The sequence below is a fragment of the Mycoplasma suis str. Illinois genome, from assembly GCF_000179035.2.
GTDB classification, from domain to species: Bacteria; Bacillota_I; Bacilli_A; order Mycoplasmatales; family Mycoplasmoidaceae; genus Eperythrozoon_A; species Eperythrozoon_A suis.
Genome location: NC_015155.1, coordinates 230,685 through 288,355 on the forward strand (window position 1 = coordinate 230,685; position 57,671 = coordinate 288,355).

General features: G+C 31.2%; 62 protein-coding genes (2 of these 62 cut by a window edge). 44 read left to right on the top strand and 18 right to left on the bottom strand.

The genetic code is table 4. The features are described 5' to 3' along the window. The 8 genes from MSU_RS01415 to MSU_RS04630 all read left to right on the top strand — a co-directional run. A protein-coding gene (locus MSU_RS01415; protein WP_013609766.1) for an FGGY family carbohydrate kinase crosses the window boundary here: on the top strand, positions 1 to 1,367 show its 3' portion. 142 nt of this gene lie to the left of the window's left edge; only the last 1,367 of its 1,509 coding nucleotides appear in the window; its start codon lies off the left edge, out of view; its stop codon occupies positions 1,365 to 1,367. Between the two features lie 27 nt (positions 1,368 to 1,394). Next, entirely contained in the window at positions 1,395 to 2,579 is a 1,185-nt protein-coding gene (gene tuf, locus MSU_RS01420) for an elongation factor Tu (RefSeq protein ID WP_013608939.1), read from the top strand. Positions 2,580 to 2,665: 86 nt separating this feature from the next. Further along, positions 2,666 to 3,967, top strand: coding sequence for an adenylosuccinate synthase (locus MSU_RS01425; RefSeq protein ID WP_013608940.1), 1,302 nt, complete (start codon positions 2,666 to 2,668; stop codon positions 3,965 to 3,967). 36 nt (positions 3,968 to 4,003) lie between these two features. Continuing rightward, on the top strand, positions 4,004 to 4,243 hold the full coding sequence (locus MSU_RS01430) for a 30S ribosomal protein S15 (RefSeq protein WP_013608941.1): 240 nt from the start codon (positions 4,004 to 4,006) through the stop codon (positions 4,241 to 4,243). 3 nt (positions 4,244 to 4,246) lie between these two features. Beyond that, the gene (rpmA, locus tag MSU_RS01435; protein ID WP_013608942.1) at positions 4,247 to 4,507 is read left to right on the top strand and encodes a 50S ribosomal protein L27; all 261 of its coding nucleotides are present in this window, start codon (positions 4,247 to 4,249) and stop codon (positions 4,505 to 4,507) included. A 6-nt stretch (positions 4,508 to 4,513) separates the two neighbouring features. Continuing rightward, positions 4,514 to 4,933 carry a 50S ribosomal protein L11 gene (gene rplK / locus MSU_RS01440; RefSeq protein WP_013608943.1) on the top strand — a complete coding sequence of 140 codons (420 nt, stop codon included), beginning with the start codon at positions 4,514 to 4,516 and terminating at the stop codon, positions 4,931 to 4,933. Positions 4,934 to 4,938: 5 nt separating this feature from the next. Next, positions 4,939 to 5,574 (top strand): 50S ribosomal protein L1, encoded by a 636-nt coding sequence (locus MSU_RS01445; RefSeq protein ID WP_013608944.1) that lies wholly within the window; start codon positions 4,939 to 4,941, stop codon positions 5,572 to 5,574. Positions 5,575 to 5,592: 18 nt separating this feature from the next. Continuing rightward, positions 5,593 to 5,763, top strand: a complete 171-nt coding sequence (locus tag MSU_RS04630; protein ID WP_013608945.1) for a hypothetical protein — start codon at positions 5,593 to 5,595, stop codon at positions 5,761 to 5,763. Positions 5,764 to 5,829: 66 nt separating this feature from the next. Here MSU_RS04630 and rlmB read toward each other — a convergent pair whose 3' ends face one another. Both rlmB and MSU_RS01455 read right to left on the bottom strand, forming a co-directional pair. After that, positions 5,830 to 6,591, bottom strand: coding sequence for a 23S rRNA (guanosine(2251)-2'-O)-methyltransferase RlmB (rlmB, locus tag MSU_RS01450; RefSeq protein WP_013608946.1), 762 nt, complete (start codon positions 6,589 to 6,591; stop codon positions 5,830 to 5,832). 11 nt (positions 6,592 to 6,602) lie between these two features. Beyond that, entirely contained in the window at positions 6,603 to 7,910 is a 1,308-nt protein-coding gene (locus tag MSU_RS01455) for a class I tRNA ligase family protein (RefSeq protein ID WP_013609767.1), read from the bottom strand. Positions 7,911 to 7,950: 40 nt separating this feature from the next. Here MSU_RS01455 and MSU_RS01460 point away from each other — a divergent pair, with 40 nt between their 5' ends. Next, complete coding sequence (locus MSU_RS01460) at positions 7,951 to 8,922, top strand: L-lactate dehydrogenase (protein WP_013608948.1); 972 nt, start codon at positions 7,951 to 7,953, stop codon at positions 8,920 to 8,922. Then, entirely contained in the window at positions 8,897 to 9,577 is a 681-nt protein-coding gene (locus MSU_RS01465) for a hypothetical protein (RefSeq protein WP_013608949.1), read from the top strand. Before MSU_RS01460 ends, MSU_RS01465 begins: the two co-directional genes overlap by 26 nt. Here the strand turns inward: MSU_RS01465 and MSU_RS01470 are convergent. Together MSU_RS01470 and MSU_RS01475 are read right to left on the bottom strand one after the other, a co-directional pair. Beyond that, the gene (locus MSU_RS01470) at positions 9,574 to 10,587 is read right to left on the bottom strand and encodes an RluA family pseudouridine synthase (RefSeq protein ID WP_013608950.1); all 1,014 of its coding nucleotides are present in this window, start codon (positions 10,585 to 10,587) and stop codon (positions 9,574 to 9,576) included. The two genes, MSU_RS01465 and MSU_RS01470, sit on opposite strands and share 4 nt — an antisense overlap. A gap of 13 nt (positions 10,588 to 10,600) precedes the next feature. Beyond that, positions 10,601 to 12,835 carry an ATP-dependent helicase gene (locus MSU_RS01475; protein ID WP_013609768.1) on the bottom strand — a complete coding sequence of 745 codons (2,235 nt, stop codon included), beginning with the start codon at positions 12,833 to 12,835 and terminating at the stop codon, positions 10,601 to 10,603. Between the two features lie 21 nt (positions 12,836 to 12,856). Here MSU_RS01475 and MSU_RS01480 point away from each other — a divergent pair, with 21 nt between their 5' ends. Further along, positions 12,857 to 13,999 (top strand): hypothetical protein, encoded by a 1,143-nt coding sequence (locus tag MSU_RS01480; protein ID WP_013609769.1) that lies wholly within the window; start codon positions 12,857 to 12,859, stop codon positions 13,997 to 13,999. Here MSU_RS01480 and MSU_RS01485 read toward each other — a convergent pair. Continuing rightward, positions 13,996 to 15,333 carry an alanine--tRNA ligase-related protein gene (locus MSU_RS01485; RefSeq protein ID WP_013609770.1) on the bottom strand — a complete coding sequence of 446 codons (1,338 nt, stop codon included), beginning with the start codon at positions 15,331 to 15,333 and terminating at the stop codon, positions 13,996 to 13,998. The genes MSU_RS01480 and MSU_RS01485 overlap by 4 nt on opposite strands. A 39-nt stretch (positions 15,334 to 15,372) precedes the next feature. After that, positions 15,373 to 16,482 carry a tRNA 2-thiouridine(34) synthase MnmA gene (mnmA, locus tag MSU_RS01490; RefSeq protein ID WP_013609771.1) on the bottom strand — a complete coding sequence of 370 codons (1,110 nt, stop codon included), beginning with the start codon at positions 16,480 to 16,482 and terminating at the stop codon, positions 15,373 to 15,375. A gap of 18 nt (positions 16,483 to 16,500) precedes the next feature. On the opposite strand from mnmA, the gene ligA reads away from it, so the two are divergent. After that, positions 16,501 to 18,273 (top strand): NAD-dependent DNA ligase LigA, encoded by a 1,773-nt coding sequence (gene ligA, locus MSU_RS01495; protein WP_013609772.1) that lies wholly within the window; start codon positions 16,501 to 16,503, stop codon positions 18,271 to 18,273. Positions 18,274 to 18,322: 49 nt separating this feature from the next. Here ligA and MSU_RS01500 read toward each other — a convergent pair whose 3' ends face one another. Next, positions 18,323 to 19,405 carry an MIP family Ig-specific serine endopeptidase gene (locus MSU_RS01500; RefSeq protein WP_013609773.1) on the bottom strand — a complete coding sequence of 361 codons (1,083 nt, stop codon included), beginning with the start codon at positions 19,403 to 19,405 and terminating at the stop codon, positions 18,323 to 18,325. Between the two features lie 603 nt (positions 19,406 to 20,008). Between MSU_RS01500 and asnS the strand changes: the two genes are divergently transcribed. Beyond that, positions 20,009 to 21,328 carry an asparagine--tRNA ligase gene (gene asnS, locus MSU_RS01505; protein WP_013609774.1) on the top strand — a complete coding sequence of 440 codons (1,320 nt, stop codon included), beginning with the start codon at positions 20,009 to 20,011 and terminating at the stop codon, positions 21,326 to 21,328. Positions 21,329 to 21,352: 24 nt separating this feature from the next. Here asnS and nrdE read toward each other — a convergent pair whose 3' ends face one another. Both nrdE and nrdI read right to left on the bottom strand, forming a co-directional pair. Further along, entirely contained in the window at positions 21,353 to 23,482 is a 2,130-nt protein-coding gene (gene nrdE / locus MSU_RS01510) for a class 1b ribonucleoside-diphosphate reductase subunit alpha (RefSeq protein ID WP_052293978.1), read from the bottom strand. Between the two features lie 25 nt (positions 23,483 to 23,507). Next, positions 23,508 to 23,873, bottom strand: coding sequence for a class Ib ribonucleoside-diphosphate reductase assembly flavoprotein NrdI (nrdI, locus tag MSU_RS01515; protein ID WP_013608959.1), 366 nt, complete (start codon positions 23,871 to 23,873; stop codon positions 23,508 to 23,510). Between the two features lie 138 nt (positions 23,874 to 24,011). On the opposite strand from nrdI, the gene nrdF reads away from it, so the two are divergent. Then, positions 24,012 to 25,004 (top strand): class 1b ribonucleoside-diphosphate reductase subunit beta, encoded by a 993-nt coding sequence (nrdF, locus tag MSU_RS01520; protein ID WP_013609776.1) that lies wholly within the window; start codon positions 24,012 to 24,014, stop codon positions 25,002 to 25,004. Between the two features lie 62 nt (positions 25,005 to 25,066). Here nrdF and MSU_RS01525 read toward each other — a convergent pair whose 3' ends face one another. From MSU_RS01525 to MSU_RS01535, 3 genes are all read right to left on the bottom strand, one after another. Next, complete coding sequence (locus MSU_RS01525) at positions 25,067 to 25,564, bottom strand: hypothetical protein (RefSeq protein ID WP_232500282.1); 498 nt, start codon at positions 25,562 to 25,564, stop codon at positions 25,067 to 25,069. 597 nt (positions 25,565 to 26,161) lie between these two features. Beyond that, positions 26,162 to 26,350, bottom strand: coding sequence for a 50S ribosomal protein L32 (rpmF, locus tag MSU_RS01530; RefSeq protein ID WP_013609777.1), 189 nt, complete (start codon positions 26,348 to 26,350; stop codon positions 26,162 to 26,164). A gap of 8 nt (positions 26,351 to 26,358) precedes the next feature. Then, positions 26,359 to 28,800 carry a hypothetical protein gene (locus MSU_RS01535; RefSeq protein WP_013609778.1) on the bottom strand — a complete coding sequence of 814 codons (2,442 nt, stop codon included), beginning with the start codon at positions 28,798 to 28,800 and terminating at the stop codon, positions 26,359 to 26,361. A gap of 167 nt (positions 28,801 to 28,967) precedes the next feature. Between MSU_RS01535 and MSU_RS01540 the strand changes: the two genes are divergently transcribed. The 9 genes from MSU_RS01540 to MSU_RS04910 all read left to right on the top strand — a co-directional run bounded on the left by MSU_RS01540 (position 28,968) and on the right by MSU_RS04910 (position 33,434). Then, positions 28,968 to 29,318: a hypothetical protein gene (locus MSU_RS01540; protein WP_013609779.1), complete on the top strand. Its 351-nt coding sequence runs from the start codon at positions 28,968 to 28,970 to the stop codon at positions 29,316 to 29,318. Next, on the top strand, positions 29,318 to 29,950 hold the full coding sequence (locus tag MSU_RS01545) for a hypothetical protein (protein ID WP_013609780.1): 633 nt from the start codon (positions 29,318 to 29,320) through the stop codon (positions 29,948 to 29,950). The genes MSU_RS01540 and MSU_RS01545 overlap by 1 nt, the downstream gene beginning before the upstream one ends. Before the next feature lie 34 nt (positions 29,951 to 29,984). Continuing rightward, a complete protein-coding gene (locus MSU_RS01550; RefSeq protein WP_013608966.1) occupies positions 29,985 to 30,344 on the top strand; it encodes a hypothetical protein in 360 nt (119 codons plus the stop codon). Positions 30,345 to 30,346: 2 nt separating this feature from the next. Next, on the top strand, positions 30,347 to 31,051 hold the full coding sequence (locus MSU_RS01555) for a hypothetical protein (RefSeq protein WP_013608967.1): 705 nt from the start codon (positions 30,347 to 30,349) through the stop codon (positions 31,049 to 31,051). 74 nt (positions 31,052 to 31,125) lie between these two features. After that, entirely contained in the window at positions 31,126 to 31,479 is a 354-nt protein-coding gene (locus MSU_RS01560; protein WP_013608968.1) for a hypothetical protein, read from the top strand. Beyond that, positions 31,479 to 32,153, top strand: coding sequence for a hypothetical protein (locus MSU_RS01565; protein WP_013608969.1), 675 nt, complete (start codon positions 31,479 to 31,481; stop codon positions 32,151 to 32,153). The genes MSU_RS01560 and MSU_RS01565 overlap by 1 nt, the downstream gene beginning before the upstream one ends. Positions 32,154 to 32,163: 10 nt before the next feature. After that, complete coding sequence (locus MSU_RS01570) at positions 32,164 to 32,526, top strand: hypothetical protein (protein ID WP_013608970.1); 363 nt, start codon at positions 32,164 to 32,166, stop codon at positions 32,524 to 32,526. Further along, a complete protein-coding gene (locus MSU_RS01575; protein WP_013609781.1) occupies positions 32,526 to 33,221 on the top strand; it encodes a hypothetical protein in 696 nt (231 codons plus the stop codon). The genes MSU_RS01570 and MSU_RS01575 overlap by 1 nt, the downstream gene beginning before the upstream one ends. An 81-nt stretch (positions 33,222 to 33,302) precedes the next feature. Beyond that, positions 33,303 to 33,434: a hypothetical protein gene (locus tag MSU_RS04910; RefSeq protein WP_269763701.1), complete on the top strand. Its 132-nt coding sequence runs from the start codon at positions 33,303 to 33,305 to the stop codon at positions 33,432 to 33,434. A 38-nt stretch (positions 33,435 to 33,472) separates the two neighbouring features. Here MSU_RS04910 and pth read toward each other — a convergent pair whose 3' ends face one another. Continuing rightward, complete coding sequence (pth, locus tag MSU_RS01580; protein ID WP_013608972.1) at positions 33,473 to 34,051, bottom strand: aminoacyl-tRNA hydrolase; 579 nt, start codon at positions 34,049 to 34,051, stop codon at positions 33,473 to 33,475. Positions 34,052 to 34,112: 61 nt separating this feature from the next. Between pth and MSU_RS01585 the strand changes: the two genes are divergently transcribed. The 4 genes from MSU_RS01585 to MSU_RS01600 are packed head-to-tail and all read left to right on the top strand — an operon-like array spanning position 34,113 to position 36,164. Then, positions 34,113 to 34,820, top strand: coding sequence for a hypothetical protein (locus MSU_RS01585; protein WP_013608973.1), 708 nt, complete (start codon positions 34,113 to 34,115; stop codon positions 34,818 to 34,820). 12 nt (positions 34,821 to 34,832) lie between these two features. Next, positions 34,833 to 35,201, top strand: coding sequence for a hypothetical protein (locus tag MSU_RS01590; protein WP_013609783.1), 369 nt, complete (start codon positions 34,833 to 34,835; stop codon positions 35,199 to 35,201). Positions 35,202 to 35,233: 32 nt separating this feature from the next. Beyond that, complete coding sequence (locus tag MSU_RS01595) at positions 35,234 to 35,806, top strand: hypothetical protein (protein WP_013609784.1); 573 nt, start codon at positions 35,234 to 35,236, stop codon at positions 35,804 to 35,806. Between the two features lie 4 nt (positions 35,807 to 35,810). Continuing rightward, positions 35,811 to 36,164, top strand: a complete 354-nt coding sequence (locus tag MSU_RS01600; protein ID WP_013608976.1) for a hypothetical protein — start codon at positions 35,811 to 35,813, stop codon at positions 36,162 to 36,164. Between the two features lie 144 nt (positions 36,165 to 36,308). Here the strand turns inward: MSU_RS01600 and MSU_RS04635 are convergent, their stop codons facing one another. Then, on the bottom strand, positions 36,309 to 36,464 hold the full coding sequence (locus tag MSU_RS04635; protein ID WP_158304034.1) for a hypothetical protein: 156 nt from the start codon (positions 36,462 to 36,464) through the stop codon (positions 36,309 to 36,311). 1 nt (position 36,465) lies between these two features. On the opposite strand from MSU_RS04635, the gene MSU_RS04540 reads away from it, so the two are divergent. From MSU_RS04540 to MSU_RS01665, 13 genes are all read left to right on the top strand, one after another. Next, complete coding sequence (locus MSU_RS04540; RefSeq protein ID WP_148221836.1) at positions 36,466 to 36,804, top strand: hypothetical protein; 339 nt, start codon at positions 36,466 to 36,468, stop codon at positions 36,802 to 36,804. A gap of 5 nt (positions 36,805 to 36,809) precedes the next feature. After that, complete coding sequence (locus MSU_RS01610; RefSeq protein WP_013608978.1) at positions 36,810 to 37,163, top strand: hypothetical protein; 354 nt, start codon at positions 36,810 to 36,812, stop codon at positions 37,161 to 37,163. 25 nt (positions 37,164 to 37,188) lie between these two features. Continuing rightward, the gene (locus tag MSU_RS01615; protein ID WP_013609786.1) at positions 37,189 to 37,809 is read left to right on the top strand and encodes a hypothetical protein; all 621 of its coding nucleotides are present in this window, start codon (positions 37,189 to 37,191) and stop codon (positions 37,807 to 37,809) included. Positions 37,810 to 37,816: 7 nt separating this feature from the next. Next, positions 37,817 to 38,167: a hypothetical protein gene (locus MSU_RS01620; RefSeq protein ID WP_013608980.1), complete on the top strand. Its 351-nt coding sequence runs from the start codon at positions 37,817 to 37,819 to the stop codon at positions 38,165 to 38,167. Between the two features lie 21 nt (positions 38,168 to 38,188). Further along, the gene (locus MSU_RS01625; RefSeq protein ID WP_013609787.1) at positions 38,189 to 38,767 is read left to right on the top strand and encodes a hypothetical protein; all 579 of its coding nucleotides are present in this window, start codon (positions 38,189 to 38,191) and stop codon (positions 38,765 to 38,767) included. 13 nt (positions 38,768 to 38,780) lie between these two features. Beyond that, a complete protein-coding gene (locus tag MSU_RS01630) occupies positions 38,781 to 39,158 on the top strand; it encodes a hypothetical protein (RefSeq protein WP_013609788.1) in 378 nt (125 codons plus the stop codon). An 80-nt stretch (positions 39,159 to 39,238) separates the two neighbouring features. Then, complete coding sequence (locus tag MSU_RS01635; RefSeq protein WP_013609789.1) at positions 39,239 to 39,841, top strand: hypothetical protein; 603 nt, start codon at positions 39,239 to 39,241, stop codon at positions 39,839 to 39,841. 248 nt (positions 39,842 to 40,089) lie between these two features. Continuing rightward, positions 40,090 to 40,494, top strand: a complete 405-nt coding sequence (locus MSU_RS01640) for a hypothetical protein (RefSeq protein ID WP_237696904.1) — start codon at positions 40,090 to 40,092, stop codon at positions 40,492 to 40,494. A 61-nt stretch (positions 40,495 to 40,555) separates the two neighbouring features. Beyond that, positions 40,556 to 41,137, top strand: a complete 582-nt coding sequence (locus MSU_RS01645; protein WP_013609791.1) for a hypothetical protein — start codon at positions 40,556 to 40,558, stop codon at positions 41,135 to 41,137. A gap of 20 nt (positions 41,138 to 41,157) precedes the next feature. Continuing rightward, a complete protein-coding gene (locus MSU_RS01650) occupies positions 41,158 to 41,754 on the top strand; it encodes a hypothetical protein (protein ID WP_013608986.1) in 597 nt (198 codons plus the stop codon). A gap of 87 nt (positions 41,755 to 41,841) precedes the next feature. Continuing rightward, positions 41,842 to 42,291, top strand: a complete 450-nt coding sequence (locus MSU_RS01655; protein ID WP_013608987.1) for a hypothetical protein — start codon at positions 41,842 to 41,844, stop codon at positions 42,289 to 42,291. Positions 42,292 to 42,384: 93 nt separating this feature from the next. Beyond that, positions 42,385 to 43,005 carry a hypothetical protein gene (locus MSU_RS01660; RefSeq protein WP_013608988.1) on the top strand — a complete coding sequence of 207 codons (621 nt, stop codon included), beginning with the start codon at positions 42,385 to 42,387 and terminating at the stop codon, positions 43,003 to 43,005. A 78-nt stretch (positions 43,006 to 43,083) separates the two neighbouring features. Then, positions 43,084 to 43,737 carry a hypothetical protein gene (locus tag MSU_RS01665; RefSeq protein WP_013608989.1) on the top strand — a complete coding sequence of 218 codons (654 nt, stop codon included), beginning with the start codon at positions 43,084 to 43,086 and terminating at the stop codon, positions 43,735 to 43,737. A gap of 47 nt (positions 43,738 to 43,784) precedes the next feature. Here the strand turns inward: MSU_RS01665 and MSU_RS01670 are convergent, their stop codons facing one another. Genes MSU_RS01670 through lysS form a run of 3 tightly spaced genes read right to left on the bottom strand, consistent with a single transcriptional unit; the run spans position 43,785 to position 48,593 of the window. Next, positions 43,785 to 44,564, bottom strand: coding sequence for a 5'-3' exonuclease (locus MSU_RS01670; protein WP_013609792.1), 780 nt, complete (start codon positions 44,562 to 44,564; stop codon positions 43,785 to 43,787). A gap of 60 nt (positions 44,565 to 44,624) precedes the next feature. Beyond that, complete coding sequence (locus MSU_RS01675; RefSeq protein ID WP_013609793.1) at positions 44,625 to 47,105, bottom strand: DNA polymerase III subunit alpha; 2,481 nt, start codon at positions 47,103 to 47,105, stop codon at positions 44,625 to 44,627. Positions 47,106 to 47,147: 42 nt separating this feature from the next. Next, on the bottom strand, positions 47,148 to 48,593 hold the full coding sequence (gene lysS, locus MSU_RS01680) for a lysine--tRNA ligase (protein WP_013608992.1): 1,446 nt from the start codon (positions 48,591 to 48,593) through the stop codon (positions 47,148 to 47,150). A 54-nt stretch (positions 48,594 to 48,647) separates the two neighbouring features. On the opposite strand from lysS, the gene MSU_RS01685 reads away from it, so the two are divergent. Beyond that, positions 48,648 to 52,367, top strand: a complete 3,720-nt coding sequence (locus tag MSU_RS01685) for a DUF3713 domain-containing protein (protein ID WP_013609794.1) — start codon at positions 48,648 to 48,650, stop codon at positions 52,365 to 52,367. 9 nt (positions 52,368 to 52,376) lie between these two features. Beyond that, positions 52,377 to 55,886 carry a DUF3713 domain-containing protein gene (locus tag MSU_RS01690; protein ID WP_013609795.1) on the top strand — a complete coding sequence of 1,170 codons (3,510 nt, stop codon included), beginning with the start codon at positions 52,377 to 52,379 and terminating at the stop codon, positions 55,884 to 55,886. A 45-nt stretch (positions 55,887 to 55,931) separates the two neighbouring features. Here the strand turns inward: MSU_RS01690 and MSU_RS01695 are convergent, their stop codons facing one another. Further along, a complete protein-coding gene (locus MSU_RS01695) occupies positions 55,932 to 56,564 on the bottom strand; it encodes a DJ-1/PfpI family protein (RefSeq protein WP_013609796.1) in 633 nt (210 codons plus the stop codon). A 328-nt stretch (positions 56,565 to 56,892) separates the two neighbouring features. Here MSU_RS01695 and MSU_RS04735 point away from each other — a divergent pair, with 328 nt between their 5' ends. Both MSU_RS04735 and MSU_RS04740 read left to right on the top strand, forming a co-directional pair. After that, complete coding sequence (locus MSU_RS04735; protein WP_237696916.1) at positions 56,893 to 57,348, top strand: nicotinate phosphoribosyltransferase; 456 nt, start codon at positions 56,893 to 56,895, stop codon at positions 57,346 to 57,348. 109 nt (positions 57,349 to 57,457) lie between these two features. After that, on the top strand, positions 57,458 to 57,671 hold the start of the coding sequence (locus MSU_RS04740) for a nicotinate phosphoribosyltransferase (protein WP_237696905.1). The gene runs 260 nt beyond the window's last position; the window shows 214 of its 474 coding nt (coding positions 1-214); its start codon is at positions 57,458 to 57,460; its stop codon lies beyond the right edge, outside the window.

The window sequence follows — 57,671 nt, forward strand, 5'->3', positions numbered from 1 at the left end:
ATGATGGAGAAGAAATATGAGGAGTTCTAGAAAAAAGTCTTTCTAAACTACTAGATTCTCTAAAGAAGGAGGATTATCCCTCCTTTTTATCCATTTCTACTCAGAGAGAAAGTGTTCTACTCTGAACAATTGGTGAGGGAAAATCACTTAGTCCAATTATTTCATGACAAGACAATAGAACTGAAAAGTTCATAAATGACCTAGATAATAGGGAAAGAGATTTTATTAGGGAGAGAACAGGTCTCTGAATAACAACTTATAGTTCAGCCACAAAACTGAACTATTTAGTTAAAGAAATATGTGAAAAAATGAAGGGACAAGACTATCTAATGGGAACATTAGAAAGTTGACTAATTTATAAGTTGACTAAAGGTCAACATTTTGTATCTGATTATTCATCAGCTTCAAGAACAGCACTTCTAAATCTAAAAACTCTGGAATGAGATCTAGAGTTATGTGATTTCTTTGATGTTCCTATCGATAAATTACCTAAATTAATCGAAAATGATAGGGAAATAACTGGAGTTAAAGTTGGAAATCACAACTTGAGTATTAAAGGGGTAGTAGGAGATCAGCAAGGAGCTCTTTACTTCGCAAAGAAAGTTAGTGAAGTAAATTCTTCGCTAGTTTATGGAACTGGAGCTTTCTTACTGAACTTAACTTCAGAAGAATTGGATTTCCAAGACTTATTGGATTCTTTTAAGGGAGAAAATAGTCCTCTAATTACATTAGCTTGAAAGAAAGTTAATGAACTTCCAAGATTTGCACTTGAGTGAAGTTTTTCTAATTGTGGGCAATCTTTGGAATGATTGCGCAAGCACATAAATTATAAAGACTTAAGTGCACTAAATAACTTAAATTTAGAGCAATTTAATCTCTTAAATTGCCCTTTATGTTTGCCATTCTTTTCGGGAAAGTGATTGCTTTCATCTAGAGAGAGTTGGAATTCATCTTTCTATTCAATTAGTAGTCAGTCAAAGTCTGAAGATTGAATTATTTCATACTTTGAGGGATTAGCTTTTTCAATACGAGCAGTATTGGAAGAAGCTGGAATAAAAGAAAGTGAAAACATATTAGTAGGGGGAGGATTGACTAGAAATAACTTATTTAGTGCAATCCAATCTAATGGATTGGGAAGATCGCTAATAATTTCTCAGTGAATTCAATTAAGTGGAATAGGAGTAGCTTTATTTGCACTTCAAAACATACCTAAATGTGACACTAAAGAGGTATCTATTGACCAAAATAAAAGTCCATTATTTAAGTTCAGGTACAAGCAGTGGAGCAAGCTTTCCTGACAAAATGAGAAGTTCAGAAACTCTAATAATTTATGAGAAAAAATAATTTTGAAAAATGACTATTGTTAAAATGTTTTTTGGAACAAATTAAAAGATATGTCAAAAGTTAAATTTAGTAGAGAAAAGGAACACATTAATGTGGGTACCATTGGTCACATTGACCACGGTAAAACCACCTTAACAGCTGCGATTTGTACTTACTGCTCAAAGCAAGGTAGAGGTGAAGCTAGAGACTATGCTTCTATTGACAGAGCTCCAGAAGAAAGAGAAAGAGGAATTACTATTAACACTACTCACGTAGAATACGAAACAGAAACAAGACACTATGCACACGTTGACTGCCCAGGCCACTCTGACTATATTAAGAACATGATTGTTGGTGCTGCTCAAGTAGATGGAGCAATCCTTGTTGTTTCAGCTACTGACGGACCAATGCCTCAAACAAGAGAACACATTCTTCTCGCAAAGCAAGTTGGTGTTCAAAAGATTGTTGTATTCCTTAACAAGTGTGATACTGTTACAGATGCTGAAATGCTTGACCTTGTTGAAATGGAAATTAAGGAACTTCTAACTTCTTACGATTTTGATGGTGACAACACACCAGTTATTAGAGGTTCAGCACTAAGAGCTCTTGAAGGAGACCCAGCAGCTGAAAAGTCAATTCAAGATCTTCTAGATCAACTTGACACATACATTCCTCTCCCAATAAGAGACATTGAAAAGCCATTCCTTTTATCTATCGAAGATGTTTTGACAATTACTGGTAGAGGTACAGTTGTAACTGGTAGATGCGAAAGAGGTGAATTGAAAGTTGGTGAAGAAGTTGAAATTGTTGGTTTCGGAGAAACTAGAAAAGCAATTGTAACTGGAATTGAAATGTTTAGAAAGCCGCTAGAAAAAGTAATTCCAGGTGACAATGCTGGTATTCTTCTAAGAGGTATTGACAAGAATGAAGTAACAAGAGGTCAAGTTCTTTCAAAGCCTAAGTCAATTACTCCTCACTCAAGCTTTAAAGCTGAGGTTTATGCTCTGAAAAAGGAGGAAGGTGGAAGACACAGTGCATTTGGTAGTGGTTACAAGCCTCAATTCTACTTCAGAACAACTGACGTAACTGGGGAAATTACTCTACCTGATGGTGTGGAAATGGTTATGCCTGGTGATCACTCTCCGATCATCGTTAAATTGATTAGCTCTGTAGCTGTTGAACAAGGATTCAAGTTCTCAATCAGAGAAGGAGGTAAGACCATTGGAGCTGGAACCGTTACAGAAATACTAGAATAAGAAGTTAGAGCTTCTTAATTTCTTCTCCTTAAAAAGGAGAAGAGGTTAAAGTAGAAAATGGTTAAATTTATTGTGTTTGTAATTTAATGAGTAAAGAAAAAGGTCATGCAATTGGAGTTGTAGGACTCCAATTTGGAGACGAAGGTAAAGGTAAGATAGTTGATTTACTTTCTTCTGAATACGATTATGTAGTTAGATATCAAGGAGGTGACAATGCTGGTCACACTCTCTATCACAATGGAAAAAAGTGTGTTCTTAGAAGTATTCCTTCCGGAATATTCAATACCGCAGGAATAATAGCTCCTGGAGTTGTAGTTAATCCAGCTCTTTTACTAGAAGAAATATCTAGTATTGAAAACCTAAAAGGAGAAAGCTTGAAGGGAAAATTATTTATTTCTACTCAGGCTAATGTGATTTTTGATTTTCACATAGAGTGAGACAAACTATGTGAAAAATTGAGAGAAAAATCTAAAATAGGTAGCACCTTGAGAGGAATTGGTCCTGCTTACGCAGACAAGAATGCTCGAATAGGAATGAAATTAATTGATTTATTTGATGTAGAAAAACTAAATAGAAGATTGAAAGTTAATCTTCAATTAAAAAATCCAATATTTGAAAAATATGGATTTTCTCCATTTGTTCCAGAACAGTTATCTGAGAAATACAATAAGTTAATTCATCAACTAAAACCCTATTTAGTTGACTATTATTCATTCATAACTGAAAAAATGAAGGAAGGATCTTCTTTCCTTCTTGAAGGTAGTCAAGGTCTTTTGCTAGACATTGACTTAGGAACTTATCCTTTCGTTACTTCATCCAATATAGCTAGTGCTATCCTACACGGAGGATATATGCCAGCTAAATCAATTAAAAAACTTATAGGAGTAGTTAAGGCCTACACAACAAGGGTTGGCGAAGGCCCCCTAATAACAGAATTAGGAGAGAGTGAAAAAGAAATAGAAGAAACAGTTAGAGAAAGAGGTCATGAATATGGCTCTAACACAGCTAGAGCTAGAAGAATAGGGTGACTAGACTTAAAAGCTTTAAGTTATTCAATTCAAGTGGTTGGAATTGATGAAATAGTACTTACTTTAGTTGATGTTTTTAATGGTTTCGAAACCATTAAAGTATGTACAGATTATGAAGATCTTTCTGGGAGAAAACTACTATTCCCAGAGGCTACTCACTTATTTGAGCAAAATAAAGTGAAACCAATTTATAAAGTCTTCAAAGCTTGGAATGAAAACTATTCCAATATATCTAAATATGAAGACTTTTCACCTGAATTCAAAGAGTTTGTTTCATTTATAGAAGACTACCTAAAACTAAAGGTAAGTGCTGTCTCTTTCGGAAGACATAAAGAAGAAAGTGTATTTAAGATAAACTAATATTTAGTTTTAGATAGATATATTCTCTTTTAAGTAATGGAAAACAATAATCAAGAAGGAAATAAGCCAGTAGTAAATTGCGGTGATAGTGTTTTCCAATTAAGAATAATTTGAAAAAGAATTCAAAATCTTCAAAAGCACTTAAAAGTGCATAAAAAAGATTATTATTGCAAAACTTCTCTATTTAAGTTACTTTCTCAACGAAAGAAACTTCTTAAATATTTAAAGAGAAAGTTTCCTGAAAAATATCAATTAATTATTAATGAACAAAAATAGATAATGGCTTCGAAGAAAGGGGTAGGATCTACTAAAAACGGTAGAGATTCAGCTCCTAAGTATTTAGGAGCTAAATTAAGTGATGGTCAAATAGCTAATGCTGGATCAATTATTTATAGACAAAGAGGAAAAAAAGTTCATCCTGGAGAAAATGTTGGAATGGGAAAAGATCACACTTTATATGCTCAAGTAACTGGAATAGTTAGATATTTCCCTTATAAGAAGAACAAAACAAAAGTTAGAGTAGAAGAAATAAAGAGTTAATTCTAAATGTTTTTTAAAACAAGAAATAGAATAGCTAAATTAGAGTTAGTTGGGGGACAAGCTAAGCCTGGTCCAGCTTTAGCCAGCCTTGGAATTAATATGGTTCAATTTTCTAAGGAATTTAACGAAAAAACTGATGATAGAAAGGGAGAAAGAGTTCCAGTAGAAATAGAAATATTACCTTCTAAAGCTTTTAAGTTTAAGGTAAAAACTACTCCTACAGCTGTTCTTTTAAAGAAAGCTGCACAAATAGAAAAAGGAGCTTCTAATCCAGGAAAAGAAGTAGTAAAAACCCTCACTTTAGCTCAAGTAGAAGAAATAGCTAAATATAAATTAGTTGATTCCAATGCTACTTCTATAGAAAGTATGGTTGCAATGATTGAAGGAACTGCTAAGCAGATGGGAATAAAAATTTCTAGAGAATAGTAGAAATGGAACTAAAAGATATCCTAAATGAAATAAAAAACAATAAGAAAGACACATTTACTGAAAGTATTGATGTTGTCTTTCACTTATCAATTCATTCAAAAAAGAATGATCAAAACATTAAGTTAAATTATTTACTTCCTCACCCAGTAATTAAAAGACCTCTAAAGCTCCTAGTTTTTGATGACAAACTAGGAGAAGCTGATAGACAAAAGCACAATATTGACTATCTAGGAAATGAAGAAATAATTGACAAAATTAGAGCTGGATGATTAGATTTTGACTTAATTATTTCAGCTCAAAGTTGTATGCCTAAACTTTTGGTATTAGGTAAGATTCTAGGACCTAAAGGATTACTTCCTTCAGTTAAGGAAGGAACTGTAGTTCAAGATACTATTGCTACAGTTGAAAAATTTAGAGCTGGTCAAAAAGTACTTAGAAATGATTCAGGAGGAAATGTTCACTTAAGTATTGGATTAGTTACTTTTGAGAATGAAAAACTTATTGAAAACTTTGAATATCTTCTGAAGCTAATAAAGAGTAAGAAACCAGCATCTATTAAGAAAAACTATATTAAGAAAATAAGTTTTTCTTCAACTATGGGTAAGTCTTTTAAGTTGGATACTAAGGGACTTGTTTAATTCCTATCATCCAATTAAGTGAATATCGAATTAATTAAGAAAATACTTAGAAGAAATAGTAAGAAGAAAAAAGGAGAGTTCGAAGAAAGAGAAATGCTAGAAAAATTTATGTCACTAATTGAAGAAAATTTATCTGACAGTAAGAAAGAACAAAAGTCAAGATTTTTTAGAAATAATAAGAAAAATTAGTTTTTAGAAAAAAGTAGGAGCCCGTAAAGGGCTTCTTTCTCTAAAAAAACTAAGTAAAGGAGTAAATTATCTTTCTTTTCATTGTCGTAACACTTCATAAATAAGAATTCCATTAGCTACGGAAACATTTAAAGATTCAACTCCATTATTCATAGGAATTTTTATTCTGTAATCAACACTATTTTCTAGTCTAGGAGAAATACCTTCTCCTTCATTTCCAAGAACTATTATTGTTCTATTTTCGTACTTAACTGAAAAATAGTTCTTGGAAGGACTCTTAAGTGAAGCTGCATAACTAAGGAAGTTAAATTTCTTAAGCTCTGCAAGAGCTTTAGAAAGATCCTTAACTTGAATTAATTGCATTTTTAATGCATATCCTTGAGAGGTTTTTAAGACAACATTATTAAGTTTTGTGTTATTAGATGAGGAGTAAATAATGTAATTTACTCCTGCAGCGACACAAGTTCTAATGATAGCTCCAAAATTGTAAGGATCTTGTATTTTTTCTACCATAACAATGAGGTAGGAAGTATTCTTTTGATCTTTTCAAAGCACTTGTTTGAAATCTTCAAAAGATAATTGTTGTCTGGAATTAAGTACTGCAAAAACATTTGAATATTTAGCATCAAATTCTCTTTGAAGGGATTTCAATCAAGCTGAGTTTTGAAGTGAATATGGAATTTCTAAAGTTTTGCAAGCAGAAATCAAACTTGTTTGTGATTCCGTTAAATAAACATGATGTATGAGCTTTCTAAGCTCAACATCTTTTAGTATTTCTAGAACACTTTTTTTTCCATTTAATATAAGTTGTTTCTTAATGTCAATCAAACCTTTATTGACTAGGGAAGAATTCCTTTTTCTGTAAGTCTTAGTCGTAATTTATCAGCTTCTTCATAATTTTTTTGACTAAGAAGATCGAATCATCTTTCAGCTTCATCAATATTTTCTCTAGAAAGTCGTTCTAGGGTGAATCCTAGAACTTCTAAACTTGTCAATAATTTTTTCCAGTAGAAAAGAATATTGTCATAATCACTTTTCTTTATAGAGTTAAGAAGTGTTTTCTTTAAATCTTCCAGTCAAGAAAGTAATTCTGGAAGATTTAAATCATTTTCTAAGTGTTTAACAATAGTTTCGTCAGGTTTTTCTATTTTTCTTAACTCTTTTTCTGGACAAAAGAAAATATGTTTTGCATTCAAAAGAGTTATTTCAGCATAATTAAGTGCTGTTAAATAACTCTTTCACTCTGATCAATAACTTGATAAAGCTTCTTTATTTATCATGAAAGGTTTGTTATATCTAACTTTCATGAATATATATCTAAGAAAGTTTCAAGAATATTGTTCAGCACATTCCTCTACAGCTAGGCTGTAGTTGCTAGATTTAGAAAGCTTACCAGCTTCATTTAGTACTTGTCCTACATGAACTCACACTTTAGCTAAATCATGATTGTGCCAGAATCTGCACAATAAGTTTTCATTTTCATGGTGGGGGAATTTGAGATCAACTCCTCCACCATGAATTGTTATTGGAAGAGAAAAGTTATCTTCTATCATCGCAAAACACTCTAGATGTCATCCTGGAATTCCAGGGAATCAGGGAGATTCCCAAGAGTAAGAAGTATGATTATTTTCTTTTCAGAGAGCAAAGCAGCTGTCTTCTTCATCTACTTCATTACCGGAAAAGTAATTTAGTCCCTTTTCTTTTCCGGTGTTTAGAAATCTAATTGTCTGAGTTTTTTTGTCTCAGACAGCTTTTCCCTGTTTTAAGAGGGAATCAATGTGAAACTGTATGTTTTTTATGTGAGTACTTACTGTAGGTAATTGATCTGGTCAAACTATATTTAGGTTTTTCAGTATGTTGAAAAAAGATTCAGCATACTGATCAACTATTTCTTTAACAGTTTTGTTTTCATGCTTAGCTTTTAAGATGATCTTTTCATCTATATCTGTTAAGTTCTGAACATATTTATAAGGTTGGTTAATAATTTTGAAATACCTTATAAGGAAATCAAAGACAACTATTGGTCTTAGATTTCCTAAGTGAAGGTAGTTATAAAGTGTGGGACCACATAAATATATAGTGATAACTGGTTCTTCTGAGATACTCTTTTTTGAGCGGGAAAGAGTATCGAATAATCAGAGATTCATTGTGTTAGGATTTATAAAATTAATTTAAACAAGTAAATTTATGCCTGTGAAGATAGCTGTAATCGGTTGTGGAGCAGTTGGTTCTTCCTTCCTTTATTCTGCTATTCACCAAAATCTAGCTAGTGAATATGGAATACTAGATTACAGTTATGAAGTAGCTCTAGGACAAGCTCTTGACCTAGAAGATAGCACTCCTTATTTAGCTTCTAATTCAAGAGTTAGAGCTCTTAAAGATTATTCAGAACTTAAGGATTATGATTTTGTGGTTATTACTGCTGGAAGACCACAAAAACCAGAAGAAACAAGACTTGAAATGGTTAAAGATAATGCAAAGATTATTTCTGGAATAGCTAGAAGTATTAATGATTCAGGATTTTCAGGAATAGTAATTATTTGCTCTAATCCAGTTGATGTATTAACACACAAATTTAAGGAAATTTCAAATCTTCCTGCTGAAAGAATTATTGGTTCAGGAACAGTTCTTGACACTTCAAGACTAAGAATTGAAATTTCAAAAGCTCTTAATGTATCTCCAAATTCAATTGAAGGATCATTCATTCTAGGTGAACATGGAGACAGTTCACTTGTAACTTTCTCACAAACTAAAGTTGCGGGAAGAACTATTAATAGATGTGAAGATATTCACTTTGAATCCTCACCATTCTGTTGTTCAGATTACGAAGAAAAACTAGAAAAAACTGTTAGAAGAAAGGCTTATGAAATTATTCAACGAAAAAGAGCTACTCACTATGGAATTGGAGCTGCTCTTTCAAAAATTATTAGTGCAATTATTTTTGATACACATGAAGTTCTTCCAGTTGGTGTAACTCCAACTAAGGGTGAATATGGTCTTTCTTCAAATGTAACTTTGGCTCTTCCTACAATTGTCGGAGGAAAAGGAATAATTAGAATAGTGGATACTTTGCCATTAAATGACAAAGAACAAAAGAAACTATTAGAATCAGCTAAGGTAATTTCAGACAATATTGAATCAATTAGAGACTTGGTTTAAAGCCTTCTTTTTAGGTTCCCATCTTCCCGAATGGGGAAGAAGGGACGAAGTTGAAGTAACCAAGCTTACACTATGAACAACAAGACTTCTAAGTATTTCTTGATATCTTTCTTGTGTAACTCTTTTTATTTGAATAGTTGGTCTTTCAAGCATTCATTTGGCACAACACATGAATTCTGCTACAATAATAGATAAGATTTTTTACTATGCGAGTCCCACTGTGTGGGACAAATATTTTTTAGTTAATGGAGGAGGAATTTTTGATAGTTTTAGAAGATCTACTGGATTCGGAGAAAAAATATTTATAGGTTGTGGAGTAATGGTAGTTCTAGCTTCTTTAGCGACACTAATATTTGCATTAGCAAATATCAGTATCTCTACTAAAGAGGGACTTAAAGAATTAAAAGCTGTTTCTTTCGCTCTTTGTGTTCCAGTATTTGGAGCTATAGCTGCAGCTTTTGTTCTTTTCCATTTCCTAGTTACAAAGAATTACAATAACACACAAGATTCTCTGAGGAGAATCCCATTCGTTAATAATCTTTTAAATTCTTATCTTCAAATATTTATTAAGAGAGAAGAAAAGAATTTAAAGAAAGCTAACTTCGTTGACAGTTCTTTTTTGGATTCCCCAAAAAAGTTAAAAGAAAACTTCTAGTGTAAGTTTTTAATTCAGAAATCCCATTTTTTGGGATTCTGATTAAGTTCAAAAGTATTTTTACCCAAGCTAAGCGCTTCAACTAATTGTTCATCAAAAATTAGTTTGTATGAAAATAGGGCAATAGCCTCTGAACTTAAAAATAGTTTTTTTCACTTAATATCAACTTCTCTAACTTTCTTTTTTAAATCTCTATTGAAGTATTTTCTATCCCCAACTATTGGATATCCAAGATGAGATAGTTGAGCTCTAATTTGATTCTTTCGGCCAGTAACTAGTTTTATTTCTACTATAGAATAGTTAGGGAATTTTTTAATTCCCCTAACTATTGAGATAGAGTATTTAGTTCCGTGATTTTCTTGATCCAAAACTTTTACTTTAGATTGCTTATCTAGTATTCAGTTTTCTAGTTGCTTTTCCCTGTATGGAAAGCAACCTAAAACAATAGCTTTATAGAATTTTTGAATTTTTCTATCTTTTATGGCTTGAGAAAGGACTGAATGAGCTTGAGCATTTTTAGCCCCAATAATTAGTCCTTCAACTGGTTTATCAAGTCTGTGAATGAATTTAGGCTTATAAGTACTATCAGGATCTTTTTTCTTTAAATAGGATTGCAGTAATTCTTCTAGAGAGTAATTACTACTAGAAGAATCTGGTTGAACTATTTGAGTAGCTTTTTTATTAATAATGATTACATCATTATTCTCAAAAACTATTTGAAACTTAATAGTTTCAGCTTTAAATTCCTCTCTATCAAGTAACTTAGCTCTATTTACTCTTTTTTTTCCTATTTCTGATAAATCAGGAAGAAGAAAAATCTTTATAGTATCTCCAAATTTCAACTTATATTGGAAATAAGTTGATTCATCATTGAGAAGGATATGCTTTAGTCTAAGTTCCTTAATAATAAGTAACTTAGTGTAATAAGGGAAGTGTAATTTTATGTATTTTCAAAGCGTATATCCTTCTCATCTGATATCAGTAATTTTTAACTCATGTGCTAATTTCATTACTAGAAGATTTTTACAAATAAAAAGCTTCTAGAGGAATATCATTTGTCAAATTAGTTAGTATTTTTATATCTCTATTATCTGGCCTAAAACACTCTAATTCTGTTAAGAATTTAGATACTTTAGGGAAACTCTTAAGATCTTTTCCCTTGAGAGCTAAATTCTTAGTTGGCAAATCACTAACTAATCAGAGTTCTTTTTTAGCTCTTGTCATACCTACAAAAAGAACTCTTCTTTCTTCCTCTAAGTCTTGCTGAGTTTGAGCATAATGTTTTGGGAATTTATTCTCAATTAGATTAAGTATGAATACATAATCGAACTCACAACCTTTTGCACCGTGAACGGTGGAAAAGTTAAGATAACTACTTTCTGTTACGTGACTCACAAAGTGCTTCACATAAACTAATAGAGTTTCAACTATTTCCTGTAACTTAAATACATTTGAGTTACTATAGAAGGACATAACTTTATAGAATTGGGAGATATTGTCTATACATACTCACTTCTTTTGCTGTATCTCTTTTTGAAGAGGACTATTAATGTGTTCTTTTATTCACTCTTTTAATTCATCTTGACTATTAATAATCTTTTCAAAATGATTATTTACATAGTCAACTTCTTCATTTCTTCCCTGTTGTTTATTTTTTCTTAACTCTTCTTTAATTAATCTCCAAAGTTTTCTAATTTTGGCGATACTTCCCTTGTCTTCTGGGGAAGTTCACTTATTTTCAAAATTAGAACTTGTTAGATCATTTAGAGCTTTTTCTACATCAGGAGAATAATCTTCTATTTGCTGTAGGAAATACTCTGGTATTTCCCACTTTTTGAAATAGAATTCCAAAATGAATTTGATTGCGAAAGAACTTCCAGAGAATCTAAGAGATATTAGGCAAATTAAGAAATAACTTTCATAATTTCAAAAAATATATTTAGAAAAGTTAAAGTCTAGGAACTTTAATCCTTTTTTCATAAATCATCGTCGCAAATATTTAGTTTCCATATGAGTTCTTGAAATGATTGCAATTTGATTTAAGTCAACTCCATCAGCTTCTAGATTTTTAATAATCGAGTAAACTCGATTCATTAAACCTCCTCTCTTACTGTTAACTAGTAAGTTAACTTTTTTACCACTTTCATTTTCAGTAAACATTTGATTAAATATCCCTTTTTGATCATTCTTAGTTATTAATTTGTGAGAAAAGTCCAAAATATTTTTTGTAGATCTGTAATTTTGAGATAAGTTAAAGAATATAGTTGTTAAGTCTATATTTGTCTTAAAGTAATTAAAGATTTCAGGATATGCTCCTTGGAAACCATATATCGCTTGATTAGGATCTCCAACAAATAATATATTTTTCTTATTATTGGATATTTCTGCAATGATAAGAAGTTGAAGAAAGTTCATGTCTTGAAATTCATCAACTAGTATCTTTTCAAACTTTGAGGAAATAATTTCCTTCTTAATTGGATTCCTACTTACTAAGTAGTGAAAATAAATTATTAGATCGTCGAAGTCAAATAATTTCTTTTCATCTAACTTCTTTTGATAGTTATTGAAAACATTTTTCAATACCTTTTGAATTTTTTCTATAGGAAATGAAAATCGCTTGATTTTCATAAGAAGTCTTGGAGAGAATCACTGATACTCTTCAGTTTTTAGCTTGAAACCGCTATTTAAATAGTTTTCAATCTTATTTCTTGAGAGAGCATTTTCTGTCTCTTCAAGAACAATTTCGAAGATTTCTGCAGCAATATCTCTTGAAATTTTGACTGATTGGTCACTTTCTTCTTCTCCTTGCCCCAGAAAGATTTCATTGATTTGTTTTGGTATTTCTTCCCTCAGGAAAAAATATTTGTCTTCCATGCTCTGAATAATTAATTTATTGAACTTTCAGTTAAGAAGTTCTGAAAGTTCAAATTTGAACTCTCTTTCTAGAAATTTCTTACAAATAGAGTGAAGAGTTCCAGCATACTCGAACTCTCGCTTAGCTTTTACAAACTTATTAATTCTCTGCTTAATTTCTATGATTCCTCTATTCGTGTAGGTTACTAGTAAAATTTTTCGGGGCTCTATTTTGTTAGAAAGATAGAACCTAATTTTTTCTATTATTACAAAAGTTTTACCGGACCCTGGTCCGGCAATAATACCTACATTTCTATTCTCATTAAAGTTAATTATTTCTAATTGTTGCCTGTTGGGTTCCTGTAATTTTTTTCGGTTGTTTTCTCTTAGTTCTTCTAGATTCAATCTATTTTCTAGTTAAATAGATTGTTTTACTTAAATGAAAAAAATATAAAGGAACATACAACAGTCAACTTCTTAAAAACTGAGAAGTTTCTAAATTCAATTAGGCCTAAACTAGTAGGCCTAATTAAAAAGAAATATGTTAATAAAGGAAATATTTCTATAAATATTTTTGCTGAGAAGCAAAAAATTACAAAGTCACTAGATGAAAAGTTAACGAAGGATTCACTTCAAAAAATTAATAAAAACTGTAGTTATTTGGGTAAATGAAGTGAATTCTTCATTGACAACCTTCTTAATTTTTATAAGTCTAACCAATTGGATTATGGTAATCCAATTGATTTAAAAGAACATTGATTCTTAGTAAGGGACACTACTGAAGAAAGTAAGAATTATTTCAAAACTAAAACTACTAGACAAACAGCTTTTTGATTCCTAGAGTTAGATAACTTAGGAAGCAATAAATATTCTTTCTTTCTTGAGCAACAAGAATTCAAGAATCATGATCACCAATTAATATTCCTGACAATAATGAATCATTTTCAGGAATTCTTGAGTTATTGTCAAAACTTTATGAATTGAGATAAATTCACAAAGTTACATCCACTAAAAACTAGTGATGATCACAGCATTGAGTGTGAAGTTACTGGATGAGAATTTGATTTCTTTGATTTAAGTGAGGACTATATAGTTGACTTAAAGTTTCAGAGAAAAAATTGAGTAATTAATTGGATTTGACAGCAATTACTCTATGTTTATCTTCTTGACTTTTACTATGGTAAGAGAGCTAAAGGTATTTCAGTATTAAATACCTTTACAGGTGAGGTGTGAAAAATAAGTCTTAAGGACTTATTTATTGAAGGGCAGGAAGAAAAGTTTTTTGAAATTTTGAAATTAGAAATACAGGATTATGAAAAAATTCGACTAATGAATAGAATTTTGTCCTGCTTTAAAGAGTGAGATCAAGTTTCTAGCTTAAAAGAAATTATTGAAATTAATTTCTTTATAAGATCTTCAGATCAAAAAGTTGTTTCTAACTATGAGAAATTTATATTGCAACTAAATTCTGAGAGAGGAAATAAAGATTTCCTCTCTAATATTCACTCTCCTAAGTGAGTATGGAGTGAGTGAAATAAATTTCTAGAAGAAAATCCTCTAGAAACTTAAGAACTAGTTAAGTCAAAACCACTAGAGAATTTTGCATTTTTAGATTTATTTTTGTGATTCTCATAAAGCTCATTAAATTTTTCTCTAGAGAAATTTATTTCTTTTTCCACTAATATTTTTTCTATTAGCGCGAAGGGAGCCCCCTCCCTTTCCACTAATGTAAATAATCTCTCTTCTAAGTTGTTTTCTGGATTTTCAATTTCTTTGAAAATCTTTTTATAGAAATTATTCAGAACTTTTTCAAAAGATTGGTATTCAGCCATTACAATTTCCTTTATATTTTTTTGTTGTTCCGATAAGAAAGAATGAAGAGGGGAAAGAAGCTCTACAGAAATATCCAAAAGTGAGGAAAGAGCTTCTAAACAATTTGATACTCCCAAAATGTTTAGAGAAGTAGCGACCCTTCTTAGGAGTTTTTTAACTACATAACCCCTACCTTTGTTGGAGGGAAGAATTCCCTCTCCAACAATTAGAGTCAGTGTTCTAATGTGATCGGAAATTATTTGGAAGTGAGCTTTCAGAGGAGAATCCTCTGAAGCCAAATAGTAACTTTTACCTGATAGTTTTTCTACTTCTTTTATTAGGGGAGAAAAACAGGAGCTGTGAAATATATTTTCAGCTTCCTCAATAATAGTAATAACTCTTTCGAGTCCAGCTCCTGTATCAATATTTTTTCTTTTTAATTCTTCATATTCTCCGTTTTTAGCCCAGAATTGGCTAAAAACAATATTCCATATTTCTATATATCTGTCATTATTTATTCCCTGCTTAATTAGCTCTACTCCCAAATTATTTTTGTCATATTTTTCTCCCCTGTCATAGTAGATTTCTGTACAAGGTCCACAAGGACCTTCTCCTATTTCTCAAAAATTAGCTTTTCCTAACTTAAGAATAGGAGTATTTTCGCCCAATAATTCTTTTCAAATAGACTCACTTTCTGAGTCTTTTTCATAAATAGTTATTACTAATCTGTTCTTATCTATCTTTAGAAGAGATAGTAAGAACTCTACAGCATATCCAATAGCTTCTCTTTTGAAGTAACCTCCAATAGAAAAGTTGCCCATCATTTCAAAATAGGTACTATGTCATGAATCTTCTTCTATGCTAGTAATATCTACTGTTCTAACTACTTTTTGAATACTTGTGAACATTTGTGGTTTATCGCTGGACTCTATAAATAATTTCTTTATAGCTCCAAGGCCAGCGTTAACAAATAGAGTAGATTTATCGTATTCCGGAGGAATTAGAGAATGAGGTGGAATCACCTCATGACCATTAGAACTAAAGTAGTTTATTCAAGTTTCTTTTAGTTTTGCTGGACTTAACTTAACCACTTCTTACCTATTTATTTCCCTATCTTTAAATTTAAAAATTTAGGAGGTTTTAAATATTCCAGATCCTAAACATATTTTTTTATCTAGAGAGTAAAAAACAATATATTGTCCCGGAGAGGTAGAGAAGCAACTTTCGTGAGATATCTCTACCTCTTTGCTATTTATTTTTTTTATAGTTCCAGAAATAAATCTTGGAGTATGCTTGAACTTTAAGAGTATTTTTCTCCCTATTTCTGGGGGAGTTCCTATTCAGTGAATATTGTCTGCGACACAATAATTTTTCTTTAAATATTTATCTCTATTACTTTCTCCGCAGACAAAAAGAGTTGAATTATTTTCATCTCTTCCACAAACATAATATTTTTCTTTTTGTCCAGAGACAAGTTGCCCTTTTCTCTGGTTCATAGAGTAGTAGCAGAGTCCCTGATGTTGACCTAAATACTTTTGATTCTCAATATCTACTATTGACCCTTTTTTAGAGTCAACATATTTAGAAATAAAGGAATAAAAATTCCTTTTTCCGATGAAGCAAATTCCTCTGCTACTTCTTTTATTTCAATTCGGGAAATTATTTTCTTTAGCTATTTCTCTCACTTTTTGCTTGGAATCAATTTCTGAAAGGGGAAAAATAATTTCCCTTAATTGAAATTGAGTTAATTTAGAAAGAAAATAAGTTTGATCTTTTTGCTCGTTACTGCAAGTACCGAGCAATACATTATTTTCAATAGAAATTACCTTAGCATAGTGACCAGTAGCTAGAAGCACATCTGGACCAAAAACTCTCTTAACTTTAGATAAGAGAGTTCCAAATTTAATAGCTGAATTGCAGAGTATATCTGGATTTCCTATTAAATTCTTGTTTAATAGTGAAATAAAAGGTTTAAATACATAATTTCAATATTCAAAAGTGAAATTGTATACATAAAAGGGTATTTCTAATTGTTGGGCAATTAGCTCAGCATATTCCCTATCTTTAGAGAGGGATTCACATTCTTTATCCATTTCTAATTCATTAAGTTGTGAATCTCAGTTAATCATGTGAATCCCAAAAACTTTATAACCTTCTTTTTTTAGAAGTAGCGCTGCCACTGAGGAGTCAACCCCTCCCGAAAGGGCTATAACTACTTTTTTTTCTACTAAAGAGCCCAAACTTAATAAATTATTAATATGTCGGACAAAAAAATAGAAAAGTTAAAAAAAGAACTTCAAAGGGAAGAGGAAAAGTACTATAAGGGAGTACCTGACCTACCTGATGATGTATATGACTTTAAGTTAAAAAAACTCAGAGCCCTTGGGGGCGATATAGAACAAACTCAGGTAGGTCATGTTTATTCTGAGTCTAAAAAATTTAAGAAAGAGCATTTAGAGCCAATGCTCTCTCTGAATAATGCTTTTAATCAAGAAGAGCTTTGTCTTTTTTTCGATAGTATCGAAAAAACATTAAAGCAAAACAATAGACCTTATAAAAATAATGAATTTTTTGTTGAGCCCAAAATAGATGGAATGAGCATTAGCTTGCAGTACAAAAAAGGAGAGCTAATAGAAGCACTAAGCAGAGGGGACGGAATTAAAGGAGAAGACTTATTTGAGCCTATTTTGAGAATAAATAGCATTCCTAAAAAGATTAAACTTCCGGAAAGTTTTCCGGAAGAAATACTTGTTAGGGGAGAAATATTTATCTTGAAATCAGATTTCAAGAAGATTCAGGAAGAATCTTCTGAAAAAAGAATCAAAACTTTTAGTAATGCTAGAAATTTTGTAGCCGGAACACTGAGACTAAAAGATTTTGAACAAATATCAGATAAAAAACTAAGCTTTATAGCTTACAGAATTATTCCTGTATCTAAAGAACAGGAATTTCCCGTAAAGACACAGGAACAAATGATTAGAACATTGGAGGAGTTGGGATTCACAACTCCTCCGAAAGAATACAGCAAAACAATAATAGGAAATAGAGCCAATTTAGATATATTCCTTGACTTCATAGGTCAATTTGGAGAAGTCAAGGATGAAATTGATATTCCAAATGATGGTTTAGTAATAAAGCTAAATTCACTAGAAGATCATGAAATTATAGGAAGTACAGCTAAGTTTCCTAAGTGAGCTATAGCTTATAAGTATCCTAGTTTAGTTAAGAAAACTAAACTACTGAAAATTGAACTTAAAGTAGGTAGAAGTGGAAGAATTACATATATTGGTAAGTTAGAACCAATAGAACTTAAAGGAAGTCAAATTGAGTGTGTTTCTTTGCACAACTTTGACAATATAAAAAAACTAGATTTAAGAGAAGGAAGTATTGTAGAAGTATGTAAATCTGGGGAAGTGATTCCCCAGATTATATTTGCAGAAAGTAATTCAGAATTACCTCCTTATGAGTTGCCTACTGAATGTCCTTCTTGTTCCTCAACATTAGTTTTTGGGGGAGGAGATAAATTGCAATATTGTAGAAATAAAGATTGTTGAGAACAAAAAATTAGCAAAATTGTTTACTTTTGCTCTCAACAAGCAGTAAATATTGAAGGACTTTCAAGAGGGATAATAGAAAAATTAGTTAATAAAGGTTTTCTAACTAATATATTGGATATTTATTCCCTAAAAGAAAAAGAACAAGAAATTTATTCTTCAAAAGATTTGAAGATTAAAGAGAAATTATTCAAGAAGTTAGTAACTTCCATTGAAGAAAGTAAAAAAGCTTCCCCCCAAAAGATACTAATTGGTCTAGGAATAGATCATATAGGAGGGGAAGCTGCAAAACTACTTTTAAAGAAGTTTTCCTCTCTGGAAGAATTATTTAATTCTGATTTAGAAAGTAAATTGAATGTACCTAAAGTTGGGCCAAAGAGCGGTTATGCCCTAGAAAATTGATTGAAAGATGAAGATAATAAGAAATTAGTTGAAGGATTAAAGAATTTAGGATTTAATTTTTCTTCTGGAGAATAAGTAAAAGATAAGAAAGCTTTTCCCCCTTTTAGGGGATTAAGCTTCTTTACTAAAAAGTTTTGTTAAATTCTTGAGATTGTCTTTCTTTCAAGAAAGTTCTTTTGGATGGATAGTATTTTTCTAGTTGACTTTTGTAGGAAATTGTTTGACCTTCAGTCCCCCTAATTAAGTCAAACTTAGGAGATTTTTTATTTCCAGAAAGATTCAAACTATAAGACCTTATAGGTTGAACTCCTCCTAAGTCACCACCTCAATTAAAGGAATATAGACCCAATAAATTTCCATCTTCATCTACAACCATAGAACCAGATCCTCCAGCACCAATATTAGCCTGATTTATTCAGTAAAGGAATCCATTTAGTTTTTGATTAGATGTATTTCCATCTCACTTCAACTTGAAAGAAGTATCTCCTAATCCTCTTAAAGATTTCTTCCCTTCATTAACTCTTTGAAGGTCATAGTTTAGTGTTGATTGGTGCAAAGTGGAAGCTTTTGAATTTCTTCTATGGTTGAATGTCATACTTTCCCCACTTTGCATAGGGAATCCTCCAACATAGTAAGCAGTGTTATAAGTTTTTTCTTTTTCAAAATTTTCTTCATTTTCTGTAATTCCATTATTGAAGAAATTTAGAGGTGTTTTTTTATTTTTTCCATATTTTCCGTGGAAATCATCTGTAGCATCTTTAGCTTCTCATTGGTCAACAAAAGTTACTTCCAAAACTATAAAGTCATGGAAGTAATCTCCTGTTTCTTTTTGAACTTTTTCTCCTAGGTGATTTCTAGCAGCGAAGAATAGTTTTGCTTCTTTAACACTAACTTTTTCCAATTTCTTTTGTTGATTCACTCCTTCTTTTTCTTTTCAAACCGCTAATTGAAAAGATGATCTGTAAGAACCTTTGCAAGGTTGAGAAACTTTTTGTCCAAAATTATCCCCTTTAGCGAAGTCAAATTTTTCAAATACATGAGCATTTGTCGCGATAAATCATTTTGTAGGATATTTAGTTTCATCTTCAGGTCATTCATAATCAAGAATTCAACCAGTACCTATAGAACAGTTGTGTCTTAAGCCTACTGTGTAATCTCTTATTTTTTCTTCCATTTCTTTATTTTTTGTTTGATCCCAATCTTTCACTGTGAAATTATGTGATTGGTAGAACTTTCTTTTAGCTTCATTAGTTTTTTCAATTTCCTCTAATTGTTGAGTTAATGTCCCAATCTCTTCTTGAGAGATTTGTTTTATATTTTCTGGAGAAGGGCCATCAAGGCCCTTAGCTACTCTACTTCTTACAGAGTTGCTTCCGAGATTAGAGTTGTGAGAATAGGTTTCACCTCTAAACCCACTAACGCTTAAAGAATTATCAACTGCCCCCCCCCAGCGAAGGACTTTGCCCTATACGGGCTGAAGAAGAATTTACAGTCTTTAACTTTCCTAAAAAATTACTATTCTGGAGATATTTAGTCGTTAAGAAACTACCTCCTCCAACCCCTGTAAGAGTTAGAAATGCTGCAATTAACTTAGACAAAATAACTACTTAGTATATATCTACCTAATTTAAATATTTATTAAAAATTTTTTATTTTTTTATCTATATATTTCTATTACTTTTATGACGAAAGAAATAATTAAAGGATGAAAAACTTTTAATTACTTAAAAATAAAGAATTAAAAACTATTATTTAATAGTTAAGTATTAATCTATTTAAGTAATTAAAAAAGGAAATCTTTGAAGAAGTAATGAATAGAAATTCAATCTCTATTAATGAGCTACTAGCTCAATCCTCGATTGAGCGAGGAAAAGAATACTGTATTCAGGGATGAGTAAAGACTATTCAAACATTTTCTTCAGTTGAATTCCTGAAAGTAGTTGATGGAACTTCTTTATCAGGAATTCAAGCAGTTTTAGATGGTAAAAACTTAAGCAGTAAAGATATTTCTCTTGGAGATGCAATAGAAGTTAAGGGTGTTTTGACTCCCTCCAAAGGAGGAAAACAATCTTTTGAATTAAAAGCTACTGGAATTAAGTCTCTAAGTAAAACTACTGACTTTCCTTTAATACCCAAAGAATTAACACTAGATTATTTAAGAAGTCAACAATTAGTTCGTCACCGAACTGATTTATTTAGTGCTGTATATCAAATAAGAAGAGAAGTTGTTAAGGCTATGAATGATTTCTTCTATGAAAATCATTTCTATCCTTCTTTTGCGCCTGTGTTGACCTCTAATTCTTGCGAGGGGGGTGCAGAACTATTTAAGTTGGATAAGGAATACAATGATTTCTTCAAAAAAGAACAAGTTCTTTTAAGTGTTAGTGGTCAGTTTTATTGTGAAGTTATTTCCGCAGGATTAGGTAAAAGCTTTTCTTTTGGACCTACTTTTAGATCTGAAAAATCTAATAGTCATGCACATTTAGCTGAATTTTGAATGATTGAAGTTGAAGAATCATTCTCCAACTTAGAGAAGATAATTCAAACAACTTACAATCTCTTTAACTACATGCTAGGTAAAGTTCTTGACAATTGTCAAGAAGCTTTACAGTTAATTTCTAAGATTTCTCAAGATAAGGATTTGATAGAAAGATTATTGAAAATTAGAGAAGCTAAATATAAGTTAGCTAGTTATAGAGATTGTCTAGAGCTTTTGAAAAAATCTTGAGGAGATGAGCTTAATAAAGAAGATGAACAAAGTCTTTGCAAACTTTTAGGTACAAAAATATTATTCATTACTAACTTCCCTTCAGAACAAAAACCTTTCTATATGGCTAGAAGTGAAGATAAGAAAACAACTTTTTCTTTCGACATGATAGTAGAGGGAGTTGGAGAGCTAGCTGGAGGTTCTGAGAGGGAAGGAAAAATAGATAAGTTGAACTCATCTATTAGTGAAATGAATCTAGATGTTAAAGAATTAGAGTGATATCTACAACTGAGAAAATATGGTTATTTCTCTTCAGCAGGTTTTGGAATGGGATTTGAAAGATTATTAATGTTCTTGACTGGACTTAAGAACATCAAAGATTTATCTGTGTTCCCCCGTTCTTACGGAGGATTTCAGCTTTAAAAAAAGCTTTTTAGAAAATAATTTTTAAGCTTGACACATCAAACATTCATTAGGTTGTAGGTTTTTAGTTCTCACGTAGTAAAGGGATTTAAGCCCTTTATGGTGAGCATAAAGGTACAACTTAACTAAGTCTCTAGTTGTGGAGTTATTAGTTACATAAAGTATTGTTGAAATACCTTGGTCTATATGTTTCTGAATGGTTGCAGAAACATCTATTAACTTACGTTGATCTATTTGATAAGCAGACTTATATAGATGTTCATTTTCCTTTGTAAGAAATGGCATCGGGAAATAAGTCATTGAGTTTCCATACAATCTTGTTTCTATAGAGGAAATAATAGGTTGTATGGAAGCAGTAGCGCTTTGAAGGTAACTAATGCTTTGAGTTGGAGCTATAGCTAATCTGTAAGCATTGTAAAGTCCATCTCGTTGAACTTTTTCTTTTAGTTTTGCTCAGTCTTCGGGAGAAGGAACTTTTATATTCTTAAGCAATTCTTTTACTTTTTCAGATTTAGGCTCGAAAGAATTATTTAAGTATTGATCAAAATAACTACCATTAGCATAGTCTGATAATTCGAAGTTATGGAACTTCTTATTTTTCTCTTTAGCTATATTAGAGCTAGCTAATAGAGAATAATAGTTAATCGCAGAGAACAAAGAATCTGCAAATTCCAGAACTTCTGGATCATCATAAGCTAGATTATTTTTAAGTAGAACTCCAGTAAAGTTTAGGACTCCTAGTCCTACTGATCTGAAGGACTCATTAGCTTTTCTAATGCTTGGAGCATTCTTAATTGAAGTAAGATCACTAACTGCCGTTAGCGCTCTCATAGAAATATCTATTACTTTCTCTAAATCTTTTTCTTCTAGTAAATTAACTAGATTTAGAGAAGCTAAATTACAAGAGACATCATATCTAATTTGGTCTTCATCTCCATAGTCCCCGATAGTGGAACTCTCTTGTAATTGGAAAATCTCTGTGCAAAGATTACTCATTTTGATGGTTCCAAGACCTCTTAGGGGATGCTGTTTGTTAGCGTTGTCTATATATATTACATAGGGATAACCAGATTCAAATTGAATCTGAGCTATTCTAGTTAGAACATTTCTTGCAGACAATTCTTTTTTAAGAATGTCCTTGTCTGCAGCTAGCTTGTCATATCATTCATTCATATTTAGGTCTGAAAGAAGAACTTTATATTTTTGGTAAATAGTGTTAGGTTCGAAAATAAAGAAATTTTTATTTTCTGTAGCTAGTTGAAGGAACTTATCAGGAATAATAAGTCCTATAGATAGTGTTTGAATTCTTGACTTTTCGTCTGCATTAATTTTTTTGCAGTCGATAAAGTCAATTAAGTCAAAGTGGAATATATTCAGGTAAGCTACTCCACTTCCTCTTCGCATACCCAGTTGGTCTGCATAATCAAATACATTTTCAAGTATTTTTAGTACTGGAAGTACTCCAGAAGCAGTACTGTCTATTTTCTTGATTGAGGCTCCTCTACCTCTCAATTTAGAAAGATTTACTGCAACTCCTCCACCAATTTTGGAGAGTTGCATTGAAGTGGCAATAATATAGTTAATTGAATTTATAGAGTCTTCTGTTTCCAAAAGGAAGCAAGAAACTAATTCTCCTGATCTCTTTTTTCCTGAATTAGAGAAAGTAGGAGTGGCAGGTTGATAAACCTGTCTAGTTATTAAGTCAGCTATTTCATTGGCTAATTTGAAGTTTCCATCTCCTAGGAAGAGAGAAACTACTATTACCCTATCTTCATAACTTTCTAGTATGAAGTTTCCGCAATTACTTTTAAGTGCGAAACTCTCAAAGAATTTAGAAATGGAAATATAACTCTTTCAAGTATGAGAGTATGAATATACTTTTTCAGCTAATTGATTAATTTGTTCTTCAGTGTATTTTTCAAGAAGACTAGGGAAGTAATAGTCTTCTTGAACTAATCACTTAATTCTTTCATAACCTATTTTTTTGGAAGAATATTTTTGATTCTCAGAAATATACTTCTCATATTCTTTGATAGCAAGTAAGTCTTTTTCAAGGGAAAAGAAACCATCTTTTCCCTTTAAAGTAACTTGATTATTGTAGATTAAAGAGTCGTAGTAGGCTTTACTTAGAGTTTTTCTTTTTTTGCTTATGATAGTCGGTTAAGTGTTTCTAAAAAATCTAACTTAGATTTAGTTCAGTTAAAACAGTTTTTAACTGTTCAATAGCTGTTCTGTTTCCCCCAAGATCAAATTTCATAAGTATGGGGACATTATATTTTTCATTTATTATATGTACGGACTTACAGAAGTTTTTTCCGAAGTTTTTATTTCCACTTCCAATAACTCCCCTTAACAAATGGTGATTAAGTTCCAGAAAAGTTGTTACAACTTTTGGAACTTCTCCTTCACCATCTGTGTAAGTAAATAGAATATATTCTTCTGTTGCAACTTCCTTTCCATTAAAAATTCTAAAAACATTTTTGAGCTGTAATTTTGAAACAATTGTTTCAACTTTTCCAGTTCTACTTGCGAATCAAAGTTGCATATTTTTATTGGATTTTTAGGATATCAAAAACTAATATAATTCATTGTCTAAGGGGAAAATTGGAGGTTAGACAAACTAAATTTTATGAATTGAAAACTACTTAATTTTCTACCCATTTCTATGTAAAATTATCCTCGTATGTACTTGTTTAAGAGCAACTCAAAAGACCTTTGAGAGGGGGTAAATTGAAATGAAGTTAATGTGGAATTTACTAAGACATTTTGAGATCAAAATGTAAGACAATTTTGAGTTGATGAAGAAATTCCTTTAAGTGGGGATAAGTTAGTTTGACAAGCTAGATTAACTGAAAAAGAAAAAGATGTTTATGTGAAAGTTTTGGTATCCTTAACACTTCTTGATACTCATCAGGGAGCTATAGGTATGAATAGGATTTGTCTGGCTGTGCCAGACCTTCCAACTAAAGCTGTTTTGCAATTCATGGCAATGATGGAACAAATGCACGCAAAAAGTTATTCTTCCATTTTTTGTACTTTGCTAAGCACAGAACAAATAAATGAATTATTTGAGTGAATAAAGAAAGAACCTAGTCTACAAAAGAAAGTAGACATAGTTGTCTCTTACTATGAGAATATAAAGGATCAAGAATCCCTTTATATGGCAATGGTTGCCTCTGTATTTCTAGAATCCTTCTTGTTCTATTCAGGATTCTTCTATATGCTTTATCTTTCTTCACAGGGATTAATGATTAATAGTGGAGAAATCATTAATTTAATAATTCGTGATGAAGCTATTCACGGACTTTATATAGGAAATTTAGCTTCTAAGTTGTTTTCTACTTTTGATTCGGAAAAACAAGAAAAATTGAAGAAACAAGTTTACAGTCTTCTTGAAGAATTAATGGAAAACGAAATAGAATACACAGAAAAGGTTTATTCTCCAATTAATTTAGTTGGAGAAGTAATTCAATTTTTGAAGTACAATGCCAATAAGGCTTTGCAAAATCTGGATTTAGAAGAAAAATATGATGTAACTGAAAATGACATTAATCCAATGATCTTTAATGGATTAAATACCTCAACTAAGAATCATGACTTTTTCTCAACTAAAGGGAATGGTTACATTAAGACTACTCACGTAGAAACAATTCAAGACGAAGACTTTATTTTTTAGTTAGGTAAGCCCTAACTCAGGAAATCTCCCTTTTCGGGAGAGATCCCAAAATTAAGAATTTTTTATCTTAAGTTAAGTAAAAGATTTCTCAATCTGTAAGATTGAATTCTTTCCTTGAAGGGACTATCGGCTATGACTCAAAAAATTAGGAAAGAAACAATTGTTGTGATACCAACAATTACAAATGAAAAGAAAGCTAATTGAAAGTTGTAAACAATATGTTGACTTTCTGCTATTCCATTTAATCCCTTTAGTTTTTCAATAGGTCTCTTTCAGTTTCAATTTGTTACTGCTCCATAAGGTAGAGTATTGTAATTATCAAAAGAGAAATAAATATTCAAAAGTATATTTATTAGTCAGAAAATACCAAAACCATGTAGAGCTTTCTTTCTATCAATTCTTAGACAAGAAGATCTTTCTCTGAATCTAACTAATAGTAAATTAACAAAAGCTACTGGAGTGACTGAGTGATTCCAGAAGTTTCAGAAAACATTAATGGGTAGTGGTAGCGAAATTGAAGAGTAATAAAGTAAGTTAGAACTTAGATAAACTGGTAACAACAGGAAAAAGAAAATAGTTCCTGATGTAACTAGTAAAGATCCAATTATTATGAAGATAGTATCTGTCTTAAAGATAGAAAGATTTGGCTTAAGGATATAAGTTAAAGCGACAATAAAAGCAAAGAAATTGGACTGTCATGTAATTTGTCGAATCGTTACGACAAAGTTGTTGAGAGTGAATTCATAACACAACGTAACTATTGATCCTATGAGGAATACAGCTCCAGCAAAAAGAACTAAGAAATAAGGATTTAGTTTAGTTGGGGTGGCCCAAAAGCCCTTTTTTATTTCTACTGTTGGGTAGGGAGTGTAGATGCTAATTGTCGGGTTTAATTTAGTTAGTTTTGCCCAAAAAGCATAAAAAAAGAATAACTCGCTAAAAGCGAGAAATTCTTAAATTTAGAGGTTAAACAGTGTAATTTAAGCGAAGAAGGCAAATATGAAAAGAAGCACTAGAACCAAAGAAGAGAAAAAAGTTGTTCAAATTAACTTAAGGTTTTTTAAGCCTTGTTTATCGAAAATACTCCTGTCAGTGAAGGAATTAACGTTATGTTTTGAGAAGAGAAAGAAAACTTTCTCTAGGTTAATTTTTTGTTGTTACTCCTTTTTTTCTGGTTGTTGGATAATTCTCTTATTTCTGTAATAACCGCATGCACAAACCATATGAAGTTTTGTAATTTTAGCACATTTAGGACATTGTTGTAATGGATGAAAACTCTTTATTCCAGAATGAGAATTTCTCATTCTTTTTTTTGTTTTGGAAACTCGTCTTGGTGATACTGCCATTTTTTAAATTATGCGAATAACTTTAACTTCTTAGATAGTAACATTCCAATTCCCCCTACTAACCCTCCTCCAGTAACCACCCCAGCAATTACTGAAGCTAGAACTGAACCACTCTTTCAGAATGAAGATGACTCACTAGAACCAGCATTTTCGCTAGTTGAGAAATAGAAAAGTGAATCAGAATTTTCTGGGAATATCATATAAGAATTTCTCTTATTAAGTTTAAATTTAGTTTTCCCAGTAATATTAACTTTTTGAGAATTATCCACTAATTGACCGGGAGATAGATTTTTAAGAGAATTTCCCTTATATTCAATGGAGACTTCTATATAGTCTCCAGCTTCTCCAACTTTTTTGAATTCAAAGTCTGAAAGAGCTAAATTAATTTTTTGACTTCTTCTTTCGTGATTAATTCTGAATAAATCTTTGAAATTATTAGTTTTGATTATTTCTTCTAAGTTCAAAACTTGAGACTTAGGGACTAGATATTTATCAAAACTATTTTTAAGAGTTACTGGGGAATTTTTATAGTGAGTAAATCAGTCATTAAATATGCTTTGCTCTTCTGGCTTAATGTTTTTGGATGTTAGTTGATATTTTTCAGTACCTTCTAGAATATCTTTTTCAGATAACTTAAGGTCCACGTGGTCCCAGAAGTACTTACCTATTCTCTGACTAGTTTGTGCTGTAATGATTTCTTCAGTACTTGAGAATTTGTCTTTTCTGATATATCCTTTGTCAGAAAAATTAGGTAAGAATTGAAGGTCAGAGTATTCAATCTTTTTATTTTTGTCAGACAAGAAATCGTAGTATTCTATTGATACTGCAGGACTAAAGTCACTTCCTGTAATTTTTATATTTAGGAGATCTAGCCACTCCTTGGTGAGTGGCACAAATTTATTCTTATTGTTTTCTGGATTTGTAGATACAGAGTAGAAAAGTTTTTCCAACTTTTCTTGATTTTTTAGTTCTGAATAGTAATAGTTTTTCAATTCATCTTGGTCAAGAAGTATTGAGTGAAACAGGTTAAATCTTTGCTTGATAATAGATAGATTCAATTTGTATTTGAAAGATTCCTTATTTGGAGAAACCATTTTTATTTTTGAGTTATTTGAATTAACTAGTAACTCAAAGTTAGAGAAGGAGTAATTAGAGAATTTATTGTCTGAGTTCTCCAATTTGTAACTCTTTCCTTCTAGAACATCTTTTAGTTGGAAATCTATTTTGTGTTCTTTTCCATCTAACTTGAATTTCATTTGATAATTCAGATGAGGGCTAATCTTTCAGAAAGCATCAAGTTCTTTGATTTTGTCGTAATTTAGATAGATTGATAGTTGAAGAACTTGATTGCTTGATTTAGGAGCCAAAGGCTTTTTCTTTGGGGCAGAAATTTTGCTATCAATTACTTTTATTTCCGGAATAAATACATTGTCAAAGTCAATGTATCATATTTTGTCGTTATTGTCTTGAGCCTCGTTTACTTGATATTGCACAGGTCTATTTAGCATTCACTCTCCTAGTGAATAGTAGAAGTATTGTGTTGTTCAACTGTTCGGCACTTTGTATTTGTATCCAACATATCCAGAAGAGTAAATATTTTTATCTCTGTTGTATCAGAAGAATGATCAGAAGTCCATTACATTTATTTGGTGACATTTAGAGTCGAATCCTTCAGAAATGAAGGATCTGTGTTCCTTTAAATCTTTATCTTGTTTTGTTTCTAAGTTTTGGCAAGTAACTTTTTCTCCTTGAAAGTTGTGATAAATATCACTTCATCTTTTGGGATGAAGTTTTAGATTTCCATATTCTACTTCGGAAATAACATTATTTTCTTTATTTAGTTGGCCATTTTTTCAGTATCCAGAGAATATTTCAATTGCCTTATTAACTGGGAAGGCATGATTTAATTGCACAATTTTCTTGTGCATTTCAAAAGGTTTTTCAATTTTTTCAGGAAGACTTAAAGAGAGAATATTTTTTAATTGATGACCAGAACCTTTTCCATCAATTCAATTGATATTTAGATTGTCATCTCTATACGGGAATTGACCCATATTAGTTTTGTAGTACTTGTAATCTTTCATATGTCTTATTTCATTTAGTCATACTTTTTTGTATGCACTTTGATATGACTCGCTGGAGTCATATTGTTTTTTGTCGAAAACTAGAACATTGTCTTCAAATGTATATTTATCTCAGTATTTTCATTCTGAGTATCTGTTGTAGTAATTGTCATAAATCATGACATTAACGGGAAGAAGTAGATTTGAGTCATGTTTTTGAGAATTAAAGGATTCAAGATTTTGCTTGAATTCTTCTTGTAGAAGAACTTCTTTATTCTTCAAAACATTTTGTTGAATAATTCTGTCTAGGTCAATTTGACTTGTTTCAGTTATTAAACTACTGGTTAGTAGTGTGGCCGGTAGGCCATATAATAGTTTCACACTCATCTTATTCTCTCAGCTCTTTTCACTCCCTTAATGTCTTTTTCGGCAAAAAAGGCATAAAAATTACTGAATTTCAAAAATAATTTAGGGAAAATTTCCCTCAATTAGCCTATTTTTCTTTATCCAAGAAAGATAAAAAATTTAAATATAATAAGGTTTTCTAGCATACATTGGTAGCTCTCAAACTACTTGGCATCTTCGCTACTTCTGCAGGAATTGGTTTTCCAATAGTTTCTTCTTTTAGGGAAAATTCTTTCCCTAAAGCTTCAGAAATGACTGAACAAGCTAAGTCTGCCCTAAAAGTTAAGTGAATGGGAGGGGAAGCTGAAGAAAAACTTGAAACTCTTTTGAGGGGATTAGGAAAAGTTGTCGATAATAAAGAAGGTAAAAAAGAGGAAATTTTGGGTTTAGAAATTAAATCTTGAGGAACTTTTGAAGATGATATTTGCCAAAAATTAGGATTTTCCGGAACTAATTCCCTAACATCTGGAATTAGTTGCGAAAAGAGTAATAAACAATAATGGCATTAGGAAACCTTTTATTCCCCATTGTCTTGGTTGGAGGACTGTCTGCGGGGGGGGCAGCTTCTTTTCTTATGAAAAGAGAATATGAAGGTAATGCAAACACACTAACACTATTTAAGAGAAAGGGATCAGGTAATTTAGGTTTAGGGATTCCCGAGAATCCCGACCTATCTAATAATCCTTCTTCTTTCCTATCTTTTGATAAGGAAGGCTGAAAACACAATACAAATAATCAGAATGGAGATTCATTCAGATTAACTACAGGAGTTCAAACTAGAAATTTATCTAGACAAGGAGGCTGAGAAGCTGTCCTGAAGAAAGAAGATGATCCTGAAATTAATAGAAATGAAAGTAATCGACAAAGTGTAAATACTTCTTCACAAGAAGTGAAAGTTGACAACAACTTTCACGGAGATCTAACTATTTATTTCGGAGGAGCTACTTGTCAAGAAATAGATCAAAAACTTGCAGACTTAAAACATAAAGATTGAAAAGAAGATGAAGGATTTTTGTCTTTCTTAGAAGCTAACGCTGCTAATTTTTTATTAACAAAAGATGGTTTCTTTAAGTGAAAGTGCCAAAACAAAGAAGATCCAAATTTCAATTCCGAACTTAAATTGGAAGATTAAAAAATCCATCTTTTAGAGAAGACAAAAATAATTAATGGTCGCTCTTAAATTATTGGGAATTTTGGCCGCTTCAGCCGGAGTTGGATTTCCTTTAGTTTCTTCTTTGAAGGAAACTAGTTTTCCTTCTGCAAAAGAAGTAACTAATAAGGCTAAATCAGCCATAAAAGTTAAGTGAGTGGGAAAAGGTTCTGAAGAAGAGTTAGGACTTTTCCTAAATGGATTAGGAAAAGTTATTGATAGCCCAAATATTGACGGAAATAAAGGAAAAGAAAAAATTCTGGGATTGGAACTTCAATCTTGAGGAATAGTTGATAAAGATATTTGCAAAAATCTTGGATTATCTGGAAGCGGAGCTATATTATCTGGAGTTAGTTGTGAAAAAAGTGTTAAGTAAAAATGGCTTTAGGTAATTTTTTATTACCTTTTGTTTTAGTAGGAGGTCTTGCTTCTGGAGGCGCAGCCTCCTTTCTGATTAAAAAAGAACATGAAGGAGATGCTAATACAATAACTATCTTCAAGAGAACTGAAGATAGTTATTTAGGTTTAGGAAATCCTGAAAATCAAGATCTTTCTAAAGAATCTTCAACTATTATTTCTTTAGATAAAGATGGTTGAAAACACAATACAAACAATCAAAATGGAAATTCCTTTAGATTAACTACAGGAAATCAAATTAGAACATTATCTAATAATGAGAAAATGGGATGAAGAAATGTTTTGCAAGAAAGTGAAATAGAAGATGATGGAGAAACTAATAAATCTAAAAAAGATAAAAGAGATTCTGAAGATCGAAGTGGAAATCAATTCCACGGAGATTTAACAATTTATTTGGGAGGAGCTACTTGTCAAGATATAAGTCAAAAATTTTCAGACTTAAGTTATCAACACCAAAAAAATGGGGGAAAAGAAGATACTTTTCTACCATTTTTTTCTAAAAGTGTTGATATGGCTAGATTTGATGAAAAGAATTTAAGTCTTATTATGTGAGAATGTCACAATTCAGAAGATAAAAAAGAATATGGGGAATTCTTGAAAGAGTTAAAGGAAGTTTTCCCTCAATGGGGAGGAACTTTCAATAATTTGAATTTCTTATTGCAATAATTTTTCAGGTATTTTTAATGGGTAAGTTTTCTGAAAATTATGCAAAATACAATAAATTTCTCTATATATAGTTAATGGTTGCTCTTAAGTTATTGGGAATCCTAGCTGCTTCGGCAGGAGTAGGATTCCCTTTAGTATCTTCTTTAAGAGAAAATCAATTTCCTTCTGCCGAAGAAGTAACTAGCAAAGCTAAATCAGCAATAAAAGTTAAGTGATTAGGGGAAGGTTCTGAGCGAAACTTAGGACTTTTCCTAAGTGGATTGGGAAAAGTAATTGATAGTAAGGAAGGCAAAAAGAATGAAGAAATATTGGGATTAGAAATTAAGTCTTGAGGAATGTTTGAGAAAGATGTATGTAAAAAACTTGGTTTAACTGGAGGAAATGCTTTGTTATCAGGTATTAGTTGTGAATTAAGCGCTAAAGAGTAATGGCTTTAGGACACTTTTTATTTCCTGCAGTTTTGGTAGGGGGATTGTCTGCGGGGGGGGCAGCAACCTTCTTGTTTAAGAAAGAACATGAAGGGGATGCAAATACATTAACTATTTATAAAAGAACTGGCGGAAGTCATTTAAGTTTAGGAGGTCCTGAAACTCAGGAACTTCCTCTGAGTTCAACTTCTATATTTTCAATAGATAAAGAAGGTTGACAACATAATATTGACAACCAAAATGGAAGTTCTTTTAAGTTAACTACAGGACATTACATAAGACATTTAGAGGGAAAAGGAAGTTGAGGGAAAGTATTGAAAGATGACTCAAGAGATGAAGATGTTGTTTCCGGAAGTAATGGAATTACTAGACCTTCTACTAGAAAAAGTAATGACAAATTTAATGGAGAACTAGTAGTTTATGTTGGAGGAGCAACTTGTGGCGACATAATTAAAAAATCTTCAGAACTTAAGTACAAGCTTAAAGAGCAAACAAAAGTGTTTGGTCAAAACAAAGATATTGTGACTGATTCAAAAACATCTAGTCTTTTAATGTGGGATTGTATGGATACAGCAGAACAAAAGAAATATGAAACATTTATGAAAGAATTTAGAGAAACATTCCCAGAATTTAATGGAGATTTAGAAAAGTTCTCTAAATCTCCTTCTGCATAACTTTTAAATAATGTTTGCTCTTAAGTTATTGGGAATCTTGGCTGCTTCAGCTGGAATTGGATTCCCTGTAGTCGCTTCTTTAAGGGAAACACAATTTCCTTCAGCTTCAGAAGTGACTAATCAAGCAAAATCAGTCATAAAAGTTAAGTGATTGGGAGAAGGATCTGAGCAAAACTTAGGACTTTTCCTAAGTGGTTTAGGGAAAGTAATTGATAGTCCTAATCCAAGTGGAGGGGGAAAGAAAGAAGAAGTTTTAGGTCTGGAACTTAAATCTTGGGGAATGTTCGAGAAGGATACTTGCAGTAAGTTAGGACTTACTGGAGGTAATGCTTTATTAGCTGGAATTAGTTGTGAATTAAGCGCTAAAGAATAATGGCTTTAGGTCACTTTTTACTTCCTTTGGTTTTAGTGGGAGGAGTTGCTTCTGGAGGTGCAGCAACTTTCCTATTTAAAAAAGAATATGATGGAGACGCAAACACCATCACAATTTATAAGAGAACTGGAGGAGGCCATTTAAAGTTGGGAGGCCCAGAAAAAGAGGAACTTCCATTAAGTTCAACTTCTTTTTTAGTAATAGATAAAGATGGCTGAAGGCACAATATAGATAACCAAAATGGAAGTTCATTCAGATTAACTACAGGTAATTACACTAGAGATGTTTCAGAACAAAAAGATTGAGCCAATGTTTTGAGAGAAGAAGAATTTGGGGATGATGGAAGAGAAAGTAAACATAGAAATCCTGTTGTACCTAAAGAGAAGAAAGGAAATAATAAATTTCACGGAGATTTAACAATTTATGTGGGAGGAGCTACTTGTGCAGACATAAATAGAAAGTTTTCAGATTTAAAACATAAATCTCTACAAGAAGGCCAAGAAAATTTTTTACCTTTCTTTGAGAAAAACTCAAATACTGAGAGAATTGATGAAAATCATTTAAGTCTTGTTATGTGAGAATGTCAAAATGCAGAAAATAAAAATTCAGATAAAGAATTTTTGAAAGATTTGAAAGAAGCTTTACCTAATTCACCAAGTAGTGTTGGAGAAAATCACTTATACTTTGTTCTTTAATTAGGAAGAAAATAAACTCCCCGAATAAAGGGGAGAATATTTTTTTAAGCTTTCTTTAAAGAGGAAAAATAACTGTTTATTTTGAAAAAAGCCATTTGCAAAGAAAAATTTTGAAATGCAGAGGAAATAATACAAGGATCAAATATAAAAATATTGTCTTCTGAGGAGTATGAATTTTTTAATGAGAAAATGCAAAAATACACAAAAGAATAAAAAGAATTATTTTTCCCCTAGATGGGGAAAAAATTTAGTTATCTTTTGATGTAATTTATTGGATTTTGAATCTCTTTTTCGTTTAGGGAAATAAATTTTTCAATAATAGAAAAGAAATTCTTCTCTAATGAAGATATTTGTTTTTCCTCTTCTGGAGAAAACTTATCCATAACAAAATCTTTAATTATTAGATTTTTCCCGCTTTGAGGTCTAATACCTACTTTTATTTTCAGAATACTATCAAGAGGAAAGAAATTTTCTAAATCTCTCACTCCATTGTGAGAAATTTTCTTTTCTTTCCTCTTAGTTAGTGTGTAACTCCCCAAAGGAACATCTAGCTCGTCATAAATTAATAGGACATTATTTATGTCTAATTTCAGAAAGTGAAATAACTTTATGAATGTTTTTCCTGAATTATTCATAAATTCATAAGGTTTGCAAAGAATAAATTTATTTCCATTCAGAAAATTACCTTTTGATATTTGAGAGCCTAAAAAGTTCTCAAATGGAGAGCAATTATGTAGTGAATGGAATTTATCTAGAATATGAAAACCAACATTATGCCTTGTGTTTTCATATTCTTTTCCTGGATTTCCTAAAGCTATTATTACCTTCATAGACACGAGAAATTATTTAAATTAAATTTTCGTAAAATTTAGTGCTTAAAAGTAAGAGTTAGTGGTGTTTTCTAATAGATTATTTTTATCTCTTTTGTTACCAGTTGGAGGAGTTTTGGGAGGAACAACAGCAATGTTGATTCCTCAGTTAAAAGAGGAAAAAAATAATCCAAATATTGTCACCCTATACAAGAGTAAAGATTCAGGAAAGTTGAGTTTAGGAGATGAAGAATTTAGCGCTAATAGAGAAGGGAAAGAAAAGAAAACTTTCTTTTTAAGATTTGGTGGTCAAACTTGAGAGTATGATAATTTGAAAGATTCAGGAGTAAATTCTGAAAGACCTCAAAGTTTTCACCTATCAGGTGAAAAAATGAAAGAACCAGAAACTAGGGAAAAATTTGAGTTCACTCCTCAAGAAGCTGAGGAAAAGATTAAAGAAGTAAAGAGAGAAGTTTCAGAGCTCCCACAAGAAAGTAATAGTCCACAAACAAATTCTTCTTCATGGCAAAAAATGAATCAGGAAACATTAAAGGTAGAAGAAAGGAATGGTGGAAATAGAGGAGTTCAAGATACTTTAGTAGATAACAGTCAAGAACATAATGGATCAGCTGAGATTTATTTGAAAGGAGTAAATTGTGATGGATTAAATAAAACTTTTGAAAATTCAAAAGTTAGAGAAAGAAATATGTTTGATCACAATACTTTTTCTATGAGAACTTATGAGGGAGGTAAGGTGTTAATTTGAAGTTGTATACAGAGAGAAAACTAAACTAAATAGGAGATGTTATTAAAAGCTTTAAGTATTTTGGGTATTGGAGCTGGAATGGGAGTTCCAATGGCATCTACATTAAAGGGAATGATTGTAAATAATGTAGATTCCATATTAGGATCAGCTGATTCTGTAGTAAAGATTGAGTGAATGGGAGAAAATATGAAGGATAAAGTTGGGGAAGTAATTAATGGATTAGGAGAAATTATTCATAAAGGTGAGAGGCAAGAACGATCTCAAAATGCTGCTGAGGTTATAGGACTTAGACTAACAACTTGAGGAACTTTTGATGATGATGTATGTAAAAATTTGGGATTCCCAGAAGATCCTGAAAAAGAGAAACAAAGTGGTTTGGGTTGCCATCAGGGAGTAAGAGTATAGATTTATGTTAGGTAAGTTTTTCTGGCCAGTAATTGTTTCTGCTGGAGCTTTCACGGGGGGGCGTAGCTTTTCTAGTTCCGGAGGCTCAGCCCTCTAAGGAACCAAATGTTTTAACTCTTTATAAGAAAAATTCTGATGGTCAACTAATTCTAGGTAAGAATCCTTTTGCTGATGCAAAAGGAAGACAAGAACAAGGGGTTGGAATAGCAACAATTGCTTTGCGAAAAGATTCTTGAAAATACAAAAAAGGTGATCAGGGAAATTCTCAATTAAATCTTTTGGGAGAATTTGCTCAAGAAGTCGAAGAAAGTAATAAAAATAGCTCCGAATGAAAACAATTAGTTAAGGATATGAAGCCTGAAAATCAAGAAGAAGGTCAAAATTCTGAACCTTCAAACCCATTAGATGGACTTAGTGGAACTGCAACTTTTTATATAGACAAGATAGATTGCAAAAATATTGGATTTAACTTTTCATTTTTGGATGAAGAAACTCAAAAGGTATTTAAGTTGACTGACGATAAGATTCCAGCAAAAATGTTCCCTAGCCAACAAGGAGGATTAGCTTATTGAAGTTGTCACGAGAGTTTAGAAACTCTCGAATAGATTTATGTTGATAAAAACTTTAGCTGTGTTAATTGCTAGCGCTGGAGCTGCTGTTCCAGCGGCAACAGCAATTAAGGATTCTGTATTTCCAAGTTCTCATTCAACATTGAAAAACTCTAAATCAATAGTTAGAGTTTCTTGAGTTGGTAAAGGAGTTCAACAAGAAGTAGGTAATTTAATTAATGGTTTCGGGAAAATGATTCACAATGAAAATTCAGATATACAAGTTAAAGGGGAAGTTATAGGATTGCAACTTGAAACTTCAGGAACATTTAATGAAAACATTTGCAAAGATTTAGGATTTGACTCTGAAGATAAAAAATCTGGATTAGCTTGTGAGCAATCCAGAAAAGGTTAAGTCCTTTTTCTAAAATAAACTAGCATATGCTAAGCAGTAAGCTATTGTTACCTATTTTGATTTCTGCAGGAACTATCGCGGGGGGGGAGTAACATTTTTAGTTCCGGAGAGAAAACCCTCCGAAGAACCTAATGCAGTTGTTATTTATAAGAAAAATTCTTCTGGATCCTTAGATGTAGGAATTAATCCTTTTGCTAATGCAGAAGGAAAGCCAGAGGAAGGGAGCAAAATAGGAGCTGTAACTTTACAGAAAGATTCTTGAAAATATAAATCTAAAGATCAAGATACTTCTTCTTTCACCTTGATAGGTGAAAAAGAATCACAAAAATTTTTGAAAAATGCTGAATGAAAAGGAATGGTTCAAAATACTGGAGAAGAAGAGCAAAAAGGATCTGAAAAGACTTCTTATTTAGAGAGATTAGGGGGTAAAGCTACTTTCTATGTAAAAGGTTTAGATTGCCGAGAAATTAATAGAAATTTCATAGTAGAGCCTGAAGAATCTCTTAAAGATAATTTCAACTTCAGAAAAGAAGAGCAACAAAAGAATAATGAAAGTCCCATTAAGTTCCTTTCTAATGGGAGTGGAATATCTTTCTGAAGTTGTCATCAAGATTTAAGTACTCTTCATAAATCTAGATAAGTTTTATGCTAGTTAAGTCTTTAATTGCTCTAATTGCTAGTGCGGGAGTCGCTGTTCCTGTTTCTTCAGCAATTAAAGACTCTTTCCATTCTAAATCTCATTCAGTTTTGAAAAATTCTGAATCCATAGTTACTTTGGAATGAACTTCTGGAGGGCTACAAGAAGAAGTTGGGCAGCTAATTAATGGTATAGGAAAAGTAATAAGAGGAGGAAATGTAAATCAATCTATGGGAGAAATAATAGGTTTAGAGTTACAAACTTCTGGAGCTTTTAATAAGGAGATTTGTAAAGATTTAGGCTTTACAAAAGAAAATGAAGAAAGCTCTTCTTTAGGTTGTGAGCAAATCAAGAAAGACTAAAATAACAATTTTTTAATTTAGTAACTTGGCAGGTAAATTTTTATTACCACTTTTAGCTTCTGTTGGGGCAGTAGCAGGAGGCGGATCAACTGTTTTATTTTTTCCCAAAAAGGATTCAAATGTTATTACTTTTTATAAGAAAAATTCTCAAGGACACTTAGATATAACTAACAAAAATCCTTTTGTTGATCCTAAAAAAGGATTAGAGGAAAAAGGAAATCAAATTGGTTTTGTAACTCTACAAAAAGATTCTTGGAAATATAAAGAAGGAAGTAAAAGTAATTTTTACCTAAATCTTTTTGGAGATACTGATCAAGAAGATCCTGAGCAAACAAAGAATTTAGTTTCAACTTCTAATTTGCAAAGAATGGTTAAAGATATTGATGCTGAAGGACAAGAATTTGAAAATTCTGAATCCTACTTAGATGGATTGAGCGGAAAAACAGTTCTTTATGTTAAGGGGATGAAATGTGACGAAATAGAAAGAAATTTCAATACAGAAAATAATTCAATTAGAAAATTATTTAATTTTCAAGAAGGAGAAAGAAATAGTGAAAATAAAGATCCAATAAAAATGATTCCAAATGAATCAGGAACAGGATTTGCTCTTTGAAGTTGCCATAAAAATATAAAAACGGTTAAGTAATTTTTAAATGTTTATAAAAGCATTAGCAGTTTTAATTGCTGGAGCGGGAGTTGCAGTTCCAGTTTCTTCAGCAATTAAAGATACTATAAGCCCAAATCATTATTCAGCTTTGGAAGAAGCTGAATCAATAGTTAGACTTGAATGAGTTGGAAAAGATATTCACAAGGAAGCGGGAAAGTTAATTAATGGTTTAGGAGAAGTTATAAGGGGAGATAAAGATGGGCAATCCAGAGGAGATTTAATTGGAGTGGAAATTCACACATCAGGAACTTTTAAAGAAGATATGTGTGAAAAATTAGGTTTTGATTCTTCCAATGTCAAAGCTGGATTGGCTTGCGAGCAAAGTAGCACTAACTAAAAATTCCAAAATAACTTTCATATGTTAGGTAGTAAGTTTTTAATTCCTTTGTTTGTTTCTGCAGGAACTATCGCGGGGGGGGGCGTAACATTTTTAATTCCAGAGGCAAAAGCCTCTGGATACTCAAATACTTTAACTCTTTTTAAAGAAAATTCTTCAGGCTCACTAGAAATAGGGGAAAGTACTTCTGCGCAAGCAGAAGGAAAAAGTGGAGGTCAAATAACTTTAAAAATAGATTCCTGAAATTTCAGTAATGATGGAAAAAATAATTCCTCATTTTCACTAAAAGGAGAAAAATGGGGACATCAAGAAGATACTAGTGATCCAAAATGAACTCCGATGATCCAAAATATTCAATCAGAAGATGAAAGAAAAAATGAAAGAATTCCATATTTGAGTAGCTTAGGGGGTGAAGTAACTTTTTATGTTAGTGGGTTAGATTGCAAGGGAATAAACAAAAACTTTTCTATAGAAAAAGATGAACAATTAAAGAAAGTTTTTGATTACAGAAATGAAGAGAAATTGAAGAATAATCAAGAGTCAATTAAGTTATTGGCCAATGGTGAAGGATTGGCAATTTTAAGTTGCCACCAAAACTAAGAAGTATTAAATTATGCTACTTAAAGCTTTAATTGCCCTAGCTACAGGAGCAGGAATAGCTGTTCCTGTTTCTTCGGCAATTAAAGATTCTATTTATCCTAGAGTAAGTTCTGTTCTGAAAAGATCTGATTCTGCAGTCAAACTAGTTTGGACTGCAGGAGGATTTCATGAAGAAGTTGGAGACATGATTAATGGATTAGGGAAAGTAATAAAAGGAGAAAAAGAGGGACAAACTAAAGGGGAAGTTATTGGATTGGAATTAAAAACTTCTGGCATATTTACTAAAGATATTTGTAAAACATTAGGTTTTAAGGAAAAAAATACTTCTGGATTAGCTTGTGAGCAAAGAATAGAGGGAAATGAAGAAGAAATTAAATCTCTAAGCCTTTAATTATTTTTTGACCCTTTGTGGGGGGGTCAAAAATTGTTTTAAAAATTTAAACTTTTAAATCAAAGGCTAGAGGGTTCTAAGTGTTACAAAAGTTAGTAATTCCTATAGCTCTTTTCTCTGGAGCTTTAGGGGGAGGAACAATTACTTTTTTCTCTAAAAATGTGAATGAACAAAACAAAAATTCAAATAATTTAGTTATTTATAAGGATGTGGAGGGAGGAAGTGTTGGAGGAAAAATAGTAATTGGTAATAGTTTGTCAGACAAACTAAAGACTAAAAAAGATCAAATAAATATTGTTGGCTTTTCAGGAGAGAAATGAAAAAGAGTAGATAGTGGTACTTCTTCCAATAAGAAAAATAAAAACACTTTAGTGTTACTAGGGAAAGAATCGGGAGGAGGGTTCTTTGATTCAGCTTTAGAATCAGTATCCTGATTATGAGGGGGAAGAAGTAATAATTTGGGAATTAATGCAAATTGAAAAGATATGACTAATGGAAATTCTCCTTCTGAACAAACACAGAAAAAGAAAAATTCTTCAACAGTTTATGTAAAAGGTCTTACTTGCGATTCCATAAAAAATGGAAAAAAAATTAAACAATACTTCCAAAATGGTGGTAGAGAAAATAACAATATTTCTGTAAGTTGTCAAAAAAGAAATCCAATTTCTTCAATTTTTGGTTAAAAATAATTTCCCCCCCCCTAATTTAGGGGAAAGTAAGTTAAACCTTTGAATAAATTATTGTTACCAATAGCTTTATTGTCTAGTGGAGCGCTGGGGGGGGGGGCACTTTCACTTTTCTGCAAAAAGATCAAAATAGACACAAAAACTCGAACAATTTAACAATTTATAACTGGGGAGGAAACAAAGGAGAGATACTTATAGGCAACGGACTTCAAGAGGAAGTAAAGCAAGTTGGAGGAATTTTAAAAATGGTAGGAAATATAGATGGTAAGTGAAAATCTGTTCAAGCTAAAGATAAAAGAGGGTTTAGTGAAAGATTGTTATTTTGATGATTAGGTAAAAGTCCAGAAACTCAATGATGGAATTTCTTCATTGAAAGAAATTCCGGATGATCTATAGAAAAAAATAAGAGACAAGAATTTGGTAAGGGTGGAGAGTGGAGTGAAATTATTAAGTCTGATAATACTGGAACTCAAAGTTCTACTGAAGGATCTACAAAAAGAGAGATATCAGAAATTTATTTAATGGGAGTTAGTTGCGAAGAATTCACTAAAGAGATAGAAAGTAAAGAAAAAATTAAAGAATATTTAAATGCGGAAATAAATTCAAAAAATATATCGATAAGTTGTAAAAATAAGAAACTTCAAATTTAGTTAATAAGAGGAATTTCTTCTAGAAGAAGGGGAGAAGAAATTTAATAAATAAAAGTTTTAAGTGTTAAAAACTCTTTTAGCTCCTGCACTTTTATTAACTACTGGGGCCGCTGGAAGCGGCACCATAACTTATTTATCTAAGGATCAAAACAGAAATAAAAATTCAAATAATTTCATAATTTATAGTTTCGGAGAAAAAGGAGAAATACTTATAGGAAATGAAATGCAAGAAGAAGTGAAACTAAAGAGAGGAAATTTAAAGATGATTGGAAATATAGATAGAGAGTGAAAATCTGTCCAAGCCAAAGATGAAAAAGATAGTAGTCAGAGATTTTTATTTTGATTATTGGGAGAAGATCAGAGGGAAGAATGATGAAATTTCTTTATAGCCAAAGAATCTGGTTGAACTCTAGAAAAACAAAAAAGACAACAGTTAGCAGGTTCTTCAAAGTGAAGTGAAATAACTAAAACTGAGGAAAAGAGTAAGAAAAATAAATCCTCAGAGATTTATCTTGCGGGAATTACTTGCGAAAAATTAGTTGAATTAATTAAAAAAGGGAAAAAGATTGAGAAATATTGAGAGCAAAAAATAAATTCTGAAGGAATAACAATTAATTGCAAAAATAAAAGTCCACAAATTTAGATGGAAATGAAACCACTTAAGTGTTAAAAACTCTCTTAGCTCCTTTACTTCTGATCTCTACGGGAGCAGTCGGAAGTTGAACTATAACTTTCTTTTCTAAAGATCAAAATAGGAACAAAAATTCAAACAATTTAACAATTTATAAAGAGCTTGAAAGTGGAGAAATTCTTGTCGGAAATCACCTACAAGAAACAGTAAAAACTAAAAATGGAAATTTAAAAATGATCGGAAATATAGACAATAATTGAAAGTTTGTCGAAGCTAAAGATAAAAAGGTTTCAAACAATAATTTTTTGTTTTGACTGTTAGGGAAAGATCAGGCAGATCATTGGTGAAATTTCTTTATTGAACAAAATTCTGATTGATTTTTAGAAGGTCAAGATAGACAAAAAATAGGAGGTAGAGAAAGATGAGGAGAAATAACTAAAAAAGAAGGAGTTGTTGGTCAAGAAATTTCTAAAGGAAATAGATCTTTAGAAATTTATTTAGAAGATGTTAAATGTCAAGATCTCATTGAAGAAATTAAGAAAAAAGACAAAACAAAAGAATATTTAGAAAATGAAAAAAATTCCAAAGGTTTAACAATAAAGTGCGTCGACAGAAAACCACAAATTTAATTAGTTAGTAGTTTTTTTCTCGCTCCCCAAAAGGGAGCGAGAAAAAATAAAAGATTAAAAATCTAACTAAAATTTAAGGAATTTCAGATGCTAAAAAGTCTTTTAGTTCCTGTACTTTTATTAACTACTGGAGCCGCTGGAAGCGGCACCATAACTTATTTATCCAAAGATCAAAATAGGAATAAGAATTCCAATAATTTAACTTTTTACAAGCAAGGAAAAGATGAAAACCCTGAATGATGAAATTTTTTGATTGCCCAAAACTCTAAATGATATTTAGATAGTAGTAAGAGACAACAGTTGGGAGGGAATTCATCTTCAGGAAAATGAAGTGAAATGCTCCAATCTACTGGTTCAAGTAATTTATTAGATAAATCTAAAGAAAGTAAATCTTTAGAAATTTTTCTGGAAGATTATAGGTGTGATCAACTTATTAAAAAAATTCAAGAAAAAGAGAATATAAAGAGTTACTTAGAAGAAAAAGTAAATTCTGAAAAATTATTAATAAATTGTGAAGATAAAAAACCACAAATTTAATTAGACTTAACTAAAAGCCCTCTGTTAGAGGGATTGAAGAGACAAAAAAGTCTAAAAAAACCTAAAATTTGAACTAAAATCACTAACTTCTAAATGCTAAAAAATCTATTATCATCTGTTTTTTTACTGACAACTGGAGCTGCCAGTAGCGGAACAATTTCTTTCTTCTCCAAAGATCGGAGAAGAAATAGAAATTCAAATAATATATCTATTTTTAAACAAAAAGAAGATGGAAAAATATTTGTCGGCAATGGAGAAAGAGAAGACATAAAGAGAGAAAGAGGAAATTTAAAAATGGTAGGAACTAAAGAAAATAAATGACAATACATAAATGCTGAAGATAAGGATTTAAAAAATCAAACCCTTTTTTGACTTTTAGGAAAGGTAGAAGATCCTATATGATGAAATTTCTTTATCTCTCAAGAATCCTTTTGAATTCTGGAGAGCAATAATCGAAATAGATTAGCGAACAATACTTGAGGGAATATGTTGAAGTCAAACTCAAATAGTTATTTTGAAGATAAAAAGCAAACTTCAGAAATTTTTTTGGAAGGAATTCAATGCAAAGAGCTGCAGGATGCAATTAATAAGAGTAAAGAGAAATTAAAGTGACAACTTCAAGGAGAAAAAAATAATTTTCCCATTATCTTTTCTGGGACAGAAAAATCTACTATATCTTTAAGTTGCGAAGATAAATCTTCAGTGTTAATCTAGTTATTTTTAAGATTTCCCTTAACAAGGGAAATCCTTTCGTAGAGCATAAAATTCTAACTGGCAAATAAATAAAACCTTATGCTCCAAAAGCTAGTACTACCTATAGCTCTCTTTTCTGGAGCTATAGGTGGAGGAACAATAACTTTTTTCTCTTCCAATGAGGAGAAGAAAAATGAAAATTCTAATAATTTAGTTATTTTTAAACAGGGCGAAAATGGAGAAATAGTTATTGGAAGTGGATTAAAAGAAGATTTAAATAACAAATCAGGTAATTTAAAAATTGTTAGAGGTCAAGGATCAAATTGAAAAGGTGCTGAAGCTAAATCAAAAACAGAAAGTAATAAAGAATTGTTTTGATATATGGGAAAAGAAGACAGTGTAAATTGACTGTCTTCTTTTGTTTCTTCAATTTCTTGATTATGAGGGGGTAGAGAAAGAACTCAGTTAAATGAGAGTAGCTGAAAAAATATAGTTAAATCAAATTCTCAGGAAAGACAAATATTGCCAGACAATGGGAAGCAAGAGGCTTCAACCTTTTATCTAAAAGGAATTACATGTAAAAATCTATTAACAAAACTCAAAGAAAAGAAGAATAATTTACAAGGAGAGTTAAAAGAAGGAAATCAAGCTTTGATTTTCAATTTAAGCGGAAATGATCAAAAACCCATTTCAGTTAAATGCGTCAATCAAACTTTCTTAAATAAATTAATGAAAAAGCAAGCAACTGTTTAGTTAGGTAACTCTCTTCCCCCCCCAAATAGGGGGGGAAAGGAGAAAGCCTAATTAAGAAGAGTTGTGGGGGTTGTTGGTTTTCCTAGCAAGAAATCAGAGATTTCAAATTTGTAATCTAAGTCAGTCTTTATTCTAGATATTTTTAGGAACAACTTTATTTGTTCCTCATTTTCTAGAATACTTTGTCTTAATTTTTCTTCTTGTATTTCTTCTAAAGAAGACAGAAAAATATTTTCTGTCTTAAATTGTTGTATTAGTTTGGTTGCTGTTTTAGGGCCAATTTTTGGAATTCCAGAATAATTATCGGAAGCATCTCCCGATAAAGCTTTTAGTAATGGAATTTGCGAAGGCAATAATCCCTCATTTAATTGGGAGAAATTTAAGTGATTATTGACTTCAATTTGGAAAGATTTCCCAACTCTATAGACAGAGATTAAATGATCAACTAGTTGAAAAAAATCTCTGTCAGTAGTGAAGATATCTACTTTAAAGTCGTATTCGGATAAAGATTTAGAAATAGTTCCAGCTAAATCATCTGCCTCATAACCCTTGGGAGCATATACGACTTTAAGTCCTGTTTCTGATACTGCAGAAACAGCTTCAGGAAGTCAACTAAGTAATTCTGGAGGCATTGGATCCCTATTAGCTTTATATTCTGGAAGTAATTCAGTTCTGAAGCTTTTTCTGTCAATATCAAAAATCATTACTCCGTGAGAGTAATTATTTAAAGTAGTTCACTTACGAACTTGTAAAAGTAGTAAGTTCATAAATTTCTTTTTCATTTCGGGAGTATCTCTCTTTTTTTCTGCATCTAAAGAAAAAAACATTTATATATGAGAGAGCTTCCGTCAATTAGGATAGCTCTCTTGGGCGCGCTTACCATTTATTTAATTTTCTCCAATTAAATAATCCAACTTAAAGTTGAGATTTTTAATTTGCTTATCTCTAAAGTCTTCTTTTTCTTGCTCAGAAAATTCTCTAATTTCTTTTTTATTTGTCCCAAAAATTAGCTTTTTATAAAGAGAATCTCATTCAAAAGATAAATATAAGGGATTTTCTTCACCAGAAAATATTGGATTAAATCAACCAAGATAATTTAATTTCTCTATATCTTCTCTAGTTATTCCGTTAGAGAGGAGGAGAGAAATTAAATTACTTAAATTTGAGGAATTATTTTTTATTTCAGATTCAATCTTTTTAACTAATTGAAATAGTTGAGAAGATCCATATTTAATTCCATTAAGTCCTATATAAAACTCTTTTTTTTCTGAGTCAAAAAATCCTGTGTGACTTACCTTATTTAAGAAATTAATTACCTTAATTTTGTAGCCCATAGACTTAATTTCTTCCAAACAACTTTCACTTAATCCCTCTCTTTTAATTGCTGAAATAAAAAATTTTTCACAATAATTAGCTTTTAGATATGCTGCTTGAAATGAAAGCGCAGCATAAGCTACAGCATGAGATTTATTAAAGCTGTACTTTCCAAAAGTATTTATGAAATTTCAAATTTGATTAATTTCGAAATTATTTCTCTTTTTTTCTCTAGCTAAAGAGAAAAATTCTCTTTTTAAGGAAGATAATTCTTCTATTTTGTTTTTTTGAAGAATTATCCTGTACTTGTCAGAACTAGAAAGTGACATTCCTGTCACTTTAGAAACTATATTCATTATTTGTTCCTGAAAGAGAATTATTCCTCTAGTTTCTAGTAATAATTCTCTTATTAGGGGAGGACAATTGGAATCTTTTGGAGATTTATAGTTCAGGAATTTAGAGATATGTTTATTTATTCCTGGACGAATAATAGCTAGTAATTGAGCTAAGTCTGAAATAGACTTGAGCTCAAACATAGGAATAATACTTTTTATATAACTACTATCTAAGTGAAAGAGATAGTAAGTTAGTCCTCTATTTAGAAGATTTCAAGTATTTTTATCTTCAAAATTTATCTCAAATAATTGTTGGCTCGAAAAGCCAATATCTTTTATTATTTCTGAGATAAATTCCAGATATTGAGAGGATAGGAGGTCAAATTTTTGTAAGTGGATATAAGAAGTTGAGCTGTATTCCAGTGGAGTCACTGGAAATACAGAATTATCATCTTTATATGTACTTTCTAGGAAAGTACTAAATATAGGAATAATTGAGGAAGGGTGCGGTTGTATTAGAAAAGGTAAATCAATTAATTTACCTATCAATTGACTATCCTTTTCTTCTTCAGAAAAAACTTTTTGAAGAGCTGCAAATATTGAATTAATATTTTTTATTCTCTTCAAAATTGAAGGAATAATAAAACTTTCTTCTCCAAATGTACTTTGGAGAAATTTCAAAATTTCTAGTCTTCTAGATCCCTCAATATCAATATCTAAGTCTGGCATTCTCTCAGAAGTTTCATTCAAGAATCTATCTAAAAGTAACCCATATTTAAAAGGATCAATTTGATTCACTCCCATAAGGAAAATGAGAAGACTTCCGCAGGAAGATCCTCTTCCAGGACTTATCAATATATTTGACTTTTGAATATACTGAGTTAATTCTCAAACAATTGAGAAATAATCTCAGTATCCTTTCAAGTCGAATAAATTAATTTCTCTCTTGTATCTTTTTTGATATTCCAATTGTTTTTCTTTTGGAAATTCAAGAATATATTTTTCCAATCTACTAGAACAATGCTCTAGTATTTCTCCCCTTTTATTTTTTTTAAAGAGAGAAAGTTGAGATTTCTCCCTTAGGGAATAAAAGTTACATTCTTTCAGAAGTTTTATTAGATTTTTTATTCGCTGAACATTATTGTTTTCTGAGTAATTATTTAATAAATAAGAATTTTTGAGATGGGAATTAAGCTCTAGCTCTCTTGAAAAACTACTTTTATTTTTGAGGGAAGAGACTAAGGCGAAAAGATCGTAGTCTTCTTCTTTTAAAAATAAATTTTCTCTAACTGAGATTCCCTGAGGGCAATCAGAATTGGCGATATAAAAATCCTGATCATCTTTTCAAGGTATAGATTTTTCATCTCCTGAGATGAAAATCTTGATAATTTGAGATCATTCATTATCTTCTAGTAATTCATTTTTATTAGTGAATCTAGAAAGGGCTTCATAGCCCTCATAATTTTTAGGTATTAAAAGTCATTCAGAAGAATTCTCTCATATATAGTGGAGAGATAATAAGGGAATCAATCCCTTATTTTTAGCTTTTAAGTGAAAAGTGGGAAAATGTTTTATTCACTGACTTTCAGTGAAAAAAACATGTTTATGTTTATTTTTAAGACTAAATTCAATAAGTTGATCCATTGATATAGTGGATTCAAATATTGAATGATTAGTCTTAACAAATAATTGAGGAAGAACTAACTTGTTATTTTTCATTTTTTAAAAAAGGAGAGCTTACTCTCCTTTTAATTTCTTTAATTACCCCTTTAGGTGGGGGAAAGCAATAATTTCTTTAATAGATTGTCTATTTAGGAGGAACATAATGAGCCTATCTAGCCCTATTCCTACACCTCCTGTCGGCGGAAGACCATATTCCAGGCAAGAAATATAGTCATAATCTACTCCCCCTTGTGAGGTTTCTCTGGAAGCTTGTAACTTAAATTGATTTAGTTGTTCTTCTGGATCATTTTGCTCCGAGAATCCATTAGCTAATTCAACTCCATCCATATATAGTTCAAAACGTCTAGCAAATCTTTCATTACTGAAATCCTTTTTAGCCAATGGAGAAAGCTCAGAACTAAAACCATACACAAATGTAGGGTTTTTTAGTTCTGGAGAAATTAAGTCTTCAAATAGTTTTTCATAAATACTTGATCAATTCTTTTCATGTTCTTCTAAGTGAATATTTCACTTAGAGGCTAGTTTAAGCATTTCTTCCAAAGAAGGAGGATTATTTAGGAAATCAACATTTAATTTTTCTTGCAAAAGTTCTCAAATAGCTTTTCTTTCGAAAGTTAGAGAAGAAATCCCTCTCTGCCTTTCTTCTCCGGCAGTTCTTTCCGATATCAACTTATTTAGATGTAGAATAATGTTTTCTGTTAAGTCCATTGTTAACTCCATATCTAAATAAGTTGTATATATTTCTATAGAAGTAAATTCTGGATTGTGAGTACTATCTATTCCTTCATTTCTAAAGGATTTACCAATTTCAAATACTTTGGTAAATCCTGAAACAATTAGTCTTTTTAGGTGAAGTTCAGTAGCTATTCTTAGGAATAGTTCCTCTTTTAGGGAATTGTGAAAAGTTTTGAATGGCTTAGCAACAGCTCCTCCAGCTATTTTGTGAAGTATTGGAGTTTCAAACTCTAAGTATCCAAGACTATTTAGATAATTCCGAAGCTCAAAAATAATTTTTGATCTTCATCCTAAGTCTTCTAGTAGATCATTATTTACTAGAAGAGCTCCCACTCTATTTCTCATCATTAATTCAGGGTTGGTAATTCCAACCCTTTTTTCTGGTAAAGGTTTTAGAGATTTAGAAATAATTTGCAGAGAGGAAACATTAACAGTAAGTTCTCCTGTTTTAGTGGTAAACAAATTACCACTAATACTTAAATAGTCTCCTATGTCTACAAATTCATCAAAATATTTAAATAGTTCTTTGCCCTGATCTTCTTTTATATTTATATATGCTTGTAGTCTTTTCCCGTTTTCTGACAGGACAAAGAAAGTTCTTCTTATAAGTAGAACTCTTCCCGCACAACAGAAGGATTGAGTTATCTCTAGACCTCTAGAGATAACATCAGAAAGAGAGAAGGTTACATCAACTTTTTCTACTTTATAAGGTGATTTTCCTAGTTCAATGAGCTTATTTAACTTCTCTCTTCTAACTATTTCTTGATCATTTAGTTTTTTAAAATCCATAGTTTTTTAATTTATTCCTATTATTTATTAAATAATTTAAAAAGAAAAAACTAAATGCTTTCTCTTTTTACATTAAAAAAAGCACTCTTTACTGCAGTAGTAGGGACAGGAGTTTTAGCTCCTGTAGTTGCTACTTCTCCTATAGTTAGAGAGATACAGCATTGAAATAATGATGTATCTCCTCTAAAAGAAGGACTTAAAGACTTAACAAATATCAATATATATGACCAAGTAAGTGCTTCTAAATTTCTTCAAAAATCACTTATAAATTCTGAAGCTCAAGAAGGATTACTAGAATCCTTCGTTCAAGAATTATCTAAGAGATGATATCTTTCTCAGTCTTCCGACTGAACTTATAAGCAATTAAAAGAGTGGGAAGTTCAACATGAAGAACAATTCCAAAATGCGTGAGAAAAACTAAAACCTAAAAATCCCCAAAGGGACTTTTGGGATAACTATTGAGGATCAAAACAAAGTATGAATTCTTTTGGACTTCGTTTCAAAAGTTATGAACTTGTCAAAAAGTTCCTAACTTTTGTAAACAGATTTGATTTCAAGATTAATTCTCAACAGCAGTGAAAACATGATTCTGACAATAATACAGATATATGTAAATATTTCTTAAGTAAGGGAGATTTTGTTTATCCTTCAAAAATTGAAAACAAATCTAATTGGGATAAAACAGGGTTTTATCCGACAAGACAACATTCTCAAACTGAGGGATCAGAAAGAATGATTTGAGGAAAATATGATTTCCTCAATTGAAGTTACAGAAAATGATTCGAAGAAACTCTTCCAGTTTACTTCTGGTTAATTAGTTGGAACTATAACCAGAATGCTACAGAAGCAGAATTAAGAGAAAAATATGATTTCTCTTATTTAGGAAATAATGCTCCTGCTAGAGCAAGTTATTCTTTCCCAATATTTTCTAAGGAAACTATTGAGAAATTCAAATCTTTCTTATCAAAAATAAGTAAGAATGGGAATGGAACCCATAGTTCCGGAGATCAATTAAATCTAGAAAAACAATATGTCCCAATTTGAATGGGAGACCAACCTCAAAATGGGACTTTAATAAATATCTTTAATTCTTTCGAAAAGAATTCAATAGGTTCAGCTTTAGTATCTAGTTACTTAGTAAGTAAAAAAATTAATGGGAATGACTCCCACCAAAGAGGTGGTAGTGTTAGTTCAGAAATAAACAAATTAACTCTAAAGGGAAATAGCTCTCAAAATAACTTCAATGATCCAATTTCAATATTTTTGGAAAATAAATCCAATTTAACTCTGAATAAAACCCTTTGGTTTGATTCTTCAATTGTTAAGAAAAATGATAAAAGTGCGAATCATATTTATGATGTCAGAGAAACTGATACTAAGTGAACTTTCTTTAGAGATCAAAGAGGAGTTCATGCAATAAAGCTAGATGGAGAAGAAACTTGAGGAAGTAGTAATGGAAAACATCTTGAAGAATTATTCAAGTGATTTAATTTCAGAAATTTACAAAATATCTGAAATAAAAAATCTTCTATTTCTCTCGAAAAAGTTATTTCCACTTCAGAAGACTGAGTGGAAAAATTCTCAAGTTATTTGGACAGTAACTTTAATAGATTATTTGCGGAATTCTTTATTACAAAAAGTGATAAATCACCTCTATTTGATTCCTTAAGGGATAAAGAATATTTCAAGAAGTATTCTGATTCTCTCAGAAAACTTCTTGAATTACAAACTGAACAGAAAAATTATTCCAAAATTATTCAACTTAGAAGAAGAATAATAGAAGCTTATGGGGAAAAAGATTGAGAACTTAAAACTTCTTGACTTTTAAGTAGTTATGCGCAAAGCCATTTAAGAGAAGGATTAACTTCTCCTTTCGCCTACAATATATCTTCTTCTGGGGAAGAAAGATTCCCAGATCAGGAGAAAGTTTTCAAAATTTCTTTCGAAAAGAATTCGGATGTTGCTGCACAACAAGTTTCAGTGGATGATTCTCAATCCAGCAAAAACAATAAATATTTAGAAAAACTTTCTGCTTACTATGAATCTGTAAAAACATTACTTCAAGATCCTCAAATTGATTTGAGAGTCAGAAGTAATGGTTTCAATATCCAAGATAGTCAAAGAGTCTTTTTGAGAGATCCTATCTTTGACTTCTTGCTAGATAAATTGTTTTCTCAAAAAGACTTCATTAACTACATAGTTAAAGAAGATAAGTTGCTAGGAGATACTAATTTTTTTGGAAGCAATAAGTTATTTGTAAAGAAAGGTCAAGAACAACCTTCCACAAAAACAAGTTGAGATGATATTTTGAAATTCAATAAAAATATCCCTCAACTTGATTTGGTTAAGACTTCTGGAAGTGAAGCTAAACCAAGTAATGGACAACCTTGTCAATTAACTGATTATTGAACAAAAAGCAATATAGAGAGGGCTGAAAAATCTTTTGAGTCAATAATGAAAAAATATCTTTTCAGAAATTATTTGCGAAAAATAGGAGATAATTACTTTAATTTCTGAATAGAGTTTCCTGAATTTAGGGATAAAAATTATGTTTCAGGAACAGAACAAAAATCACTCAGTGATTTTCAATTGTTCTATATTTGGCAAAAAAACAATCTAATAAACATTAAGGAAAAAAACTCTTTGTTAGATTTCCTAATATCTTTGGATTACATAACCAAAGATAAATTTAGAAATCTTCAAAATACACTAAAAAATCAACTCAGTGATAAAAGTAAGTACCATTACTTACTTTTTGAACTAGATAAAAGTAAAGACAGTACAACCAACAGGATAGCCAGTCCTTTCTTGCAAGTAAGTGAGAATTATTGAGGTGGCTTTTCTGATTCTAAAAAAGATTTGAAAATGTCAATTAGAAGTCAATGAAAGAGGGGGGCAGAAGTAAATGAAGATGGAAGTAGCTTGTCAGATACTTCATCTTCAGGAAAGAGAAAAGTATCTGTAATTCTAAAAACAGTGAAAAAGAATCAGGATATAAATCCTGATGGGAAAGAAAATCTATTTAATTTTGAGAAACTAGATGATCTAATAAGTTACATAAAAGGAATAAATAGTTTCAGTAGATTAGAAGATCTAATAAATAGGCTATATCAAATAGATAGCAAGATATGACCTTCCTTCTATAGAGCTGAATCTATTTATTGATCAGATAATGGTCAAAGTGGTGGTACCACTACTGAAAGAAAACTTTATTTGGAAGATAAGAAGAATGCTCTTATCTACCAACTAAAAAATATGAACCAATCACTTTATGCTTCCAAAATCTTTAGTAAAGAAGAAATAGGAAAAATATTTGGAGATAAGAGTTTAACTCAGACTCAACCAGTAGCTCAAGCTGCACAAGTTTCTTCTTCAAGTGGATCTAGTGATTCCAATTCTGGAGGAGGTTCTAGCGGTTCAAATAGTGGAGGAAGTTCTGGGGGAAATTCAGGAGGCTCAAGTTCCGCTCCTTCAAATGGAACAAATAGTGAAAGCCAAAACCCTTTAAGTCAAGAATTCTTTAAGAGAAAACAAGGATATGCTAATGGTGGATACTATATTCAAATTTCTGATTCCGATTTTTCTTCAGAAGAAAAACTATGTTCTTTATTTGGAATGCTTCCTGAAGAAGTTCTGACAGAACTTCTAATTCAGGAAACAGAAGAAATAATTAATAAAGAGGGAGCAGAAAAGAATTTCTTCTCCAATACATATAAGCTAAAACCTCATGATGTTAAGTTCAAAAATCATATAGATAGTAGACACTTGAATTAGTTAAAAAATATGCTATTTTTTAGAAAACTAATACTCCTCGCTATATTGGGGGGAGGGGCCGGAATCCCTATAGCTAAAGCTGTTGGGACTCCAGAAGAAAAAATAGAAATGACAGAATATGAATCAACGCTTAAGCGTTGAAGAAATATTTTGGCTTCTGTTCCTGGAGATAATGAAACGGAAAAAGTTTCACTTCTATTCTCTAGAAACTTAACTACATTCTCGGAAAACACAATTTCGAATGTAGTTAAGCAATTACTTATGGAGTGAATTATCAAAATTTGGCAGAATCCCGAGGGATTCCACCCAATATCTCAAAAACTAAATAAGTTTTTCTTTTACTACCACTTTCATTATTGGAAAACTAAGAATGATTTAGATGATTTTTCCTGAAATCTAGTAAAGAATTTCTTTACTGATTTCTTCTTCGGGGAAAAAGGTTGATTCTTGTTATCCCAATTTGGAGATTTCAGAGAATTTGTGTTTCAAGAATGACTGAAAAAGGAAAAACCTTTTTCAGTTTATGAGTGAAATATTAAATATTCTTCGGATGGACAAGGTGAAAAAACCTTTTCTTCCGAAAATTACAGAAGTATTAGTAAGAGTACCAATAAAGATTATTTGTGACCTAAATTTGGAGAAAACTCCAAATATAGGGAATTTATGACGAATCTTAAAAATAGTAAGCCTATGGAATTTAATAAGCAATTCCGAAAGAAATTGCTTACTATCTCAGAACTTCAAAAAATATCAGATGGAAGAAAGTTAGCAACTTATCTCCATCTTTTGAATTTGAGTTCTAATGGATTCTCAAAAGACATTATTGACGAATTTGACTTAACTAAGTCAAATTCTCAAGATGTTCTTCAAAACCCACTACTTTTGTTCTTGGAAAAATTACCTAAAAATAATCAATCATCTCAAACACAAGAGCAAAACAAGCATTGTTTGCTAGTTGAAAAATCAGTCTTTGATGATAATTTTTGGAAGAAAATCCCAGTTAAGAATGGAGGAAGTAATGGGGCAGATCAAGCATGCCTTTATGGAATAAGAGAAATTAAGACAGGATTCATATCCGGAGTTAATAAGATCTTTGCCTCAAGAGAGGCAGATGGAATTAATTTCTATTACATTCCTAGAAATAATAAATTAAATTCTCAATATTTATCCATTGACTCAATGGATAAAGAAATTAAAGATCAAGTTATTGATTTCCTAAGCAATAACTTTGAAAAAACATTCTTCAAATATCTTCTATCTAAGAGTTCTTCAAATTCAAGTTTTTCTTTCAAACTAACTCTCAATAATGGAACTAAAACTGAAGAATGAAGTTTCAAGGAATACTTTGAAAAACACAAAGAAATATTTAAGTTAATTAATGAATACTTAGACCAACTTTACTGAGTTGGAAATATAAAGAAATTCTCAACTAACCTTTCATCAATTTATAAGGAAGTTCCAACTTCCTTTAAAGTTCACTCACCACAAACTGATTCAGATAGTAGCGATAGCAGTGATAGTTCACAGGAAAATGAAAAGATGATTCTTTTGAAACCTACAGATGGACTATTTAGTCCTCACCCATTTAAGAGAAAAATTGATACTTCCGAAGAATCTTCGGAAGAAGAAATTAAGTTTGAATCTCTAAGAAGAAAGAGAAGAAGTTCAGAATCTCAAAAAGAAAATAATGGATCATCAGAAAGAAAAAATGATGGTTTTTATGTAAATCTATTTAGTCCTTTTATGAAGGAAACAGATATATATAGTTTGGAGGAAAAAGCTAATGACTTAAAAGAAAAACTTAAGGGAGAAAGTAAATCTGAACTTCTAAAAATCTCTTCACTAGAAGAGACTTTCAAGAATGAGCCACTTCAAAGAGCTCAATTAGAAAAATTATCAGAGAATAAGTCTCTAATAATGAATACCTTATTCCTAGAAAAAATAAGAGAATTGTTTAGCAAGCAAAATAATGAAAATCCTGAAGAAAGTAGTATTTCAGAATTAATTTCAAGTTTTTCCAAATTCTTGGAAGAAAACTTGAAAAATAATGAAGAATCAGAAGAAAGTGAGGAATCTGACCAAGACAATAATGGAGATAAATGAAGCAAAATAATTAATCACACTTTCTTCCTAAATAGTTGGCTAAATTTGCCAACTGAAGAAAGATCTATATTTGGGAGCTACAAAAAATCTAATGAAGACTCTGAAGAAGAAGGGCAAGAGGAAGGATCTGAAAATGAAAAAAATTTAAATCCTTTAATTACTAAATCTAAGAACTCCTGAGTTCTTAGAAATTATTACTTAAGTGATGGAGCTTATGAAAGTAACTCCAAAAGCAATCAAGAGTTACTTTCTTATCTTTACTCTATTTATTGACTAACTAAAGATAAGAACAAAAACCTATCTAAATTAATCAATCATATATTTAGTCAAAGTTCAAACAAGAATGCTTATCTTGTTTGATTGAAAGAAATTGACCAAAAGAAAATAGAAGAATTAACAAAAGAAGAGGAAGGGGATTACTCCCAAAAAATAAAGATTTTACCTTCTTCTTTTGTTAGTGAATTACCAACAGATTTGCAAAACCCATTGTTATTGGGCGAAATGCAATTGTCTAAAGATAAGGAGGAAAAAAATCAAGAAAAAAGTTTTCACTCCAATAAAACAATCTTTACAGCTAAAGCTGCAAAAAAGAATGTTTCTGAAGAAAAGGAAAGAGAAGGTGATATGAAATTAAGTGGATTCTTAGGCCTTATAGGGCCTAAGTTTTCAACTAGAGAAATTCCAGAAGAATTAAGACAAGCAATTTTTGATAAATTCTGGAATTCAAACAGCTATAAGAATACTAATTTTTCATCAGAAAAATCTGATGAAGAAGGAGAATCATCTCAGCAAAATAGTCAAATTCTAGAAGGTCTTTTCTTCGAAGACAATTGAAAAACTAAGTTAGAAAATAATTCTGATTTGAAAGAGCTCCTAGGAGCTCTTCACTTAAAGAGAAAACTTAAAAAATATCTAAATATAGAAGATCCAATTAGACCTACTTCAACATTGCTACAAGCTCTTCATTCCTATCATGAACAACATAAAAGTAATGAAGAGTTTGATGTTGATTATTGAACAATTGAGGAATTAAAGAAAAAGATTTCAGAAGTTTTGGAACAAGATAATAATCAACAAGTTCAAGTTGCAGAAGGTCAACGACAAGAGGGACAGCAATCCCCTCTTGATACTAAAAATCTATATAGAATGTGAAATAGATTTTCTGGATTCCTGCAAACAGGAGTCCAAAACAAATCACCTTATATATTCACAATTGATAAAGGAGGTCAAAAGAAAAACTATTTGACTTTCCTTTATCAAGTAAATCAATTTGACTTTGAAGAAGAAAATATTGGAAAACTAAAAGAAAATTTGTCAGAAGAAACAGTTGACCTTTTGATTTCACTTCTAGCTTCCAGCAAGGAAGCTAGAGAGTGAATCTACAACAACGAACTAGTAAGACAACTTAATACTTAGTTAATTTTTTTAATTAACTAAGTAAAAAAACTAAAAACTTAAGAGTTAATTAGAAGAATCTAAAGGAGAAACGTAATCGTAAAGAATAGTTTTAGCTAACTTAGTAGCTTCTTCTCTTCCGCAGAACAGTTCAACTACTAAGAAAGCTAGTTGTGTAGCGCAACTAGCTGCTTGAGCAGTTATAAATTTTCTTTCATGATCAATAACTATTGGCTTATCAATTCAAAGCTTGGAGTAATCTCCAATTAGTTTTGGCTCGTTATAGCAAGTAAATTTAGTGTCTGGGTGCAGCTCTCTTTCCAAGATAGAAAGCATAGAAATAGGAGCTGCACATATAGAAACTAATCATTTATCTGGGTTTTTATAAAACTTTTTAATTGTTGTGTGTAGCTTTGATTCACTCAAGTCTTTAGCTGTCGCTGGAGGCGACAAATAAGCTCTAAAAGCTGGACCACCAGGGAAGAACAATACATCATATTGTTCTAAATTAGTCAGCTTTAATTTGAAGTTTGTAGTAATCTTCATATTTGAATAATGCAAAGTTGCATTATTCTTAACTTCACAAGAAATTGTTTCTACTACAAACTTAGCTCTTCTTCAGATATCAAATGGAATAATGAATTCCATATCCTCAATGCCATTTGCGGCTAAGATTCCGATTCTAACTATCTTAGACATATAAGATATTTAATCCCTTATATAAAAACTTTATAAAAATGGTGGAAGCAATGGGTCATTCTCCCATCTCCGATAAAAGTTCCTATTTTACTTCCCCCTTAGAGTGCGACTAAGACCCCTTCCTAAAAGTTAATTAAAAACTTTTAAACAGTTAGAAAGTAACTACTTGCTAGACTGCCTAGACCGCTTCCGACTAAATTAAGTACGTTTGTTGGATTTAATTTAACAGTTTAAGGTACTGCTAGACCTGCCACAGGAGAAGTCGAACTTTTACGTCAATTGTAAAAATACTCCCATAAATAAGGATAAGGTTTTAAATTAATTGGGGGTGAAAGGAAGCATCAGAAAAATTATTTCGAGTTATTTTTTTGATGCTCAGGAATTATCATCCTCATACTCTGAGGATATTGTTACTATGCAATTCTTTCAAAGAAAGGATGGAGTCATCCTTTCTGGAATAAAAGAAGTTCTAGAACTACTAGAAGAAGAAATTAGTTCTAAAAACATAATTGTTAGATATCTAGAGGAGGGAACTCAAGTAGATAATTTAGAAGTAGTTCTAGAACTAGAAGGAAAGTACAAGTATATTGCCATCTATGAGGGACTAATAGATGGAATACTTTCAAGATCTTCTTCTTTAGCCACAAATGCAAAGCAATGCATTGAATCAGCTCAAGGCATTGAAGTTATTTGTATGGCAGATAGATCTGACCATCACAGAAACATAAATAATGACTGTTGATCTTATTATGTAGGAGGTATTAGAGCTTTTTTCAGCTCCTAATCTTAGGAGCTTTCCATACTATAAGGATTTACCTACATTTATTAGGGAAAAAATAAAGGTTTATCACTCTCTCCCTCACGGAGCTATCCAAATATTTGAGGGAGATATAGTGAAAGCAATGAAATGCTATCACAAGACTCACCCAACTCTTCCAATAATTGCTTTAGTGGACTTCAATAACAACGTAATTGAAGACTCACTAAAGGTATTAAAAGCATTCGGAAGAAAGTTGAAGGGAGTGAGAGTAGATACTCACCCCACAATTAAGGATCAGTCACTAAGTGACTTACCCGATAATGAAGAATATAGAGGAGTAAATACTA